Source organism: Actinospineispora spinosispora DSM 44797, from assembly GCF_000429025.1.
Classification (GTDB): domain Bacteria; phylum Actinomycetota; class Actinomycetes; order Mycobacteriales; family Pseudonocardiaceae; genus Pseudonocardia; species Pseudonocardia spinosispora.
The window spans coordinates 225,213-269,146 of sequence record NZ_AUBB01000017.1; the positions used below are offsets into that span (position 1 = coordinate 225,213).

Here is a 43,934-nt window from a genome sequence, read left to right on the forward strand (position 1 = left end):
TACTCGGCGGAACCGGCGTCGAACCCCGCGTCGGAGAGCGCGGCGTCGAAGGCCGCCAGCACCGTGCCGGAGTCCTCCACCGTCGTGCCCGCCATGTCGAGGCACACGAGCCTGATCATGTCTTCCACCTCCTGAGCGCCACCGCACTCTCGGTGGCGTCGGCGGCCATCGTGCGACCAGCAGATGGCCGGTTCCCGGTGACTCGGTGTACCAGCCGTGAACAGCTCAGGGCGGCGCACTCGGGGTTGTCCGGACAACCCCGGAGCCCGGGCGTCGGACCGGTCCGGAGCCCTACCCTCGGCTCGTGGCGGTGACGAGGTACAAGGAGATCGCGGCGGTTCTCGAGGCGGAGATCCGTGCGCTGCCCGGCGGTGAGCGGGTGGCGGGCGAGCACGTCGTGGCCCAGCGCTTCGGTGTCGCCAGGTCGACGGCTCGCGCGGCGTTGCAGGAGCTGATGACACGCAACGTGATCCGCCGGGTGCAGGGTTCCGGCAGCTTCTCGGTCCGGCGCATCGACTACCCAATCGACGCCGATCGCGCCCCGTCCTGGAGCGCGACCATTCGGGCCGCCGGTGCATCTGCACGCAGCGTCGTCGTGACCCGAACCGACGCTCGACCGCCCGGCCACGTGGCCGAGGCGCTGGCCCTCGGTTCCGAGGAGTGCCACCGGCTCGTTCGCCGTTCCTATGTCGACGACACCCCCGCGGCCTGGGGAATCGAGTGGATCCCGCACGACGTGATCCCCGACCTGGACGCCGCGCTCCGGGCCGACGACTCGCTGCACCGGGTGTTCGTCGACCTCGTCGGCGTCACCCCGAGGCGGGCCTGGGTCCGGGCCAGCGCGGAGGTGCTGGACGCTCAGGTCGCCGCTGCGCTCGAGGCCTCGCCGTCAGGGCTGGGCTGGTTCATCGAGAGCCTCAACCGGGACGCGGGCACGGCTCGCCCGCTCTGCCTGACCCAGCGCTGGATCCGTTCGGACGTCATCCGCGTCGTGTTCGAGACGCAACTCGCGTCCGACCCTTCAGATGTGACGGACCATCGACGACCGGCGTAGTGTCGCACCTACAATCTCATGACCGTGAGTTGTCATTTCCTGTTCCGAACTCGGGTCCTCGCCCGTCTCCTGCTCGGCCTCACGACGTCGATCGCCGTGATCCTCGCGCCTGGAGCGGCCTCGGCGGCGACTCCCGTGCCGTTCACCCCCGGTCCGGCGATTCCGCGGCTCGGCGGATTCGTGCCGCAGGGCCTCGCACCATGGCGCACCGGAACGCACGACTGGCTGGTCATCTCGCACTACCCGAACCCGGGTTCCGCCGAGCACCGAAACCTGATCAGCTTCGTGGACCGCGCGACGGGCCGCGTCGCCAAGTCGGTCTTCACCGGGGGCGGGCACGCGGGTGGGGTGGCGGTCTCGCCCGGTTTCCTCTGGCTGGCGAACACCGAAGGCGCACGGCACACCGTCGTCAGGTTCACCCTCGCCGACATCGAACGAGCTCAGGACGGCACGACCGTGTCGGGCACGCCGCTTCCGCTCCCGGCGAGCTCATGGGCCACCGTCGCGGAAGGTCGGCTGTGGGTCGGGGACTTCGCCGCCAACACGGTGTACACCTACGCACTCGCCCCGGACGGTCGGATCACCCCGGCCGGGCCGCCGCAACCCGTTCCCGTGCACACCCAGGGTATGGCTGTCACCGCGTCCCATCTGCTCTACAGCGTGTCCTACGGGCGAGGCAACCCCAGTCAGATCGTGGTCACGGACCGGCGCAGCGGCGTGAGCCACCCCGTTGCCGCACGCGGCATGACGCGGGGGATCACGACCGTCGACGGCACGGTGTACGTCAACAACGAGTCCGGTGCAGCGCTGTACCGCGACTCGTTGGACGGAGGAGGCCGAGCGAAGGAGCCGGTCGGCTATCTCCAACGTGCGCCGCTGCCCGCGCTGACCTCCGCGAGCTGACCGACGGACCCACCAGCGCCGGTGGCGACGGGTGAGCCATCATCGGTGGAGTACCGATCCCGGTACTCCGATGCCGTGCATCCTCCGGAGGGCCTGATGACCCGTGACAAGGCCACTGTCGTGGTGCTCATGTTCAACCGCGCGCCGCTGTTCGAGACCTCCGTGCCGATCAGCGTGTTCGGTGTCGACCGCACACCGAGCGGTGCACCGCGGTTCACCCTGCTGCCGGTGGCCGCCGAACCCGGCGTGCTGGTCAGCACCGGTGGCATCCAGCTGCACGCACCGAACGATCTGGCCGCACTGCGCGACGCGGGCATCGTGGTCGTCCCGTCCTGGCGGGACGCGACGGAGCGTCCGCCCGAACCCGCGCTGCGTGCACTGCGGGACGCACACGAGGGCGGGGCGTTGATCGTCGGGTTGTGCATGGGGGCGTTCGTCCTCGCCGCCTCGGGACTGCTCGACGGGCGACGAGCGGCGACCCACTGGTACCACGCGCCTGCGCTCGCGGCCGCCTACCCTCGGATCACCGTGGACCCGACGGTGCTCTACGAGGACGACGGGGACGTGGTCACCAGCGCGGGCACCGCAGCCGGGCTCGACGCCTGCCTGCACGTGGTGCGCCGGTACTGGGGCGTGGCGGCCGCGACGGTGATCGCCCGGCGCATGGTCGTGCCCCCGCAGCGCGGCGGCGGTCAGGCCCAGTACATCGACCAGCCGGTGCCCGAGATCCGCGACGGTGACGAGCTCGGAGACGCCATGGAGTACGCGCTGCGCAACCTCGACGACGGGATGCTCGACGTCGAGACGCTCGCCGCGCAGGTCCATCTCAGTCGACGCACTTTCGACCGGCGGTTCCGCGCCGCCACCGGCGTCTCACCGCTGCAGTGGCTCCTGCACCAGCGCATCCTGCGGGCACAGCGGCTGCTGGAGAACACCGACCTGCCGGTGGACGCCGTGGCGCGGCAGGTCGGGTTCACCGCGGCTGTCTCGTTGCGGCCCCCGTTCCGCAGGATCGTGGGCGTCAGCCCACAGGACTACCGCCTGACCTTCCGGATCACCGAGCCCCCTCGGTTGGCTGGAATCGATCGCTGATCGGCTCATCGGCCACTCACCATCGCCGCCTCGCCGGGCGCACGATCGAACCATGAGCACATCGATCTCACCGAAGACGACCACCGGCATCACCATGCAGCTGATCGGCGGTCCGACGGCACTCATCGAGATCGGCGGCCTTCGCCTGCTGACCGACCCCACCTTCGACCCGCCCGGTGACCACCCGGTCGGACAGCGCACGCTGGTCAAGACGTCCGCGCCCTCGGTGACCGTCGAGTCCGTCGGACACGTGGACGCCGTGCTGCTGTCCCACGACCAGCACCCCGACAACCTCGACGCGTCGGGGCGGCGCCTGCTGGAACGGGTTCCTCTCGTGCTCAGTACCGCGGCTGCGGAGCAGCGGCTGGGTGGGTCGACACGCGAGCTGCCGGTGTGGCGGGGGATCACACTGCCCCGGCCGGACGGCGGAGAGCTGCGGATCACCGGAGTACCGGCTCAGCACGGTCCCGCCGGCACCGAGCACCTGACCGGTGAGGTGCGCGGGTTCGTCCTCTCCGGAGCGGGACTCCCGACCGTCTACGTCAGCGGCGACAACGCGTCACTGGCCGTCGTCCGTGACGTCGCCGACCACGCCGGCCCGATCGACGTGGCGGTCCTGTTCGCGGGGCACGCCCGAAGCCCGCTCATGGACGCCTACCTGACCTTCAGCAGCGACCAGGCGGCGCAGGCCGCGGAGATCCTCGCGTCTCCCACGGTCGTCCCGATCCATCTGGAGGGGTGGGGCCACCTGACGCAGGGACCGGGAACGATCCCGGACGCGTTCGCCCGCCGGGGCCTGGCCGACCGGCTGGTCATGCTGAACCCCGGCGAGGCGACCACGCTCCCGGCCCGCTGACGCCCGCCGGTCAGAGCAGCGTGCTCACCTTGGTGAGCACGCCGCGCAGGATCGACTCGATCTCGTCGAACTCGGCCTGGCCGCAGATCAACGGCGGGGCGACCTGGATGATCGGGTCGGCCCGGTCGTCGGTTCGGCAGTACAGACCGGCGTCGAACAGCGCCGGTGAGACGTAGCCGCGCAGGATCCGCTTCGCGTCCTCCTCGGAGAACGACTCCTTCGTGGCCTTGTCCTTCACCAGCTCGATGGCCATGAAGTAGCCGTCGCCTCGGACGTCACCGACCACCGGGACGCCGTACAGCCTCTCCAGGGTCGCGCGGAACAGGCCCTCGTTGTCCCGGACCTTCCCGAACAGGTTCTCCCGCTCGACGATGTCGAGGTTCGCGAGGCCCACCGCGCAGCCGACCGGATGGCCGCCGTAGGTGTAGCCGTGCAGGAACATCGAGTCGTCGTGCCGGAACGGCTCGGCGAGACGCTCCGAGACGATGGTGGCGCCCAGTGGCACGTAGCCGGACGTCAGCCCCTTCGCCGAGGTGATGATGTCCGGCTGGTAGCCGTAGCGCTGGGCGCCGAAGGCATGGCCGAGCCTTCCCCAGGCGCAGATCACCTCGTCGGAGACGAGCAGGACGTCGTGCCGATCGCAGATCTCCCGGACCCGCTGGAAGTAGCCGGGCGGCGGGATCAGGCAGCCGCCCGAGTTCTGCACCGGTTCGAGGAACACCGCCGCGACGGTCTCCGCGCCTTCGGCGAGGATGGTCGCCTCGATCTGGTCCGCGGCCCAGACACCGAACGCGTCGTAGTCGTCGCCGTGCTCGGGCGCGCGGTAGAAGTTCGTGTTCGGGACCTTGAACGCGCCGGGCACGAGCGGTTCGAACGGCGTGCGGTAGGCGGTGACGCCGTTGATCGACAGCGCACCGTGGGTGGTGCCGTGGTACGCGGACACCCGGCTGATCACCTTGTACTTCCCGGGCCTTCCGGTGAGCCGGTAGTACTGCTTCGCCAGCTTCCAGGCCGTCTCCACGGCCTCCGAACCCGACGTAGTGAAGAAGACCCGGGTGAGATCACCGGGTGCCTGGTCGGCGATGCGCTCGGCGAGCTCCACCGCCGCCGGGTGCACATGTGACCACAGCGGGAAGTATGCGAGCTGGGCGGCCTGCTTGGCTGCCGCCTCCGCGAGCTCTTCCCGGCCGTGGCCGACCTGCACGACGAACAACCCGGACAGCCCGTCGAGGTATCGGCGGCCGGCTTCGTCGTAGACGTACGCGCCGTCGCCGCGGGTGATGACCGGAACGCCATCGTTCTCGAACGCGGACAGGCGAGAGAAGTGCGGCCACAGGTGTGTCGCCGCTCGTGTCGAGAGGGACTCGGTCTGCGAGGTAGTCATCGTCGTTTCCACTCCCCTTGGACGCTGATACTGCCTTTATCGCATACCTACGCGATCCAGACAACTGAATTCGTAGCCGAACGACGCATGCAACGATTATTTCGTGATCGAGCCAGGTGGTGAGGACAGAATTCGTTCGAGATGGCCGGGCCTGGCCGTGCCGGAGGGCAGCGCCGGGTCGGGCACGGCGTCACCCCAGGACTGAGCGATCGGCAGCACGCCGGCCCACAGTCCGAGGGCGGCGTCGGGGCCGTCGCCGTCGTCGGGTGGTCCGGTACGGACCTTCACCGACGCCTCGTCCAGCGCAAGGGCGAGCAGGCTCGTCGCGGCGAGCTCCTTCTTGCTCGGCCGACGTGCGTAGTCCCACTGCCCGGGCGCGAGCTGCTCGGTGAGCACCCGGAGACCCAGCAGCTTCTCCGTCGGGTCGGTCACCGGCCGGGGGACGCCGTAGATCATCGCGCAGCGGTAGTTCAGCCCGTGCTCGAACACCGAGCGGGCCAGCACCAGGCCGTCCACGTGCGTCACGGTCACGCACACCGTGGCCCGCGATGCGGCGACCAGGCTCCGGCTGGCCACCGAACCGTGCAGGTACATCGTGTCCCCGGCAACCCCGTACACGGTCGGCACGACCATCGGGTCACCGTCGACGAGAAGCCCGAGGTGGCACACCACCCCGACGGCCAGCACCGCCGCGAGCTCCTCACGTTCGGTCCGTCCCTGCTGTCTCAGCCGCCGGTGCCGGGTCCGAGGCGTCGCCGACAGCGGTTGCCGGGAACGGTCCTCAGGCATGAGTACGGCCACGCTCCTGCGCCGCATCCACGATGCACTCCCCACCCGGCAGGACGTAGCCCTTGGGCAGCGTCGAGCCCGCGAAGTAGTCCCGGCACCAGCGGTACACGACCGCCATGAGCGGCACCCCGACCAGGATCGACACCGCTCCGATGACCGCGACACCGCCGATGCCGAAGATGACGGTCGAACCCTCCTCGGGACGGGCGTACTGGACCACGGCCGCCGCGAACACACCCAGGAAGAACAGGGCACCGAGGCCGGGCACCACACCGCGGAGCAGGAGGTTGCGCATGCTCGTGCGCAGCGTCCGCCGGAACACCCACACGCACGACGTGGCCGTGAGCCCGTACTCGATGGCGACCGCGAGCCCGACCGCATCGACCGAGTCGGACAACACGTTCTCGCTCACCGCGGTCAGCCCGATGTAGAGCGCCAGCGCGACGCCACCGAAGGCCCAGGTCGCCACCGACGGCGTCTGGTAGCGGGGGTGCACGCGGCCGAACGCCGACGGCAGTGCGCCGTGGTGGGCCATCGACAACGTCGTCCTGGCGGCCGGCATGATCGTCGCCTGACAGGTCGCCGCGCCGCTCGTCAGCACCGAGATGACCAGCAGCGTCCCGAACACCTGGCCCCAGGCCCCACTGCCGAACACCGCCTCACCCAGTCCGGCGAGCACGTCGTCGGAGTGGTCCTTGTTGGCCAGTCCGATTCCGGTCTCGCCCACTCCGGCGAACGCGACGGCGGCGAGGGTCACGAGCAGGTAGTTGCCGACCAGCAGCACGGTGGAGAACACCGCCGCCTTGCCCGGGCCGTGGCGAGGGTCCTGGGACTCCTCGTTGACCGAGACCGAGCTCTCCCACCCCCAGTAGATGAAGACCGCGAGCAGCGTCGCCGACACGAAGGCACCGAGCCCGAGGTTCGACGGCCAGAACCAGCTCCACTCCACGTGGATGGACTGCGGACCGGCCGTGCCGGAGTAGACCCGGACCAGTGCGATGATCGAGAACGCGGCCAGTACCACCAGCTCGGCGGCCAGCAGTACCCACTGCACCCTCGCCGAGATCTCGATACCCCGGTAGCACAGATAGCACAGCGCGATCAGCCACACGGCCCCCACCGTCGTGGTGACCACCAGGTTGTCGGCGAGTTCGTCCTGGCCGAGCAACAGCAGGCTGTAGCGGCCGGTGATCGCGCACTGGCTCGTCATCACCAGCAGCTGGGCGATCGTCACGACCCAGCCGGACATCCACCCGGTACGGCTGCCGAACGCCCGTGCCGCCCAGGTGAAGTTGGTGCCGCAGTCGTGTTCGACCGAGTTCAGCTCGCGGAACGCCTGCGCCACGAAGATGATCGGGATGAAGGCCAGCAGGATGAACGCGACGGCCTTGACGCCGACGCCGGTGAGCACGAGCAGCCCCAGGGTCGCGGCGATCGAGTAGGCGGGCGCGGTCGCCGCCATCCCGATGACGATCGACGACACCATGCTCAGCGCGCCGGAGCGTAGACCCTTGTCCTGTCCGGTGGCCCGCGCGATGACCTCGACGGGCTTGTCGTCGACGACCTCAGCCATTGCCCTGCTCCCCTCGGTCGCCGGTGAACACGGTCCGATGCCAGTCCTTCCGGGCCTTTCCGGTGATCTCGCTCATCACGTGCTTCACCGACGTGTACTCCTCCAGCGAGTACATCGACATGTCCTTGCCGTACCCGGAGGCCTTGATGCCGCCGTGCGGCATCTCGCTGATGATCGGGATGTGGTCGTTGATCCACACACAGCCGGCGGCGATCTCCCTGGATGCGCGGCCTGCCCGGTACACGTCGCGGGTCCACGCGGACGCCGCTAGCCCGAAGCGGGTGTCGTTCGCGAGCGCGATGCCCTCGTCGTCGTCGTCGAACGGCAGGACCACCAGCACCGGACCGAACACCTCGTCCTGGACGATCTCGGACTGCTGCGCGGCCCCGACCAGCAGCGTCGGCCGGTAGAACGCACCGTCCGGCGCGGTGCCGCCGCGCATCGCCTTGGCACCCGCCTGCACCGCCCTGGTGACGAAACCGTGGACCCGCTCGGCATGCGTGGCGGAGATGAGCGATCCGACATCGGTCGCCGGGTCCGACGGATCACCCACCCGCACCTGGCCCAACAGGTCCGCGACACCCTCGACGAACCGCTCGTACAGCGGACGCTGGACGTAGGCCCTGGTCGCGGCCGTGCAGTCCTGGCCGCCGTTGATCAACGCGCCGGCGACCGCCCCGTGCACCGCAGCCTCGAGATCGGCGTCGTCGAACACGACGAACGGCGCCTTGCCGCCCAGCTCCAGGTGAACCCGCCGAGGACCCGACGCGGCCAGTTCGGCGACCTGGCGACCGACCGCGGTCGAGCCGGTGAACGACACCATGTCGATCCCGGGGTGCCCGGCGAGCGCCGCGCCCACCACAGGGCCGCGACCGACGAGCACGGTGAGGACACCGTCGGGCAGCCCCGCCTCGGCGAACACCTCCGCCAACATGATCGTCGTGAGCGGAGTGATCTCCGCCGGTTTGATCACCACGGCGTTGCCGGCGGCGAGCGCGGGGAACACCTTCCAGCCCGCCATGTTGAGCGGGTAGTTCCAAGGCGCGATCGAGCCGACGACACCGAGCGGCTCACGTCGGATGCTCGACGTGTGCTCCGGCGAGTACTCCCCCGAGGCCTTGCCCTCCAGCATCCGTGCCGCGGCACCGAAGAACGCCGCGTTGTCGACTGTCCCCGGTACGTCGAACTCGCGGGACAGCCGAATCGGCTTGCCGCACTGGAGCGTCTCGGTACCGGCGAAGTCCTCGGACCGTTCGTCGAGGAGCGTCGCTACCCTGGCGAGCACCGCCCCACGTTCAGCGGGAGAAACCGAGGCCCATCCCGGTGCGGCCGCGCGCGCCGCGCCGACAGCCGCATCGACATCGGACGCGTCCGCGAGGTCCAGATGCCGGACGACCTCCCCGGTGGCCGGATTCGTGACAGGGAACCGTTCAGGCATCGACGCTACCTCCGAGTGACCGGGCTCATACCGCGCATAGATGCTGACATCAGAGGTCCGCAAGATGCAAGGATTTCGTAGCTGTTTGTCGTCTCGGCAACGAAATAGGCTGCAGCAGTATCGAATCACAGCGTTAACATGATCTCAGTCAGAACGTCACACCGGCGTCCACATGCGGAGCCACTCGCCGCCGGTCGAACAGCCAGCGCGCTGAGGGTGCGCAACCGGTCGATAGCCTGGTGCGGAACACGACCGCGAAGGGAATCGATGACCTCCGAACCGGGCCAGCGTGAGACCACCGAGCAGCCGAGGCCCCCTCATCGTGGTCTGGACGACGTCGACCGTGCACTCATCTCCCTGCTGCAGCGCGACGGTCGGATGTCGTTCACCAACCTCGCCAAGGCCGTCGACCTGTCCGAGGGAGCCGTCCGGCAGCGGGTCCAGCGGCTCCTGCGTGACCAGACGATGCAGATCGTCGCGGTCACCGATCCCCTCGACGTCGACCTCGCCCGGCAGGCCATGGTGGCGATCAAGGTCCGGGGCGACGTCCATCGGGTCGCCGCCGAGCTGGCCGCACTGCCGGACGCCCACTACGTCGTGTTGTGCGCCGGCCGTTACGACCTGCTCGTCGAGGTCATCTGCCACGACGACGCCCACCTGCTGCGTCTGCTCAACGAGCAGATCCGCACGATCGACGGCATCGCCGACACCGAGACGTTCACCTACCTGAAGCTGGCGAAACAGACCTACGCCTGGGGCGCCCTCACCGACTGATCCTTGGGCGGACGGCACCTGTGATCCCCTGTCCCGCTGCCGACACCGCGCACCGCAGGTACACGCCGCGCCGTGTGCACACTGCGCGGCGTGATCGTGCGGTGCGCGGTGTCGGTTCGAGTCCGAGCTGTCAGGCGTCCGGTGCCGCGTGGACGCGGGCGCCGGCCACGTAGGTGAGGGCCGCGTGGGTGTCGCCGATCGCCTCAGCCGGGCCGTCGAACGGGTCGCGGTCCAGGACGACCAGGTCGGCCGTGTAGCCGGTGCGCAGACGGCCCGAGTCGTCGCGGTGGTTCACGTACGCCGCGCCCGAGGTGTACGCGGCGAGCGCGACCCCGAGCTCGAGGCGCTGCTCGGGCAGGAACACCGGCGCCTCGCAACCGTGGAGGACGCGGTTGACCGCGACGTGGATCCCCTGCATCGGGTCGGCACTGCTGACCGGCCAGTCGCTGCCGGCCGCCAGGTGCGCGCCCGCCCTGAGGAGGTCACCGAAGGGATACTGCAGCCGCGCTCGGTCCGGGCCGAGGAACGGGATGGTGAGCTCGTCCATCTGCGGCTCGTGTGCCGCCCACAGCGGCTGGATGTTCGCGCTCGCGCCGAGGCGCGGAAAGCGCGCGATGTCCTCCGGACGCACGACCTGCAGGTGCGCCAGATGTGGTCGCGTGTCCCTGACCCCGTTGCGGGTGCGCGCGGCCTCCACCGCGTCGAGTGCCTCGCGCACGGCGCGGTCACCCAGTGCGTGGAAATGGACCTGGAAGTCCTCCGCGTCCACCGCCGTGACGTAGTCCCGCAACGCCTCCGGCTCGATGAAGCTGTGTCCGCTGTTGCCGGTCGCACAGCCGCAGGAGTCGAGGTACGGGCTGGTCATCGCCGCGGTGAAGTTCTCCGCGATGCCGTCGACCATGATCTTGACCGTGGTGCAGCTCAGGTTGCCGGTGCTCCAGCTCTCCCTGCGGTGCAGCAGCTCCGGCAGCTGTTCGAGCCCGCTGTCCCGTGACCACCACAGCGCACCGATCACCGACGCGGTGAGCACACCGTCGCGGGCCGCCCTCAGGTACGCGGTCGAGTTGTCCGCGAAGCCCGATCCGCCCGACATCCAGGCGTCCTGCCATGCGGTGATGCCGTAGCCGTGCAGCATCGACTGTGCTCTCAGCAGGCCGTCGAGCAGATCGGCCTCGGTGCGTGCGGGCACCAGCTCGGCGACCAGCTCGGCGGCGCCTTCCTGCAGCATGCCGATCGCCGCGCCGTCGGGACCCCGCTCGATGCGTCCGTCGGGCGGGTCCGGTGTCGTCGCCGTGATGCCCGCGCGGTCCAGCGCGAGACTGTTCACCCACGCACCGTGATGGTCGCGGTTGAGCAGGAAGACCGGCCGATCGGGCACCACGGAGTCGAGCAGCTCACGGGTCGGCAAACCGCCGTCGAAGCACTCCATCGACCACCCACTGCCGGTGATCCAGTCCCGGTCCGGGTGCGAGCGCGCGTAGCTGCGGACCAAGCGCAGGTACTCGTTGACGTCGGTGACCGCGCTGAGGTCGCACTCCCCCAGCTCGACACCGCCGGTCACGGCATGGATGTGTGCGTCCTGGAACCCGGGCAGCAGCACCCGCCCCCGCAGGTCGACCACCTCGGTCTTCGGTCCGGCGAGGTCGTGGACCTCCCGGTCACCGACGGCGGCGATCCGACCGTCACGGACGGCCAGCGCGGAGGCCACCGCGTGCCCGGGGTCCATCGTGCGGATCGGACCGCCGGTGAACAGCAGGTCCGCGGCTGAACCGGGCATCACAGGCTCCGTTCGGGGGTGGGCACTGGGTCGGGTGTCGGATGACCGTGGAAATCCGGCGCGCGGCGGTACCACTTGGCGACCGCGCCGACGGCGAGCCCGATCAGCAGGATCACGAGCGGGACGGCGAGGGTGAACCAGCCGTTGGCCGCGTCGATCTCGAAGGTATCGCTGACCGTGGCGTAGTGGACCGCGAGGTAGCCGCCCAGTGCGAGCAGCACCGTGCCGCACACGGCCGGTACCCCGACCGCGCCGACGGCGGCCCTCCGGCCGGTTCGCAGCAGCCCTCGGAACCGCACCGCGCAGGTCACCGAGGCGAGGCCGTAGTACAGGGCGACGAGGATGCCGATGGCGTTGACCGCGGCCAGGATCGCCTCGTTGAGCTTGGGGATCGCCGGCATCAGGACCGCGATGACCGCCGTGATCGCGGTGATGATGACGGTGCCCGCCGCGGGCGTGCGGTATCGGGGATGCACCCGGGTCCACACCGTGCCGAGCGTGCGGTTCCTTCCCATCGCCAGGGTGAAACGCGCCGTCGGGATGATGCCCGCCTGCAGCGAGGAGACCGCGGACAGCATGAGCGCGACCAGCGGCAGGGTCGCCAGAGGTTCGCCGGCGAGCTTGGCAGCGAAGTACGTCAGGCCCTCCGCGCCCTTGTCGACCATCTCGCCGTTGTCCATCACGCGCTGGAACGCGATCGACCCGAGCAGGAACAGACCGAGCATCGTCACGAGCGCGATGAACCCGCTGCGCGCCGCGTCCCGCGAGTCGTGGGTCTCCTCTGTCACGCTGAACGCGGAGTCCCAGCCCCAGTAGAAGAACACCGCGATCGCCAGCCCTTGCGCGAACCCGGCGAAGGAGTCCACGGCGAACGGGTCGAGCCAGGAGAACGAGAAGCTCTGGTGCCCGGTGGCGAGGCCCCAGCCGCAGAAGCCGAGGAGCACGACGTACTCGAAGATCAGCAGGTACTTCTGGAAATGCGCGGCGTGCGCGGTGCCGGTGACGGCGATCCAGGTCACGACGGCGAACACGACGAGGCCGACGGCGGTGCACTGGGCTGTGGAGTTGGCGTCGAGGGCCCAGCCGAGCACCGAGTGGACCCCGGCCTTCTCGACGAGCTGGACCAGCACGGATCCGACGACCGCGGTGGTGTAGGACATGAACACCACCGTGCCCGCGATCGGGATCCACCCGGCGATCAGGCCGAGCCACGGGCCCATGGTCCTCCCGACCCACACGTACCCGTTGCCACAGTCCGGCTCAACCCGGTTCAACCGGCTGTAGGCGACGGCGATCCCGACGATCGGGAAGAAGGCGATCAGCAGAATGGCGGGGGTCTGACGGCCGACCGACGCGGCGAGAACCCCCATACCGATACCGATGCTCGTGGTGGCCGCGATGCTGGACGCCGCGATCACCACACCGTCGAGGACACCGAGCGACCTGCTGAGCCTGGCTTGCTGCTGCATGGCGGACCGTCCTCCCAACACGGGGTCGCGCCCCGATCGACGCACCTGGCGTGCCGGAGATACAACCCGCGAGCGGTATCTTGGTCAATGGCGTTGTCATAAGCTGCCGCTCATGCCGCACCATCCGGGCCGGGTCATCGGCACCCAACGCCGCAGGCGACTGACCAAGACCGGCGCCGTCCTGTCCCACGAGCTCATCGTGCACACCGCCATCCGGCTGCTGAGCCAGGACGGCACCACGGCATTGACCGCGCGTCGGCTCGGCATCGCGCTCGGCGCGGACCCCTCGTCGGTCTACCGTTACTTCCGCGATCTCGACGACCTGGTGCTCGCGGTCGCGGACGAGCTCATCGGGCGGTGTGTCGACGAGCTGACACCGTCCGCGGACTGGCGCGACACCCTGCGTGACATGGGGCGCACGGTCTACGCCACGCTCATGACCCATCCGCACGCCGCTGTGATCACCGCGGCGCGGGTCACCGGTCGGCCGCACGAGATGCGAGCGGTCGAGTACGGACTCGCCGCGCTCCGGTCGGGGGGCTTCGCTCCGGGTGACGCCGCCGCGCACTATCACTGCTTCATCGACCTGGCGCTCGGCTTCGCCGCACTCGACGCCGCGAGCATCGCGCTACCTCCGAAGGACGGCCGCACCGACCACGACGCCTGGGGTTCGGTCTACGCGCGCCTGCCCGCCAGCACCCACCCGAACATCGCCGCGAGCGCTGGCGCGCTGGCGACGACGATGCCGACGACGGCGTTCCCCCGGACCCTGGACCTCTTCCTCGACGCTCTCTCCGCAAGCCTGCCCAGCCACCCATAGTCGCCCGCCCCCTCCCACCACCCGCCCCGCTACGACACGAATGTGGCTTTAGGGACGTTGAACGTCCCTAAAGCCACATTCGTGTCACGGGAGAGGCCGCGGGAGAGGGTGGTGTCGCGTTTCCGCCAGCGCCGGGGCAGACCGGCTGACAACCTCGGGCGGGAGCCTGGTGCGAGCCGGGACTCCGTTCATCGATCCACTCACCTGCCTGGAGTGTCCTACCGTGACCGACAGCCCACAGCGCCGCGCCGCCATCCTGCGTGAGCTGCACACCGACGGAATCCTCGTCCTGCCGAACGCATGGGACGCCGGGAGTGCCGCGCTCATCGCGTCGGCTGGGGCGAAGGTCATCGCCACGACCAGCGCCGCGGTGTCCTGGGCGCTGGGTCGCCCGGACGGTGAAGGGCTCACCCGCGCGGACATGGTCGCCGCCGTCGCGCGGATCGTGGGCGCGGTCGACGTGCCCGTCACAGCCGACATCGAGGGCGGCTACGGCCCGTCCGCCGACGACGTCGCCGCGTCGGTCGAGGCGATCATCGGAGCCGGCGCCGTCGGAGCGAACATCGAGGACTCGCTGGCACCGGGCGGACCGCTTCACACGCCGGCCGAACAGGGGCAGCGGCTGCGTGCGGCACGGTCGGCCGCCGAGCGAGCCGGGCTACCCGAGTTCGTCATCAACGCACGCACCGACGTGTACCTCTTCCAGATCGGCGCCGAGGAGGGCCGTCTGGACGATGTGGTGGCACGGGCCGAGATCTACGCCGAATCCGGCGCGGACTGCCTGTTCGTGCCCGGGCTGGTCGACCTCGACGTGCTCACGGTGCTCGTCGCCAGGTCGCCGCTCCCGATCAACGTCATGGCCGGTCCCGGTGCGCCCGAGATCGCCGCGTTCGAGGCGGTCGGCGTCCGCCGGGTCAGTGTCGGCAGCGGCGTCGGCCAGGCCGCGTACTCGGTGGCGCGCCGGGTGGCCGACGAGCTGCTCACCAAGGGCACCTACGCCGCGCTGGAGGACGCCGAACCCTTCGGCACCCTCAACGGGGCGTTCGCCCGGTCCTGACACGTCGGTGTCTTACACCCTGATCGGCCCGGACGGCACTCCGTATCGGAGTGAGTTCCCGGGCACTCTCGGTGGCCATCGGCGCGGGAAGATCTACGGGCGTCTCGACTGCCCTTCCGCGCTGCGCTGGATCGCGGCCGGTCACTACGTCAGACATCGGGTGTTCTTCGCGGACGAGGACACCGCGCGCCGGGCGGGGTACCGGCCGTGCGCGGTGTGCCTTCCCGGCGAGTACGAGGCCTGGCGCGCTCGTACCTGAACTCCGGTCACACCTCGCAGAGGTTCGTGTCGCGTCGCAGACACTGCAGCATCTGCGACCCGACCTGAAGCTCTGCGACGTCACCGACCCGCCCGGTCGTTCCGGGCTGAGCCGGCTCACGCGCTGTGCACCGACCCGGTCGCGCGATCGATACCGGTCCAGGCCAGCGCCACCGCGCCGTCGACCAGTGCCTGGTGTGCCGTGGCGCCGACGCAGAACGCCGCGAACTCGCGCTGATGATTCGTCGCGGGCAGTGACCCGATCCCGATGTAGGGATGGATCGCCGCGATCACCTGGGACACGTTGCCCATGTCGGTGGACGCCCGGTTCATGCGCGCCGCGAGCCCGCCCGGCGCGAACGTCCGACCGAGCCTGACCGCGTTCGACCGGTACTGCTCCAGCGCGGTCGTGTCGGTGCGGAACTCGGCGTACGGTCTGCTCTCCGGCTCGACGCTCAGCTCGCATCCGGTGGCCAGGGCACCCGCCTCGAAGCAGCGCAAGACCCTCGGCTCCAGCTCCGCCAGCTCGGCGAGCGTCTCGGCGCGGACGTACCACCGCCCCGCACTGGTCTCCGGGATCGCGTTGGGTGCATCTCCCGCGTGGGTGACCACGCCGTGCACCCGCGCCGACGCCGGCAGCTGCTGGCGCAACAGCCCGATCGCTACCTGCGCGATCGTGAACGCGTCGGCCGCATTGACCCCGGCCTCCGGGTACGCGGCCGCGTGGGCGGAGCGCCCGGTGTAGGCGACCCGCGAGTGGCTCACGGCGAAGGGGCGGGCTTCGGCGACGTCGACCGGAGCGGGGTGGACCATCATCGCCAGGTCGACGTCTCCGAACGCGCCCCGGTCCAACAGCTCGATCTTCCCGCCCCCGCCCTCCTCCGCCGGGGTGCCGTACACCTCCACCGTCACACCGGCGTCGTCGGCGACCTCGGCGAGACCCAGCGCGGCGCCCACCGCACTCGCGGCGATCAGGTTGTGTCCGCACGCATGGCTGAGACCGGGCAGCGCGTCGTACTCGGCGCACAACGCGATCCTGGTCGGCCCGGTCCCGAAGCGCGCCAGGAACGCGGTGTCGAGCCCGAGATAGCCCGAGGTCACGTCGAATCCGGCCCGGTCGAGCAGCTCGGGCACCATCGCGGCGGCGCGGTGCTCCTCCCACGCGGTCTCCGGGTCCGCGTGCAACCGCTCGGACAGCCTGATCAGTCCGTCCGCATCACGCAGCGTCCGCTCACGTACGGCGCCCTTCAGCTCGTCGACGCTGCACACTACAGATCCCCGGGCACGCCGTAGGCGGGTGCGGCGGCCGGATCGAGACCTCGACGGACGTAATCGTCGCGCTGCGGCAGCCAGATCCGCAGCAGCTCACCCAGCCTGTCCACCGGGGCGTCGTCCCAGTCGACGCGCAGGTCGGTCACCCGCCAGTCGACGTCGGCGACGACCGCGAGTCCCGCCGAGTGCACCGGACCTGCCTCGCCGCCCGCCTTCAACCCGGCCAGCAGTGCGGCGAACAGGCGTTCCTCCAGCTCGCCACCCTCGGCCGTGAACGTCTCGACGAGCACGTCGGGGATGTGGGTTCCGGACAGCAGGTTGCCGGCTGCGACCACTCCGTCGCCCGCGACGGCGGCGTGCGTACCGAGCGTCTGCGCGCCGCTGAAGTGGCCTCCCGGGCCACTCGCACCCAGCACGGTGAGCTGTCGGTGGTCGATGTGCGCGGTGGACCCGACCACGGTGGCCAGGGCCCGAGCGGCGTCGCCGTGCGCGGCGAGTCCGTCGAGCAGCCGAGTGCCCAGCCGGGGATCGGTGACGTTCTGCGACGCCGAGACGCCGATCCCGGGGCGCAGGTGCAGGCAGCGCGCGGCCACTGCCGGGCTCGACGAGCTGACCGCCATACCGAACCGGGAGCCGTCGCGTGCCGCGATCGAGAACGTCATCGCGTGTCCTCCGGGATCACCGCGATCGCGTCGATCTCACACAGCCATTCCGGACGAGCGAGCCCGGACACGACGAGGCCGGTGGAGATCGGGTGCACACCCTTTGTCCATCTCCCCACCGTTCGGTAGACGGGCTCCCGGTAGCGCGGGTCGATCAGGTAGATGGTGAGCTTCACCAGGTGCTCCAGCCGGCTGCCAGCCTCCTCCAGCAACACCGCGATGTTGCTCATCGCCTGTTCGGCCTGCGCGGCGGCGTCGCCGATCCCGACCGACTCACTCGTCTCCAGGTCCTGCCCGACCTGACCGCGCACGTACACCGTTCCGTTGGCCACGACCGCCTGACACAGGTCGTTGTCCAGGTTCTGCTCGGGATAGGTGTCCCGGGTGTTGAACGGCCGGATTCGAGTGTGTGTCGTCATCGGGTGGCACCGCCCGCAACGCGGTCCGACAGTCCGGCGGCGGAGCGGACCATCTGCAGCGGCCCTTCCCAGTCGAAGTTGCGGTACACCGCCGCCAGGTGCGCGAACGGCGGTGACTGGGCGAACAGCTGGAACGTGAGCCGGTGCCCCGCGTAGTCGGAGTTGAGCAGGTCACGGGCGAAGGCGAGCAGCCTGCGCCGGTCGTCGGCGACCCAGCCGTCGTTGATCGAGTAGTACTTCTCCAGCCAGGGCGCGGTCTCGGGGTTCGCGAAGCTCGCCGCGTCCGGGGTGATGCAGATCTGGCCGCCGCACAGCTCCCTGGCCAGGTGCATCATCGCCGGCAGCTGGGTGGTCGCCAGGACACGCCCGGTGTAGAGCAGCGACTGCTCGGGCATCAGCAGACCACCGGGTGAGGTGGTGCCCATCGCGATCGCGGCGGTCAGGTGGGCGTTGATGCCCTCCCGGTAACAGGCCAGCTGGGCGAGCTTCTCCTGCACGGCCTGCTGACGCTCCAGCCCGGTCTGCTTCACGTTCCACAGCGCCGCGCCGATCATCAGGTCCGCGAGGCGCAGGTTGCGGTAGGTGAACGGCAGCGCCGAGTAGCGGTGCAGCGTGGAACGGATGAATGTAGCGGCCCTGGTGTGCCGGTAGAACAGCACGTCCTCCCAGGGGATCTCGACGTCGTCGAAGATCACCAGCGTGTCCACCTCGTCCACCCGGTTGGACAACGGGTAGTCGTCGGCGGGCGCCCTGCCCGCGAAACCGGTGCGGCAGATGTACTTCAGACCGGGCGCGTTCATGTCCAGGATGAACCCGACCGCGTAGTCGGACAGCTCCGAGTCGCCCCAGTTGGCGATCGTCGGTTTGGTGAACGCCTGGTTCGCGTAGGCGGCGGCGGTCTCGTACTTCGCGCCGCGCACCACGATGCCGCTGTCGGTCTCGCGGACCACGTGCAACAGCATGTCCGGATCCTGGTCCTGCGGGCGCAGCGAGCGGTCGCCCTTCGGGTCGGTGTTCGCCGAGACGTGGAACGGGTCCTCCCGCACCGCGCGGTCGATGTGGCGCCGGATGTTCGCGGAGAACCGAGGATCGACCTCGTCGAGCACGTCCTGACCATCGAACAGCGACCACATCTCGCCGACCGTCTCGTCACCGACCCTGGTCACCACGCCGCGCGCCTCGTCGAGCACCGCATCGATCGCAGATCGTTTGTCGTGCCAGTCCTGGACGGTCAGCGGAAGCTTGTTCGCCACGCTGTTGCGCTGGCCCGTGGTGTCGTCGATGTAGCTCATGACCTCGCGCGTCGCCTGCTCGTGCGCCATGTCGTGGATGCGTGCCCGGATATCGACGATCGGGGCGAACATCGGGTGCGTCGTCACGTCCTTGACCCGCTCGCCGTTGACCCAGATCGCGCGGTCGGTGGACAGCGAGTCCTTGTACTCCTGGCCGGTGCGGATCATGCGGATGCCTCTCTGCGCGCTGGTGCCTGCTGTTCGGGGACGTAGCGGTTGTCCGGATGTGCATCCGGGAAGTCGGGGAAGCGCGACGGCGGGACCGGGCTCGGCGCCGCGTAGGTGCGGCCGGCGTAGATCAGCGGGGTGCCCGGCTCGGAGCGGACGGTGTTGATCCGGCCGATGTGGACCAGGTGGCTGCCCGCTTCCACGGTCGAGTGCGCCGCACAGTCGAAGAAGGCGAGCGCGTCGGCGAGTCTCGGTGTTCCGCTGTCGGAGCCCACCCACTCGCCGCAGGTGAAGTCCCAGCGTTGTTTGCCCGGCCACGGCCGGCCGGCGAAGGTGTCCGCGACATGATCGTGGCGGGTCGCCAGCACGTTCACGCTGAACCGGCCGGAGTCGCGGATCAGCGCGTTCACCGGACTCCGCCGGTGCACGCACACCAGCAGCATCGGCGGCTCGGCGGACACCGAGCACATCGCGCTGACCGTCTGCGCGGCCCGATCACCGTCGTGCGCGGCGCCCACCACCGTGACGCTGGTCGCGAGCCCGCCCATCACGGCGGTGAACGCGCCCGAGATCCCGCCTGCCGGCGGGGCCGAGTCAGGATGCGGCATCAGCTGTGTCCCTTCGCCCGGGTCGTCGGTAGCGACCACCGAACACAGCGTCACCGCATCGCCAACATCTGTCCAACAGATGTTTATGCATCAATACACCATAAAAACCGATGCACAACCTCGAGCGGTCCGGCGGCACTAGCCTCCGGCGGGCGACGGTCCCTGGTTCGGGTACATCGATCGGCACAGGCCCACGAAGGCCCTCGCCCGGCCGGTGAGCCGGACTCCCCGCATCCAGGACACCACGATCTCCAGCGCAGCGATGTCGTCGCGCAGCTCGAGCGATATCGCCCGCCCACCCGCGTAGGTCGTGTCGTGCAGTGGCCGCTGGTTGAGCAACGCGAACCCGTGACCGTGGGCCACGAGTGCGCGCACCGTCTCGTAGCCGCTGGTCCGGTGGCGGACAGTCGGCTCGATGCCGGCGTCGCGCAGGACGGACTGCAGGTACTCGCGGCTGTGCGGCAGGTCGAGCAGCACCATGGGCCGGCCCGCCAGCTCACTCAGCGACACCTTCCCGTCCTCGGCGCCGGCGAGCGGATGCTCAGCGCCGACCAGCACGTACGGGCGGGCGGTGTCCACGACGACGTGGTCGATGTCCTCGTCCAGGTCGTAGGCGTACATGAGCGCGACCTCGCACTCCCCCGCCCGCAGCGCCACCTTCAACGCGGAGTGCTCCCCCTCCCGGACCGACACGTGCACCCGAGGGTGCAGCTCGGCGAAGGTCGCCAGCAGACCGGGAAGCCGGAACGGCGCCAGGGTGGAGAAGCAACCGACCGCCAGCGCGCCGACGAGGTCCGCGCCGGCCTGCCGCGCGACCTCCCGCAGCTCGTTGCCGTGTGCGAGGAAATCGAGTACCCGCTGGTAGAAGGTCTGCCCGGCGACGGTGAGGGTGAGGCCCTTCGCGTGGTGGCGCAGCAGCAGCTGGACCCCCAGCTCACGTTCCAGCTGCGCCACCGCCGTCGAGACAGCCGACTGCGAGACCATCAGCTCGCGGGACGCGACGGTCATGCTCAGGTGCTTCGCCGCGGCCGCGAAGTAACGCAGCTGGACGAGGGTGAAGCCGGGTTCGCTCACGCCCTCATCGTGCCCGAACGGTGCCGGCGCTCCGCACGGTCGTCCTCAGGCCGGCCGGACGCCCGCCGGCCCGGTCGTCTCACCGACCTGGTCGTCACCGGACGCGGCACCCGTGTCCTCGGGTCGCAGCAGCGCCCCACCCGCGGTCTCCGGCATCGACAGCGCGGCGGCGAGCCCGATGAGCGCGGCCACCATCAGGTAGGGGCCGGGCACGAGGATGCTGCCGGTCCAGGTGATCAGCAGTGTCATCAGATACGGGACGGTCCCGGCGAACAACGCGGCGGTGACGTTGTAGGCGATGGACAAACCGCCCTGCCGGGTGCGGGTCGGGAACACCTCGGCCGACCACACCGCGTAGGTGCCCAGGATCGCCGCGAGGATCACGCCGAGGCCCAGGGTCGCCGCCACGGTTCCCGCCATGCCGGTCCCCATCAGCAGGATCGCCGGGTAGGACACCACGAGCAGCGCCCCGGCGGCCCCGACCACGACCGGCTTCCGGCCCGCCCGGTCGGACAGCCGCCCGAACGCCGGAACCAGCACCAGCCCGAGCAGCGAGACCACCGTCGAGATCAGCGCGGTGCTGTCGGCGGAATGACCGAGGTGGTCGGTCTGATAGGTGACCATGTAGGTGAGCACGGCGTAGAACGGGATGTGCATGAGCGTCATGAGCCCGGCGGCCTGCAGCATCTGCCGGACGTTGTGCCGGAACAGCTCACGGATCGGGCTGCGCGCCACGGTGTCCGCTGCCTCCAGCGCCCGGTACTCCGGGGTGTCCTCGATCTTGTTCCGGATCACGAAGCCGATCACTCCGAGAGGCGCGGCGACCAGGAACGGGATCCGCCAGCCCCATGCGACGAGCTGCTGTTCGGACAGACCCACCGACAGCAGGAAGTACGCGAACGAGCCGGCGAGGAACCCGAGCAGCGAGCCGACCTCGAGCCAGCTGACCCCGAACCCGCGCCGGTGGCGCGGCGAGTACTCGGCGAGGAAGCTCGCGGCGCTGCCGAACTCACCACCGGCGGCGAATCCCTGCACCATGCGCGCCACCACGAGCAGCACCGGGGCGGCCGTGCCGATCGTCGCGTGGCCGGGCAGCAGGCCGATAATGAGCGTCGCGGCGGTCATCACGAAGATGACGATGGACAGCGTGCGCTGGCGACCGATGCGGTCTCCGAGCGGCCCGAAGACCAGTGCACCGACCGGCCGGATGCCGAACGACACCGCGAACACGGCGAACACCGACAGCAGTCCGGCGGTCCGGTCCTGCGCCGGGAAGAAGACCTCGGCGATGGTGGTCGCCAGGTAGGCGTAGACGGCCCAGTCGAACCAGTGCACGAACACGCCCGCGGCCCCCGCGACGACGCTGCGGCGCATGGACACCGGATCGACCTCGGTTCGGGGATCGGACGAGCCCGACGGGCTGGGGTGCGCGGCGTCGTCAGCAGGCATGGAAGCCTCCATCCGAGGAGAAGGACGGCGGGGCCGACGAGGCGACGTGTCCGCCGGCGGCGACCGGGAAGATCCGTTCGCTCTGGCGAGGGACGCTAAGCGGAACCCGTGGCATCGGACAAGCATTGATAGTTGACTCATTGCATCTGCTCAGCCGATGCACTGTGTGCGGGACCACCGCCGAGCGGCTTCCGCTGGACGCGCGCACATGCGTACTAACTCATACGGGTTACCGACTGTAGCCACGCGCATCCACTCCGCTGTCCGCCGAGTTACGTCGATATGCGAATCAGCACGTGGCCTCGTCGCGGCCTTGTCACCACTGCCACCCTCGGGCTGGCGATCGCGACAGCGGCCCTGTCGCTGTCGATCACCGGCATCGCCGGAGCCTCGGAGCCCTCCGGCGACGTCGCCTCGACCGAGGTCGAGTTCAGTGTGGTGACCTCGAACAACTCCGGTCTGCCGTGCGCGACCACACCGGGCAACGAGCGTGCCGTGGTGCGCGGTCACCTCACCGGGCCGCGCTCGGAGATCGACTCCTCACACGTCAAGGGGACGCTCTACTCACACGGCGACGGCTACGCCGAGTACTTCTGGCGCTACCCGGGCGACGGTGACTACAACTACGTCGACGAGATGGCCCGGCGCGGGCACGTGTCGGTCAGCATCGACCGGCTCGGCTACGGCGCCAGCGACAAGCCCAACGGCAACAGCCTGTGCTTCGGCGTCGAGGCCGACGTGCTGCACCAGATCGTCGGTCAGCTGCGCCAGGGCAGCTACAAGGGTGACCGCACCCCTCGTTTCGACCGGGTCGGGCTGGTCGGGCACTCCGCGAGCGGCCTGATCGCCGACCAGGAGGTGGCGGCGTTCCACGACGTCGACGCGCTCGGCGTCCTCGACTCCGGCTCGCTCAACGCGACCCCGCTGGTACTGCAGCGAGCCGCCGAGCAGCAGGCCCGCTGCGCGCTGGCACCGGATGCGGCGGCCGCACTGCTGAACCCCCGTTCGCCCGCCGGGTACGCCGCGCTCGAAGCGGACGGCGCGCAGTTCAGCTCCGACCACATCGCCAACGTCGAGCCCGACATCGCCCGCGACCTCGTCGATCGGCGCACGAAGGATGCCTGCGCAGGGACCCGCAACTCCGCCCAGGCACTCGCCGGCAACCCGGTACGCAACAACCTCATCACCGTTCCGGTGCTGGTGCTTGCGGGCGCGCAGGACAGGCTCTTTCCGAACCCCGGACTGCACGCCGCCACCTACACGCACAGCTCACACGTGACGGTGCGTGAGGTGCGCGACGCGGGCCACGCGGTCGCATTCGCCCGCACGGCGCCGGACTTCCACAACGACATGGACAACTGGCTCGACAGCACCGGCCTCTGACACCAAGCCCCCCAGCTCGCACAGAGGTTCTCCACGCCGCACAGAGGCCCTGGCCTCTGTGCGGCGTGCACACGGTCCGTGCGAGCTGTGAGGTCACTTCGGGGGCGGCTAGCCGACCGGGGTTGGAGCCGATTGGCGGATTAGGGTTGTCAGGCGCTGCGCGTCTTCCGTCCCTGGCTCCGCCGTGTAGATCATGAGGCGCAGGTCGCTGCGCGCCACGCTCATCACGTCGCAGTCCAGCGTCACCGGGCCGACGTCGGGATGGTCCACGACCTTGTGCCCCGCCTCGTGCCGGTTCACGGTGCCGGATTCCCACAGCTCGGCGAACAGGGGGCTCTTCGCACGGAGCTCACGGACCAATCCGCGCAGGTGGTCGTCGTTCGGATATCTGCCGGCGGTGGCCCGCAGGTCGGCGGCCATCGCGGTCTGCAGGTCCAGACGCGACCCAGGTGTGTGGCGAACCCGGCTGCCGGGGCCCAGGAAGTTGCGCCACACCCCGTTGCGCTCGTAGCCGTGCCAGTCGCAAGGGTCGCCCATGAGCGCCGCGTACGGCGGGTTGGCCAGCAGCAACGTCCACGCCGCGTCGTACACCCCGACCGGGATTCCGGTGAGCCTGTCCAGCAGCCGGTGGACACCCGGGGTGAGCTGGGACGGCACGGTCCCCGGTCCCGGTGCCACCAGCCCGGCCAGGCTCAGCAGGTGCACCCGTTCCGGCCCGGAGAGCCGCAGCGCCCTGGCGAGCGCCTCGACGACCTGCAGCGACGGATTGGTGGCCCTCCCCTGCTCCAGCCGGGTCACGTAGTCGACCGAGATTCCGGCGAGCAACGCGAGCTCTTCGCGGCGCAACCCGCTGGCGCGGCGATGCCCACCGCTGCGAAGACCCGCCGCCTCCGGGGCGACGCGGTCGCGCCATCGGCGGACCGCCTGACCGAACTCCGCCGTCGCCATGCGTCCAGTGTGCACCGTGTGTCCCGACGCTTCCTGGTACCGGCGGTCCCAGGAAGATCAGACGCCTGGCTGACCAGGTCATGAGGGCACATCGTGGTGACATGACAACAGCACTGATCACCGGAGCGAACAAGGGACTCGGTTTCGAGACCGCTCGCAGGCTCGTCGCCGAAGGTCACACCGTCTATCTCGCCAGCCGCGACGCGGACCGCGGCCGTCGCGCCGCGGACCAACTGGGCGCACGCGCGATCCAGCTCGACGTCACCGACGACGCCTCGGTGCAGGCCGCCGCGAAGGCGATCGAGGCCGACGGAGGACTGGACATCCTGATCAACAACGCCGGGGTCGAGGGTCGAGACGCCGACAACAACGTGATCGGCCCGGCCGAGGTCACCGGGGACGACATGCTCCGGACGTTCGACACGAACGTCTTCGGCGTCGTCCGGGTGCTCCACGCCTTCCTGCCGCTGCTGCGCCGCTCCGCCGCGCCGGTCGTGGTGAACGTCAGCAGCGGACTCGGGTCGCTGACCGCGGTCAGTACCGCGAACACCCCGACCCACGCCTATCCCGGGGTCGCGTACCCGGCGTCGAAAGCGGCGGTCAACATGATCACCGTGCAGTACGCGAAGGCCTTTCCCGCCATGCGTATCAACGCTGTCGAGCCCGGCTTCACCAAGACCGATCTCAACGGCAACACCGGCGTCCAGACGGTCGAACAGGGTGCGGAGATCATCGTGCGGATGGCACTCGTACCCACCGACGGGCCGACCGGGACCTACAGCTCCGCAGCGGGCCCGATTCCCTGGTAGGTCAGCCGGGCAGGTGCGCACCGCTCGGGGTGCCACCGGTCGAGGTCTCGTACAGGTCGCGCCGGAAGCGCTCGTCGATCGTCGCCACGGCCACGAAGGTGACCACTGCCGTGGCGACGATGTACAGCGACACCGACCAGGACGCTCCGGTCGCGGCGAGCAGCGCTGCCATGATGAACGGCGCGAGCCCGCCGGCGAAGACCGACGCGAACTGGTAGCCGAGCGAAGCGCCCGAATAACGCACATCCGCGGGGAACATCTCCACGTACAGCGTCGCCTGCGGCCCGTACATGGTGGCGTGGATGGTGAACCCGATCAGCAGCGCGAGCAGCACCAGCGGCACCGAGCCGGTGTCCACCAGCCAGAACATCGGGAAGGCGAACAACGCCATGAGGACGGTCCCGATCAGGTAGAGACGCTTCCGGTTGCCCATGCGATCGGTGAGCGCCCCGAACAGCGGCATCGTGACGACCTGCGTGGCCCCGGCGACCATCACACACAACAGGATCGACGTACGCGACATCCCGACCCGCTTGGTGGCGTAGTCGAGCATGCCGCTGATCAGGATGTAGAACGTGGCGTTGACCAGGAAGAAGGCCCCGGCCGCCTGGAGAATCTGCCGCCAGTGCCCACGGACCGCCACCCGCAGCGGCGCCTTGGTCAGCCCCGCGTCACGCCGCGACGACGCCGACTCCCGCTGAAGCTGCCGGAACACCGGGGTGTCCTCGATCTTCAGCTGGACGTAGATACCGATCACCACGAGCACGAGCCCGGTGAGGAACGGGATCCGCCAGCCCCAGCTGGTGAACTGCTCATCGGTCAGCACGGACGCCAGGATCAGGAAGAACAGATTGCCCGCGACGGCGCCGAAGATGGCACCGGTCTGCACCAGGCTGCCGTAGAAACCACGCCGCTCGACCGGTGCATGTTCGGTGAGCAGGAGCGCCGCGCCGCCCCACTGCGCGCCGACCCCCAAACCCTGCACGAGGCGCGCGACGACCAGCAGGATCGGCGCCCACACGCCGATGGTCGCGTAGCCGGGGAGCACCCCCACCGCGAACGTCGCCAGCCCCATGACCAGCATGGCGATCACCAACGGTGGTTTGCGCCCGACCCGGTCGCCGAAGTGCCCGGCGATGATGCCACCGAGCGGGCGGGCGACGAAACCGACGGCGAAGGTGGCGAACGACGCGAGTGTCCCCGCGACCGGACTGACCGAGGGGAAGAACCGGGGCCCCAGCACCAGCGCGGCGGCCGTCGCATAGATCAGGAAGTCGAACCATTCCAGCGTCGTGGCGAAGACCGCCGCGGCCGCGAGCCTGCCCATCCTCGTGGCGGGCACCTGCTGTTCCATTCGGTCCACCTCCGACCGCGTCACTGCGGCGACGACAACGCTCGGCCATACATGAACGAGCGTTCGTACGCTAGCTTCCCGAACGACTGATCACAAGAGGCATCTCACCGCGGCAGTGGCGCTTCGAGCAGCGCCAGTGAGTACCGCGCCTGCTGCTCGGCGAGCTGTCCCTTGGACAGCCGGCCTTCCGGCCGGTACCACGACGCGACCGCGCCCAGCGTCGACAGGATCGCGCGCGCCGAGTCGGCCGCATAGGGCGTGCGGAACTCCCCGCTCGCCGTACCCTGCGTGACGATGTCCTCGAAGATGCGCTGTGTCGCGTCCCGCTCGCGCACCAGTACGTCACGATCGGGACCGGCGAGATAACGCACCTCGCTGGTCGAGACGAGCATCGCCACCTGGTGCTCGACCACGAACGCCACGTACGCGCGCACCGCCTCACGCATCCGGGACGACGCGTCGTCACCCGCCTCGTCGACCGCATGCCGCAGCCGCGAGTGCAGCTCCTCGTTCGCGCGCCGGAGTACCTCCGCCAACAGCCGGGACTTCGACGGGAAGTAGTTGTAGAGGTTCGACAGGCTTGTGTCGGCCCCGCGCGCGACATCGCGCATGGACGCCCCGTTGAAGCCCTTCGTCCCGAACGCGTCGAGTGCGGCGTTGAGGATGGCGGCTTCGTTGCCTCGGCCGGTGTCGGCGATCAGTGTGACGGGCGAACGATCGTTCATGGCCGGTAGAGTACGGCACTCGGCGTGCTCCGTTCTTGACTTGACTGATTGCCATGCGGAGTGTTTCAGTCGAAGTAACATGAACGTTCGTTCGTACGGTGATGAAACGAAGGTGCAGCCGTGTCCGATTCCGAGCCGGGACGCTGGTTCGAAGACTTCCGCGTCGGAGAGCGTTTCACCAGCGCGCCGCGCACGGTCACCGAGACCGATCTGCTCGACTTCACCCGGCTCAGCGGTGACGACCACCCGATCCACAGCGGACCCGACGCGATCCTGCAGGGTCCGTTCGGTATCGCCGTCGCTCTCGGGCTGCTGCAGTCCCTCGGCCTGCACGGAAGTGCCGTCCAGGGACTGCTCGACACCCGGTGGACCTACCGGCGCCCGATCCGGGTCGGTGACACACTCCGTCTGGCGCTCACCGTGATCCGGTGCCGGCGGACCGCGAGCGGCACCCGGGGGGTCGTCGGGCGCCACATGGCGCTGGTCGACGCCGAGGGACAGGTCGTTCAGGAAGGGACCACCACCGCCCTACTCTCCGCGCGAGGTGCCGGACCCGACCCGATGGCCCGGGCGTTCGGCACCGTCGCCTGGGGCGAGGCCCTCGTCCAGCGACTCGGCTCCGACTTCGCCGAGTCGACGGCCACCTGGGACGGGACGATCGGGCTTCGGGCGGGCATCGACGAGGTGCACCTGCGCGTCTACCGGGGCTCGGTCATCGAGGTGACCGGCCGCGCCCCGCACGGGCCGACGTTCACCATGGAGGCCGACGAGATCACCTGGACCGAGCTCGTCGACGCGGAACGCAACGACTTCATGCGCTACGCCATGACCGGGCGGATCGCCTCACGCGGCAACGGGTACGAGTACCTGCGGCTCACCTCGACGCTGGCCATGATCGTCGACGCGGCGCGCCGTCTCGCCGAGGAGGAATCATGATCGAGGCTCAGTACCTGCGGGTCGGCGGCTCACTGGCGTTCGTCGAACAGGTCGGCACCGGCACACCGGTGCTGTGCCTGCACACGGCCGGGCAGAGTGGCGTTCAGTGGCGCCACTGCGCGACCGCGCTGGCGCGGCGCGGATACCGGGTCGTGGTGCCCGACCTGCCGGGGCACGGACGCTCGGAACCCGCGCCCGGCGGCCCGGTGACCGACCTCGGCGTCTACGCCCGGTGGTCCCTCGAACTCATGGAGCGGCTCGGGCTGGACGAGCCGTTCGTCGTGGGCTGTTCCATCGGGGGCAAGATCGCACTAGACCTGGCCTGCCGGGCTTCCGAGCGGCTCAGCGGTGTCGTCGCGATGGCGGCCGACGCCTGGACGGGCGGGCGGCCGTCGGTCCGGGCACTACGGCGGGAGCTGGTCGATGTCGCCGCTCCGAGCCGTACGGACCGCACCCATCTGGGCACACTCGCCGTGATCGGCCGGGCGGTGCCTCGGGAGCGCGCCGAGCTGATCGCCACGATGCACCGGCGTGAGGATCCCGCCGTCTCGGCGTCCGACCTGATCGGATGGTCCGGCCACGACCTGAGGGAGGACCTCCCCGGCGTTCGATGCCCTGTGCACCTGGTGGCAGGCGCGGACGATCTGTGGCTGGATGTCGATGCGGTGCGCTGGGCGGCCGGCCGGATACCCGGCGCTTGCTGCACCGTCCTCGACGGCGTCGGGCACTACCCGATGGAGGAGATCGACGGGTTCGACGGTGTGCTCGCCGATTGGCTGACCGAGATGCGCGCGGAGGTTGCCCGATGAGTACCGAGGACGCCGAGCGGACCGACAGCGGGGTGTCCCCGCACGCGGTGGCCGAGTTCCTGGCTCACGGCCCGGTCCCCACTCACCTCACCGACCTGCTCTGCCGGCTCGTCCAGCGGGACTCGAGCGCGGTCGCGGTCGTGGACAAGGATGCGCACGGCCGGTCGATCGAGGTCACCCGGGGCGAGCTCTGGCTGCGCACCCGCGCGCTCGCCGAGGACCTACGGCTGCGCGGGATCGGCGAGGGCGACCGTGTGGCGGTCTGGCTGCCGAACTGGAGCGACTCGCTGGCCTGGCAGTTCGCCGCGGCGGCCCGGGGTGCGCTGGTGATCGGGATCAACACCCGGTACAACGTCGACGAGGTCGAGCACGTGCTGCGCCGGGCACGCCCCAAGGTCGTCGCGCTCGCCCACGACTTCCACGGGCTCGATCTGATCGCGCGGCTGCGTGACGCGGTGTCGCGCTCGGAGGTCACTCCCTCGGTGGCCGTCGTGGCGGGCCCCGGCGCGCGCACGCCGGACCTCACCGGGTACGACGTCGGCGCGGGAGCATGGACCTACGGAGACACCTCGAACCCGCCACCGCTGCCGGCGGTGGCGGCGAACCCGCTGGTGGTCGCGTTCACGACGTCCGGCTCCACCGGGATGCCGAAGCTCGCCGCACACCGGGCCGCCGGAGTGCTGTCCCACGCGGTCGCCGACGCGAGCGCCATCGGCATCAGCGAGAGCGATGTCGTGCTGTGCGCGCTGCCGCTGACCGGCGTGTTCGGCTACAACACCGCGATGGCGGGACTCGCCGCCGGAGCGCTGTGCGTGTTCGAGCCGGTGTTCGACGCCGACGCGGTCCTCGACGACATGGCGGCGCGCTCGGTCACCCACGTGGTGGGCGGTGACGACCTGGTGCTGCGGCTCGCCGAGACGTGGCGGGACACTCCGCGCGACCTGTCGGCATGGCGCTGGTGGGGTGTGGCGGACTTCCAGGGCCGGTCGCGTGAGCTCGCCGCGTGGGCCCGCGACGAGTTCGGTACCTCGACCTCGGGCGTCTACGGTTCCTCCGAGCTGTTCGCGCTCACCTCGCTGTGGCCCGCCGACGAACCGCCGCCGGTCCGGTGGGTCGGCGGCGGCCGCGTCGTCCACGACGGCATCGAGGTCCGGGTCGCCGACCCGGCCACCGGAGACACGGTCGAGCTCGGCCGGGAGGGCGAACTGCAGTTCCGCGGCCCGAACGTCGTGGACGCCTATCTCGGCGACGACCAGGCGATGGACCGTGCCCGCACCGGCGACGGGTGGTTCCGGTCCGGTGACCTCGGCACCCTGGTGGCGGACGGCGTGTTCGCCTATGTCTGCCGAATGGGTGACGCGCTGCGGCTGCGCGGCTTTCTCGTTGATCCGGCCGAGATCGAGACCCGGCTCGCCGATCATCCGGCCGTGCACACGGCGAAGGTGGTCGGCATCCCCGACACCGACGGCGCGACGATCGCGATCGCGTTCGTCGTGGCTGTCGATGGCCGATCCACCGACCCTCGGGAGCTGCGCGGTTGGTGCGCCGAGGGACTGGCGCGGTTCAAGGTCCCGCACACCGTGCACGTCGTCGACGCCATGCCGACCACGTCGGGGACCAACGGGACCAAGATTCGCGCGGTGACGCTGCGGGAGTGGGCGAGCCAGCGGCATCGGTGACCCGCCCTCGGGTTCAGCGTCCGGCGGCCCCGAAGTAGTGCCCTTCCTCGAGGTCCTCGATGAGCCCGTGGTGCGTGGGCCTCCAGTCGAGGAGCTCTCGCGTGAGGGCGCTCGATGCGGGGCAGTCGGCACTGAAGAAGCGTCCGAGCCAGCCGAAGTGCTCGGCCGCCTGTTCGGTCGAGATCGAGGCGACCGGAAGACCGAGACCCCGGCCGACGGCTTCGGCGATCGCACGCGTGGGCACGCCCTCTTCGGCGACCGCGTGCAGCGTCGATCCGGCCGGTGCCTCGTCCACGGCGAGGCGCACAAGCGTGGCGGCGTCCAGGCGGTGCACAGCGGGCCAGCGGTTGGCGCCGTCCCCGATGTAGGCCGAGACGCCCGTGGTCCTCGCGAATTCGATCAGGGCGGGCACCAGACCGTAGTCGCCCTCGCCGTGGACCGACGGCGCGAAGCGGACGACCGACGAACGCACCCCGCGAGCCGCCAGCTCGAGCGCGGCCTGGGCGTTGGCGACCCTGGGGTGGGCGCGCGGGTCACCCGTGTCACGCTCGGTCGCCGTACGGTCCGCCGCCAGACCGAGCGTGCCCGCGGCGATGACCAGCGGCCGGTCGGTCCCTTCGAGGACGTCACCGAACGCGGCGATGGCGTCCAGGTCCATCCGCGCGGCCTTGTCCATCTGCGAGAAGTCATGGTGGTAGGCGAGGTGGACCACGCCGTCGGCCGCCTTCGCGCCGGACCGGAGACTCTCCAGGTCGTCCAGATCTCCCCGGATCACGTCCACACCCGGCTCGGCCACGGCGGCGGCCGCGCGATCGGATCGGGCTAGCGCCACGACCTGGTGCCCGGCGCTCAGCAGCTCACGCACCGCGACCGACCCGACCCAGCCGGACGCTCCGGTGACGAATACGCGCATAGGAATCGACTCCTTCTGACTCACGTACCAAGTGATGTCACTTGATGACATAACCGTACACCCTGATGTCATTTAGTGTCATCGCCTAGACTGCGCGCCATGGGCCGATGGGAGCCGAACGCGAGCGGTCGACTTCGCGAGGCCGCACTGGAGCTGTACGTCGAGCGCGGCTTCGACAACACCACGGTCGCGGAGATCGCGGACCGCGCGGGACTCACGGCCAGGACGTTCTTCCGTCACTTCGCGGACAAGCGCGAGGTACTCTTCGCCGGCTCGAACACCTTGCTCGAGCGCCTCCGGGGGGCTCTCGACGAGGCGCCGGACGTCGCCTCACCGATGGAAGCGGCGGTGGCCGCCCTCGGCACCGCCTCGGCCGAACTCACCCAGCACCGTGACTACGCTCGGCGCCGCCAGTCCGTGATCACCGCGAACGCCGAGCTGCGGGAGCGTGAACTGGTCAAGATGGCGACGCTGTCGACCACGATCACCACGAGCCTGGGCGCCAAGGGCGTACCCGAAGCGGATGCACACATGGCCGCCGAGGTGGCTATCGCCGTCTTCCGCGTCGCGTTCGAACGCTGGCTGACCGACCAGCCCGAACGCCCCCTCACCGAGGTCATCGATGAGTCACTGCTCCATCTGCGTGCGCTGGCGGCGCCCGCACCGTGATCGACGGTGCAGGTCAGATGCCAGAGGGGGCCGCCAGCAGCTCCGCCACCGCCGTGTCGATGAAGTCGGTGTCGACCGGGTTCTTGCCGCCGCCCGCGAAGTGACCCCAGACGCCGGGGATCACGCGCAGCTCGGCGTTCTTCATGTGCGACACCGCCCAGGCTTCGTCCTCGGGCGGGAAGTACAGGTCCTTCTCCGCGGGCATGACGATCGCCCTCGCCCGGATGGAGGCCAGCGCCTCCTCGGTCGAGCCGAACCCCGGGGTACGCCCGACGTCGCCGTTCCACCAGGTGTCGAGCATCGTCAACAGGTTGTTCGGGTCGCGGTCGTCGAGGAAGAAGCCCTCCCAGAAGTCCACGATGAAGTCCTCGAGCGAGGTGTGCCCGAGCTCGCGCCACGCCTCGTTCCAGTAGAAGGCCTGGGAGAACCCCCAACCCGCGTACACCCGAGCCGCCGCGCGCAGGCCGGCCACCGGCCATCTGTCCGGCTCGTACCACCCGCCCGCGAACACCTGGTCGGCAGTCAGCGCGGCGCGCACCGAGTCCAGGAACACCCTGTTGTGCGGCGCGGTCCGGGGCGACCCGCAGAACGGGAGTACGCGCTGCACCATCTCGGGATGGCTCACCGCCCACTGGTAGCTCTGCCCCGCCCCCATCGACCAGCCGAGCACCAGTGGCAATGTCTCGATGCCGAACACCTCGGTCACCAGCCGGTGCTGCGACGCCACGTTGTCCCGTACCGAGATGCGCGGGAATCGTGCCCGGTCGCTCGGCGGCGCGGTGTTCGACGGAGACGAGGACAGCCCGTTTCCTAGCATGTTCGGCACGATGATGAACCAGCGCTCGGGATCGAGCGCCCGTCCCTCGCCGATGAGCCATTCGTTGTCCCAGTGCCTGCCGGAGTACCAGGTCGGATAGACGATCGCGTTCGTCCGGTCGGCGTTGAGCGTGCCGTAGGTCTGGTACGCGACCCTCGCCGGCCGCAGCGTGACCCCGCATTCGAGCGTGAAGTCGGGGATCTCGTGGACGTCGTAGGGAGCATCAGCGCCTGTCAACTCGCCACCTCCGGTGAACGGACCAAGCTGCTTTCAGATGAAAGTATTTGCCCCGCCGAAACCCTGTCAAGGGCCGACCGGCTCCCGCCCCTTCGCCCGCCAGCCCGCTTCGATCTCCTCGAGCGACCGTCCGGACGTCTCCGGCACCCTGGCCAGTACGTACACGGCACCGAGCACGGACAGCACCGCATAGATGCCGAAGATCCAGAAGCCGATCGCGTTCAGGATGCTCGGAAAGGTGAGCGAGAACAGGAAGTTGAACAGGTACTGGGTGAACGTGACGACGCCCATGCCGATCGCTCTGGCGCGCAACGGCAGCACCTCCGGCACGTACAGCCAGAAGACCGGCCCGAGGCCGAAGCCGAACGCGAACGTGTAGACGAACACGCAGATGACGTCGAGCAGCGTCTGATGCGGGAACAGCGCCAACAGCACGAGCGGAGGCGTCTGGGCACCCAGGCTGATGGCGAGCAGCTTGACCCGGCCGAGGCGGTCGATGAAGGGCAACGACAGCGCGGTGGACAGCACCAGTGCACCGCCGACGCTGTAGTTGGCGATGACACCGGTGTTGCTGGAGTGCTCGGCGATGCCGGTGAACACCGTCGGCGCGTAGTAGACGACGGCGTTGATGCCGGTGAAGACCTGGAAGAAGGTGAGCACCAGGGTGACCGTCAACGCGGGCCGGTAGCGCCGGATCAGGTCGCCGAGGCGGGATTCCTGTTCGGAGAGACTGCCCCGGACCTCGGCCACCTCGGCATCGGCCTCCGCGCGGGTCGGACGGAGGCGGGCCAGTACCGCGCGAGCTTCCTCGTCACGGCCACGCAGGATCAGCCACCTCGGGCTGTGCGGGCTGATCATCATCCCGGCCAGGAACAACACGGCGGGAAGCGCCCCGAGCCCGAGCATCCACTCCCAGGCCTCCGAGCTGACAAGCGCGTCGCCGACCGCGTACGCCAGCAGGATGCCGATGTTCACGCTGAGCTGGTACAGCGCGCTGATCAGGCCTCTGACCCGTTTCGGCGCGAGCTCGGTGAGATGGATCAGGCCGAACATGTTCGCCAGCCCGACCGCGAGGCCGAGTACGAACCGGGCCAGCAGCAACACCGGGATGTCCGGCGCCAGAGCACACCCGAGCGAGCCGAGCACGAAGATCACGCCGGCCACGATCAGCAACGTCCGGCGGTCGAACCGCCGGGCGACCAGGGTGCCCACCACGATCGCGGGCAGCGCACCGAGCAGGATCAGGCTCGTCACCAGCCCCTGTTCGGCCGCGGTCAGACCGAACTGCTTCGTGACGAACGGGAGCGCGGTGGAGATCGCACCCGAGTCGTAGCCGTACAGCAGCCCTGCCATGCCACCGAGGATCGCGACGACCGTCACGAAGCGGGGTAGCGGCGCGGCGGGGTCGTCCGCCCTCGGCTCGGCCACGATCCGATCGAAGTCGGACATCGGTCCTCCGGTATTCGCGTCGATGCGAGCCTGGCGACGAGAATCCACCGGACCACATTTCCTATAGGAAGAGAGCGTCGTCACTATCTGGCACGGTCCTGTCCGCCGTCAAGCATCAGCCGGTCAAATCGACATCTTTCCTATAGGATCGAGCGCACTCAACGGCCGAGGGGAGCATGCGTGCGACGCGTGGTTCAGGAGATCCGGGTGCGTCCGGGGCAGCTCGACGAGTACCGCCGGCTGCACCAGCGCGTCCCCGGTCCCGTACTGGACCGGATCCGGCGCTCCCACATCGCCAACTACTCCATCCACCTGCTCGGTGACCGGCTGATCGGGTACTTCGAGTACCACGGCGACGATCTCGCCGCCGACCTCGCGGCGATGGCCGCCGACGAACCGACCCTGCGGTGGTGGGCCCTCACCGATCCGCTCCAGGAACCCCTGCCCGAGGCCGGCGCCGGTGAGCACTGGGCGACGGCACGGCAGATTTTCTCCCTCGAAGAACAAGAGCAGGAGCAGCAATGACCGATTCGAGTCCGGAGTTCGACGGGCTGGTGGCCGCGGTCACCGGTGGCGCATCGGGGATCGGCCTCGCCGCCGCCCGACGCCTCGCCGAGGGTGGTGCGCAGGTCGCCGTGCTGGACCTCGTCGAGGCCCCCGAACCGTTCGCCAGTTTCCGGTGCGACGTCACCGACGTCCGGTCGGTCCGGGACGCGATCGACGGGATCGCCGCGCGGTTCGGCAGGCTCGACGTGCTCGTCAACAACGCCGGTATCGGTGCGCAGGGCACCGTCGCGGACAACGACGAGGACCAATGGCACCGGGTGCTCGACGTCAACGTCGTGGGCATGGCCAGGGTGACCTCGGCGGCGCTGCCGCTGCTGCGGAGGTCACCCAGCGCGGCGATCGTCAACACGTGCTCCATCGCGGCGACCGCGGGTCTGCCGCAGCGCGCGCTCTATTCGGCGAGCAAGGGCGCCGTCCTCGCGCTGACCAGGGCCATGGCCGCTGACCATCTGCGCGAAGGCATCCGGGTCAACTGTGTGAACCCCGGAACCGCCGACACGCCGTGGGTGGGCCGGCTGCTCGACAAGGCGGACGACCCCGCCGCGGAACGGGCGGCGCTCGAAGCGCGGCAGCCCTCGGGACGCCTGGTCAGTGCTGACGAGGTCGCGGGCGCGATCGCCTACCTGGCCAGCCCGAGATCCGGGGCGACCACCGGGGCCGACCTCGCGGTGGACGGCGGCATGCAGAACCTGCGACTTCGGCCCACCTGATGGACCGGGCACCCGGCACGATCGTGAGCGGATTCGACGAACTGGCCATCGGCCGGATCGGATTCGGCGCCGCCGCGATCGGCGGGCTCTACCGCCCGGTCGACGAGGACTCGGCACAGGCCGCGCTCACCAGGGCGTGGGAGCGAGGTATCCGCTATTTCGACACCGCTCCGCACTACGGCGCCGGGCTGTCCGAGGAGCGTCTCGGGCGGTTCCTGGCCGGTAGGAGCGATGCTGTGGTCTCCACGAAGGTCGGGCGCCTGCTCGTTCCCGGCCACCCACCGGAGGCAGGCGCGGCCGAGGGGTTCTACGGCTCTCCCGATCGCGTGCGACAGCAGGACTTCAGCCGGGACGGCGTTCTCCGTTCGGTCGAGGACAGCCTGGGCAGGCTCGGTCTGGATCGGATCGACGTGCTGTACATCCACGATCCGGACGACCACGAGGAACAGGCGCTGCGCGAGGCGTACCCCGCGCTGGCGGAGCTCCGGGCGCAGGGCGCCGTGCGGGCCATCGGCGTCGGCATGAACACCACTCGCATACCGGTGCGCTTCGTCCGGGAGACCGATCTCGACTGCGTGCTGGTGGCCGGCCGGTACACACTCCTCGACCGGTCGGCCGCCGACGAGCTGCTGCCACTGTGCCGGGAGCGCGGCGTCGCGGTGGTGGGCGCCGGTGTGTACAACAGCGGCCTGCTCGCCGACCCGAGCGCGGGTGCCACGTACGACTACGCGGAGGCGTCCTCGGAGCAGCTGGCCACGGCCACCCGGATGGCCCGGGTGTGTGCGCGCAGAGGTGTCTCGCTGCGCGCCGCCGCCCTCGGATTCTCGCTCTCGCACCCAGCCGTGCGGACGGTGCTGATCGGGATGCGTTCGGTCGAGGAGGTCGACCAGAACCTGACCGACGCGGCCGCGTCGATCCCGCCCGGGCTGTGGGACGAGCTGTTCGCGGAGGGGGCCTGATGACTGATCTGGTCGATGCCCATCACCACGTCTGGGACCTGACCGTGCGGGACCAACCGTGGATCAGCGGGCCGACTCTGGAACCTCTGCGGCGAAGCTTCCCGCTGGCTCGGCTGCCCCGACGGGCAGTGCGGACGGTGGTCGTGCAGACCGTCTCCGACGAGTCCGAGACCCGTGAGCTGCTACGGCTCGGGCCTCCGGTGGCGGCCGTCGTGGGCTGGGTCGATCTCACCGCGCCGGACGTCGGTGCACGGCTGGCCGCGCTGCTCGACGGCCCTGGCGGACACAGACTGGCCGGAGTGCGCCACCAGGTGCAGGACGAGACGGACCCCGAATGGCTGTGCCGGCCCGACGTCAGGCGTGGCCTGCGTGCGGTGTCCGACGCCGGGCTGGTGTTCGACCTCCTGGTCACGCCGGCGCAGCTCCCGGCGGCGATCGCCACGGTCCGTGCGTTGCCCGAGGCGCGGTTCGTGCTCGATCACCTGGGCAAACCTCGCATCGCCGAGGGCGCCGACGCCCAGTGGTCCTCGCTGGTGGGCGCGCTGGCCGAATCCGAGAACGTCGACGCCAAGCTGTCCGGGCTGGTCACCGAGGCCGACCTGGGGTCGTGGACGGTGCAGGACCTGCGTCCGTTCGTCGAGCACGCCCTGACGGTCTTCGGTCCGCGGCGTCTCATGTTCGGCTCGGACTGGCCCGTCTGCACGCTCGCCGCCTCCTACGACGAGGTGCTCGCCGCCGCCGGCACCCTCACCGAGGGCCTCACCGCCACCGAGCGCACCTCGGTGTTCCACTCCACCGCGACGCGTGTGTACCGACTCGACACGCCCACACACATATAGGATCACCGACCGTGCCAGAGCCGCCGCACCGTGAGGTGCTGACCGACCGGGTCTACGAGCTCGTGAAAGCCATGGTGATGGATCACGAGATCGAGCCAGGCGCTCGCGTGAGCATCGACGGGCTCGCGCGCCATCTCGACGTGTCCCCCACTCCGGTACGCGAAGCGCTGGCCAGGCTGGAGTCCGACGGACTGGTGGTCAAGCGACCGCTCGTCGGCTACCGGGCGACCGAGCTACTGGACGCCGACGGCCTGACCGATCTGTTCGACATGCGACTGCTGCTCGAGCCGAGGGCCGCCGAGCTCGCGGCCGTCCACGCCACCGACGCCCAGCTCGACCTGCTCGAGTCGATCGTCGAACAGATGCGCGGCCATCCGGTCACCGGCGAGCGCTACGCCGTCTACCAGCGGTTCGCGGTACTCGACCAGGAGTTCCACGACACCCTCGCCCAGGCCGCCTGCCGGCCGTTGCTGGCCGACGCCGTGCAACGGCTGCACGCCCACCTGCACATGTTCCGGCTCAACAGTGCGCCGGGAGCGGGTCGCGCGACGGTGGCGGAGCACGACCGCATCCTGCGCGCCGTTCTGCGTCGCAGCCCCGATCGTGCCCGCGACGCGATGACCGAGCACCTGCGCAGCAGCCAGGACCGCCACCGCGACGCACTCACCAGGGACGACACCAAGATCACCACCGTCTGAGGGCTGTTTCTCCGCTCGCTAACAGCCCTCACGCGGTGGTGATCTTGGCTTGCTCGCGGGGAGTCAGGCCACCCGGTGGTCGTCGACCCGGTCCCGGTCCCAGGCGATGCCCAGGCCTGGGCGGTCGGGGGCCACCGCGTGGCCGTCGACGATGCTCAGCTGGTCGGTGGTGATCGCTCGCAGCTGTGGGATGTGCTCGACGTAGCGCCCGTTGGGCACGGCGGCGACGAGGCTGACGTGGATCTCCATCAGGAAATGCGGACACACCTGCACGTTGAACGCCTCGGCGAGATGGGCGACCTTCAGCCACGGCGTGATGCCGCCGATACGGGCCACGTCGACCTGCACGATCCCGGCCGCGCCGCGGTGCAGGTACTCGCGGAAGTGGCCGATGGAGTACATCGACTCCCCCACTGCGACCGGGATCCGCGTGCTGGCGGCGAGCCGCTCGTGTCCCGCGACGTCGTCGGCAGGCAGTGGCTCCTCGAACCAGGCCACATCGTAGGGCTCCAGCAGCGCCGCCCTGCGGATCGCCTCCGGCGCGGTCATCGACTGGTTGGCGTCGACCATGATGTCCATGTCGTCGCCGATCGCCTCGCGGACGGCTCGCACACGCGCGGCGTCCTCGACGCCGGTGGGCCTGCCGACCTTCAGCTTGACGCCCTTCCAGCCCTGTTCGCGCGCCTCGAGCGCCGAGCTGACCAGCTCGTCGGCATCCAGCTGGAGCCAGCCGCCCTCCGTGTCGTAGAGCGGGACCGAGTCGCGGAACCCGCCGGCCAGGCGCCACAGCGGTTCACCCGCGCGCAGGCACCGCAGGTCCCACAGAGCGAGGTCCACCGCGGCCATGGCGAGCGCGGTGATCGCTCCGACGCTGGTGGCCCTCGTCGAGTCGTACAGGGCCCGCCAGGTGCCCTCGACGTTTCTGGCGTCCCGGCCGAGCAGCTCGGGCAGCAGGTGGTCACGCAGCATCGACAGGACCGCTCTACCGCCGGTGCCGATCGTATAGGAGTAGCCGGTCCCCGCCATCCCGTCATCGCAGGCGAGCTCGACGAACAGCGTCTCCTGCTTGATGAAGCTCTGCATCGCATCCGTCCGCACCGTCTCCACAGGTACGTCCACCAGGTAGGCCTCAGCCGAAACGAGGACAGCCACACCGATCACATCTTCCTATATGATTTCGCACGTCAGCGTCCAGAATGCTATAGGAATCAGCCACGAGCAAGCAGCGGTCTCGAACCGGTGCCATGCCGGTCAGTGAATGCACACGGACAGTAAGGTCGTTGCGTGCGCGATCAGCAGCAACAGCCCTCCGGCCCCGGTGATGATCGCTCGGTGTCGGGACGCCGGATGAGCACCAGGCTCCGCGAGTTCGATCGCGCGGCGGTCGGGGCCGCACGCGCCGTCCGCAGGCTGGCGCCCGGCGGAGACCAGCTCGACGAGGCTCGCGACCAGCAGGGCGGCCGCACCTCCGACCGGATAGCGAGGCTCATCGAAGAAGTCGGCGCCGACCGCCCGAGCGCAAGCAGGGAACTGGGACTCGCCGCGGTCGCCACCTGGCAGTCACTGGCCCGGCGCCGGGACGTCGGCCGCAACGGGGCAGCCGTCACGATCCTGTTCACCGACCTCGTCGACTTCTCCAGCTGGGCGCTGCTGGTCGGTGACGACACCGTGTTGCGGCTGCTGCGCAAGGTCGGCCGGGTGTGCGAGACCGCGGCGAGCCGGTACCGGGGCACGGTGGTCAAGTCCCTCGGCGACGGTCTGATGGTGGCGTTCGCTAACCCGACCGCCGCGATCGAGGCCGGGTGCGAGATGTGCACGGCCGTCAGCGCGATCGACATCGACGGCTACCGCCCTCAGCTCAGAGCAGGCCTGCACACCGGGCACCCCCGGCGCGTCGGCAAGGATTACATCGGCGTGGACGTCAACATCGCCGCGAGGGTGTCAGCCGCGGCCGCCGGCGGCCAGGTGCTGGCCAGCGATGCCGCGCTCGCCGAGGTCGACCGGGAGCGCTACCGGCTGCGCCGCAAACGGGGCTTCCGCGCGAAAGGCGCTCCCACCGACATCGAGGTCTTTTCCGTCACGCCCCTGAGCTAGACGACGGCCCCCTCACCTCGCAGAGCGCCGTGTTGTGTCGCAGACGCTGCAGTGTCTGCGACACAACGTGAAGCTCTGCGAGGTCGCAGCTCGGTGCGGAGACCGCTCTCAGGCGGTCAGCGTGGACAGCACCCGGTCCAGCGCGGCGACGGCTGTGTCCAGCTCATCGACGGTCACCGTGAGCGCGGGGCGCAGCCGCAGGCTCGCGTCACCGCAGCCGAGCATGATGACGCGCTCGTCGGCCAACAGCCGGCCGACGATCTCGTCGCGCAACCGAGGGTCGGCGACGGTGACAGCGCACATCAACCCGCGCCCTCGCACCTCGCTGATCACCGAATGCCGCGCGGCGACGTCGCGCAGACCGGCGAGCAGGTGGTCACCCAACGCCCCGGCACGCTCGATGAGGCCGTCCCGTTCGATGACCTCGAAGATGCGTCGAGCGCGCACCATGTCGGCCAGGTTGCCACCCCAGGTCGAGTTGATCCGCGAGGACACGGCGAAGGCGTTGTCCGACACCTCGTCGACCCTGCCGCCCGCCATCACCCCACACACCTGCGCCTTCTTCCCGAAAGCGACGATGTCGGGGCGCAGCCCGAGCTGCTGATAGGCCCAGGCCGTACCGGTCATGCCGACTCCGGTCTGCACCTCGTCGAGCACGAACAGCGCGTCGAACTCGTGACACAGCGCCTGCATCGCCCGCAGGAACTCGGGCCGAAGATGGTTGTCGCCGCCCTCGCCCTGGATCGGCTCCGCGATGAAGCACGCGATGTCATGAGGATTGGTCTCGAACGCCGTGCGCGCCGCGGCGAGGCTCGCGCGCTCGGCCGCGGCGATGTCGGCGTTGCCGTTGATCGAGGGAGACGGGATCCGGGGCCAGTCGAACTTCGGGAACCGGGCGACCTTGTTCGGGTCGGTGTTGGTCAACGACATCGTGTAACCGCTGCGACCGTGGAACGCCTTCTCCAGGTGCATGACCTGCTTACCCAGCTCGGGGTCGATGCCGTGCGCCTCGTTCCACCGGCTCTTCCAGTCGAACGCGATCTTCAGTGCGTTCTCCACGGCGAGCGCCCCGCCGTCGATGAAGAACAGGTGGGGCAGCGCCGGGTCGCCCAGCACACGGGCGAAGGTGTCGACGAACCGCGCCATCGGCACCGTGTAGACGTCGGAGTTGCTCGGCTTGTTGACGGCGGCGCGGCCCAGCTCGTCGAGGAACACGTCGTCCGCGGCGAGTGCCGGATGGTTCATGCCCAGCGCGGAGGACGCGAAGAACGTGAACATGTCGAGGTACTCGGTGCCATCTCGAGCGTCCACGAGGATCGAGCCCCGCGAACGGTCGAGATCGAGCACGAGGTCGTATCCGTCGGCGAGCATGTGACGCGCGATCGACGGGCGGACCGTGGCGGCGGACAGTGCTGTAGGAGCAACCTGGGTAACCGTCATAATCGCCACGTTACCGTAAAAATATCGTCAACGTAGCTTAACGACAGGAAATTCTCCTGTAGTAGGTCTAGTCAGAGCGTCCCCTGGCGCGCGGCTCGCCAAAGGTCGACGTTGCCGTCCTCGGCCAGGAGTCCCTCGATCTCGGTCAGCTCCTGGGTGGTGAGCGCGAGGTTGCGCAGGGTGTCGACGTTCTGGTCCAGCTGCGCGACGGACGACGCGCCGATCACCAGCGACGTGACCCTCTCGTCCCGCAGCGCCCAGGCCAGCGCCAGCTGAGCGAGGCTCTGACCACGACGGTTGGCGATGGCGTCGAGCTTGCGGAGCCGGTCGAGCATCTCGTCGGTCAGCCAGTCCGTCTCGAACGACTTGTCCTGGGTGGCGCGTGACCCTTCGGGGATACCGTCGAGGTAGCGGGAGGTGAGCAGTCCCTGGGCGAGCGCGGTGAACCCGATGACACCGAAACCCTCATCCGCCGCCGCGTCGAGCAGTCCCTCGGTCTCGATCCAGCGGTTGAGCATCGAGTACGACGGCTGGTGGATCAGCAGCGGGGTGCCCAGGTCACGGAGCAGCCCGGCCATCGTCCGCGAGTCCTCGGCGGTGTAGGACGAGATGCCCACGTAGAGCGCCTTGCCGTGACGGACCGCGGCGGCGAGCGCGTTGGCGGTCTCCTCGAGCGGCGTCGTCGGGTCGTACCGGTGGGAGTAGAAGATGTCGACGTAGTCGAGCCCGAGCCGGGTCAACGACTGGTCGAGTGAGGACAGCACGTACTTGCGCGAGCCGCCGCCCTGACCGTACGGGCCGGGCCACATGTCCCATCCGGCCTTGGTGGACACGATCAGCTCGTCCCGGTGCGCGGCGAGGTCCTCACGCAGGATCCGGCCCGCGTTGATCTCCGCGGCGCCGTACGGCGGCCCGTAGTTGTTCGCCAGGTCGAAGTGGGTGACGCCCTGGTCGAAGGCACGCAGCGCGATCGAGCGTTGGGTCTCGAACGGCCGGTCGTCACCGAAGTTGTGCCAGAACCCCAGCGAGAGCATCGGCAGGTCGAGGCCGGACCGGCCACTGCGCCGGTACTTCATGACACCCTCGTAGCGAGCGGGGTCGGGACGGTAGGTCATCGGCGTCTCCTCCTGGATCGTCTACCTCCACCCTGGCACCGCCGAGCCGCCCACGCCCGCCCAGCGAGCCCACTGCGCACATCCAGCCCGCACCAGCCGCACCAGCACCACCTCGCAGAGGCTCATGTTGCGTCGCAGACACTGCAGCATCTGCGACGCAACACGAAGCTCTGCGACATGAGACAAAAGTGACCACAGAGACTCATGGGACTACACGCAGCGCGCGAGGGCGCAGCCCGATACGCAAAGACAGCGCCATTGGCACGCCACCCCGTACGGCATGCACGCCACCTGCGAGTGGACACACACCACCCCCTTCCCCGCGATCCTGGCTAAGCACTTGGCGTGGCCGCCCGCTGTCAACCCTGAAACCTCGCCCCCGAACCCGTGCAACCAGGAACGAGCGCGAGGCCGGCGCCAGCCGGGGGTTGAGAGCGGGCGGCCACGCCAAGCACACTGAAAGCCAGCGGGGATGCACCTCTCAAGACACCCCCATGCCCCCGGCTCAGCACAAGAGAGCGTCACCACCCACGCAGGTCGACAGGCCAGCGCTCCAGCACCCGATCACCGCTGGCCAGATACATCGCCTCGTGCAG

The 43,934-nt window shown here is 69.7% G+C and carries 43 protein-coding genes (1 of these 43 only partly in view); 20 read left to right on the top strand and 23 right to left on the bottom strand.

From position 1 onward, the window contains the following. Positions 1-119, bottom strand: partial view of a phosphonatase-like hydrolase gene (locus G406_RS0107210; protein WP_028933324.1) — the 5' end (the start) only. The gene continues 577 nt to the left of window position 1, outside the view; the window shows 119 of its 696 coding nt (coding positions 1-119); its start codon is at positions 117-119; the stop codon falls past the left edge of the window. 185 nt (positions 120-304) lie between these two features. Between G406_RS0107210 and G406_RS45135 the strand changes: the two genes are divergently transcribed. The 4 genes from G406_RS45135 to G406_RS0107230 all read left to right on the top strand — a co-directional run bounded on the left by G406_RS45135 (position 305) and on the right by G406_RS0107230 (position 3,905). Next, on the top strand, positions 305-1,054 hold the full coding sequence (locus tag G406_RS45135) for a GntR family transcriptional regulator (protein WP_051341753.1): 750 nt from the start codon (positions 305-307) through the stop codon (positions 1,052-1,054). An 18-nt stretch (positions 1,055-1,072) separates the two neighbouring features. Then, entirely contained in the window at positions 1,073-1,957 is an 885-nt protein-coding gene (locus G406_RS0107220) for a hypothetical protein (RefSeq protein WP_028933325.1), read from the top strand. A gap of 96 nt (positions 1,958-2,053) precedes the next feature. After that, positions 2,054-3,049, top strand: a complete 996-nt coding sequence (locus G406_RS45140; protein ID WP_051341754.1) for a GlxA family transcriptional regulator — start codon at positions 2,054-2,056, stop codon at positions 3,047-3,049. Positions 3,050-3,101: 52 nt separating this feature from the next. After that, positions 3,102-3,905, top strand: coding sequence for an MBL fold metallo-hydrolase (locus tag G406_RS0107230; protein WP_051341755.1), 804 nt, complete (start codon positions 3,102-3,104; stop codon positions 3,903-3,905). Between the two features lie 10 nt (positions 3,906-3,915). On the opposite strand, the gene G406_RS0107235 is transcribed toward G406_RS0107230, so the two are convergent. The 4 genes from G406_RS0107235 to G406_RS45145 all read right to left on the bottom strand — a co-directional run bounded on the left by G406_RS0107235 (position 3,916) and on the right by G406_RS45145 (position 9,089). After that, positions 3,916-5,289, bottom strand: coding sequence for an aspartate aminotransferase family protein (locus G406_RS0107235; protein ID WP_028933327.1), 1,374 nt, complete (start codon positions 5,287-5,289; stop codon positions 3,916-3,918). Positions 5,290-5,385: 96 nt separating this feature from the next. Continuing rightward, a complete protein-coding gene (locus G406_RS0107240; protein WP_037075453.1) occupies positions 5,386-6,078 on the bottom strand; it encodes a pyridoxamine 5'-phosphate oxidase family protein in 693 nt (230 codons plus the stop codon). Beyond that, positions 6,071-7,651, bottom strand: coding sequence for an APC family permease (locus G406_RS0107245; RefSeq protein WP_051341756.1), 1,581 nt, complete (start codon positions 7,649-7,651; stop codon positions 6,071-6,073). Before G406_RS0107245 ends, G406_RS0107240 begins: the two co-directional genes overlap by 8 nt. Continuing rightward, a complete protein-coding gene (locus tag G406_RS45145) occupies positions 7,644-9,089 on the bottom strand; it encodes a gamma-aminobutyraldehyde dehydrogenase (protein ID WP_084215832.1) in 1,446 nt (481 codons plus the stop codon). The genes G406_RS0107245 and G406_RS45145 overlap by 8 nt, the downstream gene beginning before the upstream one ends. Before the next feature lie 267 nt (positions 9,090-9,356). Here G406_RS45145 and G406_RS0107255 point away from each other — a divergent pair, with 267 nt between their 5' ends. Continuing rightward, complete coding sequence (locus G406_RS0107255; protein WP_037075455.1) at positions 9,357-9,863, top strand: Lrp/AsnC family transcriptional regulator; 507 nt, start codon at positions 9,357-9,359, stop codon at positions 9,861-9,863. 130 nt (positions 9,864-9,993) lie between these two features. Here G406_RS0107255 and G406_RS0107260 read toward each other — a convergent pair whose 3' ends face one another. Next, a complete protein-coding gene (locus tag G406_RS0107260) occupies positions 9,994-11,640 on the bottom strand; it encodes an amidohydrolase (protein WP_028933331.1) in 1,647 nt (548 codons plus the stop codon). Then, a complete protein-coding gene (locus G406_RS0107265) occupies positions 11,640-13,109 on the bottom strand; it encodes an APC family permease (protein WP_028933332.1) in 1,470 nt (489 codons plus the stop codon). Before G406_RS0107265 ends, G406_RS0107260 begins: the two co-directional genes overlap by 1 nt. A 112-nt stretch (positions 13,110-13,221) precedes the next feature. On the opposite strand from G406_RS0107265, the gene G406_RS0107270 reads away from it, so the two are divergent. The 3 genes from G406_RS0107270 (at position 13,222) to G406_RS0107280 (ending at position 15,245) form a co-directional block, all read left to right on the top strand. Beyond that, positions 13,222-13,929: a TetR/AcrR family transcriptional regulator gene (locus G406_RS0107270; RefSeq protein WP_028933333.1), complete on the top strand. Its 708-nt coding sequence runs from the start codon at positions 13,222-13,224 to the stop codon at positions 13,927-13,929. A gap of 223 nt (positions 13,930-14,152) precedes the next feature. Next, positions 14,153-14,986: an isocitrate lyase/PEP mutase family protein gene (locus G406_RS0107275; protein WP_028933334.1), complete on the top strand. Its 834-nt coding sequence runs from the start codon at positions 14,153-14,155 to the stop codon at positions 14,984-14,986. A gap of 7 nt (positions 14,987-14,993) precedes the next feature. Then, positions 14,994-15,245, top strand: a complete 252-nt coding sequence (locus G406_RS0107280; RefSeq protein WP_028933335.1) for an Ada metal-binding domain-containing protein — start codon at positions 14,994-14,996, stop codon at positions 15,243-15,245. 116 nt (positions 15,246-15,361) lie between these two features. Here G406_RS0107280 and G406_RS0107285 read toward each other — a convergent pair whose 3' ends face one another. The 7 genes from G406_RS0107285 to G406_RS45155 all read right to left on the bottom strand — a co-directional run bounded on the left by G406_RS0107285 (position 15,362) and on the right by G406_RS45155 (position 22,188). Beyond that, positions 15,362-16,513 carry a M20 family metallopeptidase gene (locus G406_RS0107285; RefSeq protein ID WP_425414568.1) on the bottom strand — a complete coding sequence of 384 codons (1,152 nt, stop codon included), beginning with the start codon at positions 16,511-16,513 and terminating at the stop codon, positions 15,362-15,364. Continuing rightward, on the bottom strand, positions 16,513-17,178 hold the full coding sequence (locus tag G406_RS0107290) for a DUF1028 domain-containing protein (RefSeq protein WP_028933337.1): 666 nt from the start codon (positions 17,176-17,178) through the stop codon (positions 16,513-16,515). The genes G406_RS0107285 and G406_RS0107290 overlap by 1 nt, the downstream gene beginning before the upstream one ends. Further along, a complete protein-coding gene (locus tag G406_RS0107295; protein WP_028933338.1) occupies positions 17,175-17,597 on the bottom strand; it encodes a RidA family protein in 423 nt (140 codons plus the stop codon). Before G406_RS0107295 ends, G406_RS0107290 begins: the two co-directional genes overlap by 4 nt. Next, positions 17,594-19,057: a 4-hydroxyphenylacetate 3-hydroxylase family protein gene (locus G406_RS0107300; RefSeq protein ID WP_028933339.1), complete on the bottom strand. Its 1,464-nt coding sequence runs from the start codon at positions 19,055-19,057 to the stop codon at positions 17,594-17,596. Before G406_RS0107300 ends, G406_RS0107295 begins: the two co-directional genes overlap by 4 nt. After that, positions 19,054-19,665 carry a flavin reductase family protein gene (locus G406_RS45150; RefSeq protein WP_051341786.1) on the bottom strand — a complete coding sequence of 204 codons (612 nt, stop codon included), beginning with the start codon at positions 19,663-19,665 and terminating at the stop codon, positions 19,054-19,056. Before G406_RS45150 ends, G406_RS0107300 begins: the two co-directional genes overlap by 4 nt. 138 nt (positions 19,666-19,803) lie before the next feature. Continuing rightward, positions 19,804-20,739 (bottom strand): LysR substrate-binding domain-containing protein, encoded by a 936-nt coding sequence (locus tag G406_RS0107310; protein WP_028933340.1) that lies wholly within the window; start codon positions 20,737-20,739, stop codon positions 19,804-19,806. A 45-nt stretch (positions 20,740-20,784) separates the two neighbouring features. Next, positions 20,785-22,188, bottom strand: coding sequence for an MFS transporter (locus G406_RS45155; RefSeq protein WP_051341757.1), 1,404 nt, complete (start codon positions 22,186-22,188; stop codon positions 20,785-20,787). Between the two features lie 282 nt (positions 22,189-22,470). Here G406_RS45155 and G406_RS0107320 point away from each other — a divergent pair, with 282 nt between their 5' ends. Beyond that, positions 22,471-23,571, top strand: a complete 1,101-nt coding sequence (locus tag G406_RS0107320; protein WP_028933341.1) for an alpha/beta hydrolase — start codon at positions 22,471-22,473, stop codon at positions 23,569-23,571. A 108-nt stretch (positions 23,572-23,679) separates the two neighbouring features. On the opposite strand, the gene G406_RS0107325 is transcribed toward G406_RS0107320, so the two are convergent. Then, the gene (locus tag G406_RS0107325; RefSeq protein ID WP_028933342.1) at positions 23,680-24,519 is read right to left on the bottom strand and encodes a helix-turn-helix transcriptional regulator; all 840 of its coding nucleotides are present in this window, start codon (positions 24,517-24,519) and stop codon (positions 23,680-23,682) included. 101 nt (positions 24,520-24,620) lie between these two features. On the opposite strand from G406_RS0107325, the gene G406_RS0107330 reads away from it, so the two are divergent. After that, on the top strand, positions 24,621-25,328 hold the full coding sequence (locus G406_RS0107330) for an SDR family oxidoreductase (RefSeq protein ID WP_028933343.1): 708 nt from the start codon (positions 24,621-24,623) through the stop codon (positions 25,326-25,328). 1 nt (position 25,329) lies between these two features. Here G406_RS0107330 and G406_RS45160 read toward each other — a convergent pair whose 3' ends face one another. Further along, on the bottom strand, positions 25,330-26,682 hold the full coding sequence (locus tag G406_RS45160; RefSeq protein ID WP_051341787.1) for an MFS transporter: 1,353 nt from the start codon (positions 26,680-26,682) through the stop codon (positions 25,330-25,332). A gap of 104 nt (positions 26,683-26,786) precedes the next feature. Then, positions 26,787-27,407, bottom strand: a complete 621-nt coding sequence (locus tag G406_RS0107340; protein ID WP_028933344.1) for a TetR/AcrR family transcriptional regulator — start codon at positions 27,405-27,407, stop codon at positions 26,787-26,789. Positions 27,408-27,527: 120 nt separating this feature from the next. Here G406_RS0107340 and G406_RS53710 point away from each other — a divergent pair, with 120 nt between their 5' ends. From G406_RS53710 to G406_RS45170, 3 genes are read left to right on the top strand one after another with little or no spacing between them, the layout of a single operon-like run. Further along, a complete protein-coding gene (locus G406_RS53710; protein WP_051341758.1) occupies positions 27,528-28,343 on the top strand; it encodes a MaoC/PaaZ C-terminal domain-containing protein in 816 nt (271 codons plus the stop codon). Then, a complete protein-coding gene (locus G406_RS0107350; RefSeq protein ID WP_028933345.1) occupies positions 28,340-29,152 on the top strand; it encodes an alpha/beta fold hydrolase in 813 nt (270 codons plus the stop codon). Before G406_RS53710 ends, G406_RS0107350 begins: the two co-directional genes overlap by 4 nt. Next, positions 29,149-30,831, top strand: coding sequence for an AMP-binding protein (locus tag G406_RS45170; RefSeq protein WP_084215833.1), 1,683 nt, complete (start codon positions 29,149-29,151; stop codon positions 30,829-30,831). The genes G406_RS0107350 and G406_RS45170 overlap by 4 nt, the downstream gene beginning before the upstream one ends. A 13-nt stretch (positions 30,832-30,844) precedes the next feature. Here the strand turns inward: G406_RS45170 and G406_RS0107360 are convergent, their stop codons facing one another. After that, positions 30,845-31,744 (bottom strand): SDR family oxidoreductase, encoded by a 900-nt coding sequence (locus G406_RS0107360; RefSeq protein ID WP_028933346.1) that lies wholly within the window; start codon positions 31,742-31,744, stop codon positions 30,845-30,847. 99 nt (positions 31,745-31,843) lie between these two features. Here G406_RS0107360 and G406_RS0107365 point away from each other — a divergent pair, with 99 nt between their 5' ends. Beyond that, positions 31,844-32,413, top strand: coding sequence for a TetR family transcriptional regulator (locus G406_RS0107365; RefSeq protein WP_028933347.1), 570 nt, complete (start codon positions 31,844-31,846; stop codon positions 32,411-32,413). A 13-nt stretch (positions 32,414-32,426) separates the two neighbouring features. On the opposite strand, the gene G406_RS0107370 is transcribed toward G406_RS0107365, so the two are convergent. Both G406_RS0107370 and G406_RS45175 read right to left on the bottom strand, forming a co-directional pair. After that, positions 32,427-33,467 (bottom strand): alpha/beta fold hydrolase, encoded by a 1,041-nt coding sequence (locus tag G406_RS0107370; protein WP_028933348.1) that lies wholly within the window; start codon positions 33,465-33,467, stop codon positions 32,427-32,429. A 66-nt stretch (positions 33,468-33,533) separates the two neighbouring features. Next, complete coding sequence (locus G406_RS45175) at positions 33,534-34,916, bottom strand: sugar porter family MFS transporter (RefSeq protein WP_051341759.1); 1,383 nt, start codon at positions 34,914-34,916, stop codon at positions 33,534-33,536. A 180-nt stretch (positions 34,917-35,096) separates the two neighbouring features. On the opposite strand from G406_RS45175, the gene G406_RS0107380 reads away from it, so the two are divergent. Genes G406_RS0107380 through G406_RS0107400 form a run of 5 tightly spaced genes read left to right on the top strand, consistent with a single transcriptional unit; the run spans position 35,097 to position 38,689 of the window. Beyond that, positions 35,097-35,441, top strand: a complete 345-nt coding sequence (locus tag G406_RS0107380) for an L-rhamnose mutarotase (protein WP_028933349.1) — start codon at positions 35,097-35,099, stop codon at positions 35,439-35,441. After that, positions 35,438-36,193 carry an SDR family NAD(P)-dependent oxidoreductase gene (locus G406_RS0107385; RefSeq protein WP_028933350.1) on the top strand — a complete coding sequence of 252 codons (756 nt, stop codon included), beginning with the start codon at positions 35,438-35,440 and terminating at the stop codon, positions 36,191-36,193. Before G406_RS0107380 ends, G406_RS0107385 begins: the two co-directional genes overlap by 4 nt. Further along, positions 36,193-37,152: an aldo/keto reductase gene (locus tag G406_RS0107390; RefSeq protein ID WP_037075458.1), complete on the top strand. Its 960-nt coding sequence runs from the start codon at positions 36,193-36,195 to the stop codon at positions 37,150-37,152. Before G406_RS0107385 ends, G406_RS0107390 begins: the two co-directional genes overlap by 1 nt. 8 nt (positions 37,153-37,160) lie before the next feature. Then, positions 37,161-37,991, top strand: a complete 831-nt coding sequence (locus tag G406_RS0107395) for an amidohydrolase family protein (protein WP_211241069.1) — start codon at positions 37,161-37,163, stop codon at positions 37,989-37,991. An 11-nt stretch (positions 37,992-38,002) separates the two neighbouring features. Then, positions 38,003-38,689, top strand: coding sequence for a GntR family transcriptional regulator (locus G406_RS0107400; protein ID WP_211241056.1), 687 nt, complete (start codon positions 38,003-38,005; stop codon positions 38,687-38,689). Between the two features lie 63 nt (positions 38,690-38,752). Here G406_RS0107400 and G406_RS0107405 read toward each other — a convergent pair whose 3' ends face one another. Further along, complete coding sequence (locus G406_RS0107405; protein WP_028933354.1) at positions 38,753-39,841, bottom strand: mandelate racemase/muconate lactonizing enzyme family protein; 1,089 nt, start codon at positions 39,839-39,841, stop codon at positions 38,753-38,755. A gap of 195 nt (positions 39,842-40,036) precedes the next feature. On the opposite strand from G406_RS0107405, the gene G406_RS0107410 reads away from it, so the two are divergent. Beyond that, positions 40,037-40,783 carry an adenylate/guanylate cyclase domain-containing protein gene (locus G406_RS0107410; protein ID WP_084215835.1) on the top strand — a complete coding sequence of 249 codons (747 nt, stop codon included), beginning with the start codon at positions 40,037-40,039 and terminating at the stop codon, positions 40,781-40,783. A gap of 108 nt (positions 40,784-40,891) precedes the next feature. On the opposite strand, the gene lat is transcribed toward G406_RS0107410, so the two are convergent. Continuing rightward, complete coding sequence (lat, locus tag G406_RS0107415) at positions 40,892-42,223, bottom strand: L-lysine 6-transaminase (protein WP_051341760.1); 1,332 nt, start codon at positions 42,221-42,223, stop codon at positions 40,892-40,894. Between the two features lie 71 nt (positions 42,224-42,294). Beyond that, entirely contained in the window at positions 42,295-43,338 is a 1,044-nt protein-coding gene (mgrA, locus tag G406_RS0107420; RefSeq protein ID WP_028933357.1) for an L-glyceraldehyde 3-phosphate reductase, read from the bottom strand. Positions 43,339-43,934: the final 596 nt, after the last annotated feature.

Coding starts and splice junctions, on each gene's coding strand:
- G406_RS0107220 (WP_028933325.1), top strand. CDS start 1,073: ATGACCGTGAGTTGTCATTTCCTGTTCCGAACTCGGGTCCTCGCCCGT.
- G406_RS45140 (WP_051341754.1), top strand. CDS start 2,054: ATGACCCGTGACAAGGCCACTGTCGTGGTGCTCATGTTCAACCGCGCG.
- G406_RS0107230 (WP_051341755.1), top strand. CDS start 3,102: ATGAGCACATCGATCTCACCGAAGACGACCACCGGCATCACCATGCAG.
- G406_RS0107235 (WP_028933327.1), bottom strand. CDS start 5,289: ATGACTACCTCGCAGACCGAGTCCCTCTCGACACGAGCGGCGACACAC.
- G406_RS0107240 (WP_037075453.1), bottom strand. CDS start 6,078: ATGCCTGAGGACCGTTCCCGGCAACCGCTGTCGGCGACGCCTCGGACC.
- G406_RS0107245 (WP_051341756.1), bottom strand. CDS start 7,651: ATGGCTGAGGTCGTCGACGACAAGCCCGTCGAGGTCATCGCGCGGGCC.
- G406_RS45145 (WP_084215832.1), bottom strand. CDS start 9,089: ATGCCTGAACGGTTCCCTGTCACGAATCCGGCCACCGGGGAGGTCGTC.
- G406_RS0107255 (WP_037075455.1), top strand. CDS start 9,357: ATGACCTCCGAACCGGGCCAGCGTGAGACCACCGAGCAGCCGAGGCCC.
- G406_RS0107260 (WP_028933331.1), bottom strand. CDS start 11,640: ATGCCCGGTTCAGCCGCGGACCTGCTGTTCACCGGCGGTCCGATCCGC.
- G406_RS0107265 (WP_028933332.1), bottom strand. CDS start 13,109: ATGCAGCAGCAAGCCAGGCTCAGCAGGTCGCTCGGTGTCCTCGACGGT.
- G406_RS0107270 (WP_028933333.1), top strand. CDS start 13,222: ATGCCGCACCATCCGGGCCGGGTCATCGGCACCCAACGCCGCAGGCGA.
- G406_RS0107290 (WP_028933337.1), bottom strand. CDS start 17,178: ATGACGTTCTCGATCGCGGCACGCGACGGCTCCCGGTTCGGTATGGCG.
- G406_RS0107295 (WP_028933338.1), bottom strand. CDS start 17,597: ATGACGACACACACTCGAATCCGGCCGTTCAACACCCGGGACACCTAT.
- G406_RS0107300 (WP_028933339.1), bottom strand. CDS start 19,057: ATGATCCGCACCGGCCAGGAGTACAAGGACTCGCTGTCCACCGACCGC.
- G406_RS45150 (WP_051341786.1), bottom strand. CDS start 19,665: ATGCCGCATCCTGACTCGGCCCCGCCGGCAGGCGGGATCTCGGGCGCG.
- G406_RS45155 (WP_051341757.1), bottom strand. CDS start 22,188: ATGCCTGCTGACGACGCCGCGCACCCCAGCCCGTCGGGCTCGTCCGAT.
- G406_RS0107320 (WP_028933341.1), top strand. CDS start 22,471: ATGCGAATCAGCACGTGGCCTCGTCGCGGCCTTGTCACCACTGCCACC.
- G406_RS0107325 (WP_028933342.1), bottom strand. CDS start 24,519: ATGGCGACGGCGGAGTTCGGTCAGGCGGTCCGCCGATGGCGCGACCGC.
- G406_RS0107330 (WP_028933343.1), top strand. CDS start 24,621: ATGACAACAGCACTGATCACCGGAGCGAACAAGGGACTCGGTTTCGAG.
- G406_RS45160 (WP_051341787.1), bottom strand. CDS start 26,682: ATGGAACAGCAGGTGCCCGCCACGAGGATGGGCAGGCTCGCGGCCGCG.
- G406_RS0107340 (WP_028933344.1), bottom strand. CDS start 27,407: ATGAACGATCGTTCGCCCGTCACACTGATCGCCGACACCGGCCGAGGC.
- G406_RS0107350 (WP_028933345.1), top strand. CDS start 28,340: ATGATCGAGGCTCAGTACCTGCGGGTCGGCGGCTCACTGGCGTTCGTC.
- G406_RS45170 (WP_084215833.1), top strand. CDS start 29,149: ATGAGTACCGAGGACGCCGAGCGGACCGACAGCGGGGTGTCCCCGCAC.
- G406_RS0107360 (WP_028933346.1), bottom strand. CDS start 31,744: ATGCGCGTATTCGTCACCGGAGCGTCCGGCTGGGTCGGGTCGGTCGCG.
- G406_RS0107365 (WP_028933347.1), top strand. CDS start 31,844: ATGGGCCGATGGGAGCCGAACGCGAGCGGTCGACTTCGCGAGGCCGCA.
- G406_RS45175 (WP_051341759.1), bottom strand. CDS start 34,916: ATGTCCGACTTCGATCGGATCGTGGCCGAGCCGAGGGCGGACGACCCC.
- G406_RS0107385 (WP_028933350.1), top strand. CDS start 35,438: ATGACCGATTCGAGTCCGGAGTTCGACGGGCTGGTGGCCGCGGTCACC.
- G406_RS0107390 (WP_037075458.1), top strand. CDS start 36,193: ATGGACCGGGCACCCGGCACGATCGTGAGCGGATTCGACGAACTGGCC.
- G406_RS0107410 (WP_084215835.1), top strand. CDS start 40,037: ATGAGCACCAGGCTCCGCGAGTTCGATCGCGCGGCGGTCGGGGCCGCA.
- lat (WP_051341760.1), bottom strand. CDS start 42,223: ATGACGGTTACCCAGGTTGCTCCTACAGCACTGTCCGCCGCCACGGTC.
- mgrA (WP_028933357.1), bottom strand. CDS start 43,338: ATGACCTACCGTCCCGACCCCGCTCGCTACGAGGGTGTCATGAAGTAC.